The organism is Ruegeria sp. AL3 (assembly GCF_056536065.1).
This window is the reverse complement of record NZ_JBQFJG010000001.1, coordinates 2,063,846-2,120,006: the sequence shown is the minus strand read 5'-3', so window position 1 is coordinate 2,120,006 and position 56,161 is coordinate 2,063,846. Positions and strand designations below refer to the sequence as shown.

Annotated in this window: 55 protein-coding genes, 1 tRNA gene, 1 pseudogene and 1 riboswitch (2 of these 58 cut by a window edge); of the genes and pseudogenes, 39 read left to right on the top strand and 18 right to left on the bottom strand. The window is 59.7% G+C overall.

The features are described 5' to 3' along the window. Both ACR3E6_RS10775 and ACR3E6_RS10770 read right to left on the bottom strand, forming a co-directional pair. A protein-coding gene (locus tag ACR3E6_RS10775) for a DMT family transporter (RefSeq protein ID WP_171633580.1) crosses the window boundary here: on the bottom strand, positions 1-36 show its 5' end (the start). Its footprint begins 804 nt before the window's first position; 36 of the gene's 840 nt are visible here — the first part of the coding sequence; it begins with the start codon at positions 34-36; its stop codon lies beyond the left edge, outside the window. Positions 37-134: 98 nt separating this feature from the next. Then, positions 135-905: an alpha/beta hydrolase gene (locus ACR3E6_RS10770; RefSeq protein ID WP_209547222.1), complete on the bottom strand. Its 771-nt coding sequence runs from the start codon at positions 903-905 to the stop codon at positions 135-137. 103 nt (positions 906-1,008) lie between these two features. On the opposite strand from ACR3E6_RS10770, the pseudogene ACR3E6_RS10765 reads away from it, so the two are divergent. Next, a pseudogene (locus ACR3E6_RS10765) lies at positions 1,009-1,764 on the top strand (hypothetical protein); the annotation flags it as partial. Positions 1,765-1,771: 7 nt separating this feature from the next. On the opposite strand, the gene ACR3E6_RS10760 reads toward ACR3E6_RS10765, so the two are convergent. After that, entirely contained in the window at positions 1,772-2,446 is a 675-nt protein-coding gene (locus ACR3E6_RS10760) for a TIGR04283 family arsenosugar biosynthesis glycosyltransferase (RefSeq protein ID WP_171633584.1), read from the bottom strand. 73 nt (positions 2,447-2,519) lie between these two features. Between ACR3E6_RS10760 and ygfZ the strand changes: the two genes are divergently transcribed. Together ygfZ and ACR3E6_RS10750 are read left to right on the top strand one after the other, a co-directional pair. After that, positions 2,520-3,257 carry a CAF17-like 4Fe-4S cluster assembly/insertion protein YgfZ gene (gene ygfZ / locus ACR3E6_RS10755; RefSeq protein ID WP_480487083.1) on the top strand — a complete coding sequence of 246 codons (738 nt, stop codon included), beginning with the start codon at positions 2,520-2,522 and terminating at the stop codon, positions 3,255-3,257. Between the two features lie 113 nt (positions 3,258-3,370). After that, positions 3,371-4,312, top strand: coding sequence for an ABC transporter transmembrane domain-containing protein (locus tag ACR3E6_RS10750; RefSeq protein ID WP_171633590.1), 942 nt, complete (start codon positions 3,371-3,373; stop codon positions 4,310-4,312). A 53-nt stretch (positions 4,313-4,365) separates the two neighbouring features. On the opposite strand, the gene efp is transcribed toward ACR3E6_RS10750, so the two are convergent. Beyond that, positions 4,366-4,929, bottom strand: coding sequence for an elongation factor P (gene efp / locus ACR3E6_RS10745; RefSeq protein WP_170346480.1), 564 nt, complete (start codon positions 4,927-4,929; stop codon positions 4,366-4,368). Positions 4,930-5,147: 218 nt separating this feature from the next. Between efp and ACR3E6_RS10740 the strand changes: the two genes are divergently transcribed. Beyond that, positions 5,148-5,468, top strand: coding sequence for a DUF6280 family protein (locus tag ACR3E6_RS10740; RefSeq protein WP_037310273.1), 321 nt, complete (start codon positions 5,148-5,150; stop codon positions 5,466-5,468). Between the two features lie 87 nt (positions 5,469-5,555). Here the strand turns inward: ACR3E6_RS10740 and ACR3E6_RS10735 are convergent, their stop codons facing one another. Further along, entirely contained in the window at positions 5,556-6,125 is a 570-nt protein-coding gene (locus ACR3E6_RS10735; protein ID WP_171633593.1) for a cobalamin biosynthesis protein CobQ, read from the bottom strand. Positions 6,126-6,187: 62 nt separating this feature from the next. On the opposite strand from ACR3E6_RS10735, the gene ACR3E6_RS10730 reads away from it, so the two are divergent. Next, on the top strand, positions 6,188-7,645 hold the full coding sequence (locus tag ACR3E6_RS10730) for a cobyric acid synthase (RefSeq protein ID WP_480487080.1): 1,458 nt from the start codon (positions 6,188-6,190) through the stop codon (positions 7,643-7,645). 3 nt (positions 7,646-7,648) lie between these two features. Here ACR3E6_RS10730 and ACR3E6_RS10725 read toward each other — a convergent pair whose 3' ends face one another. From ACR3E6_RS10725 to ACR3E6_RS10715, 3 genes are all read right to left on the bottom strand, one after another. Next, a complete protein-coding gene (locus ACR3E6_RS10725; RefSeq protein ID WP_171723578.1) occupies positions 7,649-8,422 on the bottom strand; it encodes a hypothetical protein in 774 nt (257 codons plus the stop codon). A 73-nt stretch (positions 8,423-8,495) separates the two neighbouring features. Continuing rightward, a complete protein-coding gene (locus ACR3E6_RS10720; protein WP_480487078.1) occupies positions 8,496-9,914 on the bottom strand; it encodes a TolC family outer membrane protein in 1,419 nt (472 codons plus the stop codon). Between the two features lie 94 nt (positions 9,915-10,008). Then, a complete protein-coding gene (locus ACR3E6_RS10715) occupies positions 10,009-10,662 on the bottom strand; it encodes a protein-L-isoaspartate O-methyltransferase family protein (protein ID WP_480487076.1) in 654 nt (217 codons plus the stop codon). 225 nt (positions 10,663-10,887) lie between these two features. On the opposite strand from ACR3E6_RS10715, the gene ACR3E6_RS10710 reads away from it, so the two are divergent. Beyond that, positions 10,888-10,961 (top strand) — tRNA-Cys (locus ACR3E6_RS10710). Positions 10,962-11,017: 56 nt separating this feature from the next. Here the strand turns inward: ACR3E6_RS10710 and ACR3E6_RS10705 are convergent. Then, complete coding sequence (locus ACR3E6_RS10705; protein ID WP_209833597.1) at positions 11,018-11,401, bottom strand: hypothetical protein; 384 nt, start codon at positions 11,399-11,401, stop codon at positions 11,018-11,020. A gap of 189 nt (positions 11,402-11,590) precedes the next feature. Between ACR3E6_RS10705 and ACR3E6_RS10700 the strand changes: the two genes are divergently transcribed. The 8 genes from ACR3E6_RS10700 (at position 11,591) to cobJ (ending at position 21,932) form a co-directional block, all read left to right on the top strand. Then, the gene (locus tag ACR3E6_RS10700; protein WP_480488126.1) at positions 11,591-13,447 is read left to right on the top strand and encodes an SLC13 family permease; all 1,857 of its coding nucleotides are present in this window, start codon (positions 11,591-11,593) and stop codon (positions 13,445-13,447) included. A 227-nt stretch (positions 13,448-13,674) separates the two neighbouring features. Beyond that, a riboswitch (cobalamin riboswitch) is annotated at positions 13,675-13,881 on the top strand. Between the two features lie 92 nt (positions 13,882-13,973). Beyond that, positions 13,974-14,345: a DUF1636 family protein gene (locus ACR3E6_RS10695; RefSeq protein ID WP_171633608.1), complete on the top strand. Its 372-nt coding sequence runs from the start codon at positions 13,974-13,976 to the stop codon at positions 14,343-14,345. Position 14,346: 1 nt separating this feature from the next. Beyond that, positions 14,347-15,402: a cobalamin biosynthesis protein CobW gene (gene cobW / locus ACR3E6_RS10690; RefSeq protein ID WP_171119456.1), complete on the top strand. Its 1,056-nt coding sequence runs from the start codon at positions 14,347-14,349 to the stop codon at positions 15,400-15,402. Positions 15,403-15,405: 3 nt separating this feature from the next. Then, positions 15,406-18,699 carry a cobaltochelatase subunit CobN gene (gene cobN, locus ACR3E6_RS10685; protein WP_480487074.1) on the top strand — a complete coding sequence of 1,098 codons (3,294 nt, stop codon included), beginning with the start codon at positions 15,406-15,408 and terminating at the stop codon, positions 18,697-18,699. Continuing rightward, a complete protein-coding gene (locus tag ACR3E6_RS10680; protein ID WP_171633613.1) occupies positions 18,696-19,817 on the top strand; it encodes a cobalamin biosynthesis protein CobG in 1,122 nt (373 codons plus the stop codon). Before cobN ends, ACR3E6_RS10680 begins: the two co-directional genes overlap by 4 nt. Beyond that, positions 19,817-20,446: a precorrin-8X methylmutase gene (locus ACR3E6_RS10675; RefSeq protein ID WP_152457460.1), complete on the top strand. Its 630-nt coding sequence runs from the start codon at positions 19,817-19,819 to the stop codon at positions 20,444-20,446. The genes ACR3E6_RS10680 and ACR3E6_RS10675 overlap by 1 nt, the downstream gene beginning before the upstream one ends. Further along, positions 20,443-21,171, top strand: coding sequence for a precorrin-2 C(20)-methyltransferase (locus ACR3E6_RS10670; protein WP_171633615.1), 729 nt, complete (start codon positions 20,443-20,445; stop codon positions 21,169-21,171). The genes ACR3E6_RS10675 and ACR3E6_RS10670 overlap by 4 nt, the downstream gene beginning before the upstream one ends. Then, a complete protein-coding gene (gene cobJ / locus ACR3E6_RS10665) occupies positions 21,168-21,932 on the top strand; it encodes a precorrin-3B C(17)-methyltransferase (RefSeq protein WP_171723584.1) in 765 nt (254 codons plus the stop codon). The genes ACR3E6_RS10670 and cobJ overlap by 4 nt, the downstream gene beginning before the upstream one ends. Here the strand turns inward: cobJ and ACR3E6_RS10660 are convergent. After that, positions 21,923-22,654, bottom strand: coding sequence for a cobalt-precorrin-6A reductase (locus tag ACR3E6_RS10660; protein WP_209833607.1), 732 nt, complete (start codon positions 22,652-22,654; stop codon positions 21,923-21,925). The two genes, cobJ and ACR3E6_RS10660, sit on opposite strands and share 10 nt — an antisense overlap. Between ACR3E6_RS10660 and cbiE the strand changes: the two genes are divergently transcribed. From cbiE to mdoH, 13 genes are all read left to right on the top strand, one after another. Continuing rightward, positions 22,653-23,852: a precorrin-6y C5,15-methyltransferase (decarboxylating) subunit CbiE gene (cbiE, locus tag ACR3E6_RS10655; RefSeq protein ID WP_480487071.1), complete on the top strand. Its 1,200-nt coding sequence runs from the start codon at positions 22,653-22,655 to the stop codon at positions 23,850-23,852. The genes ACR3E6_RS10660 and cbiE overlap by 2 nt on opposite strands. Next, a complete protein-coding gene (locus ACR3E6_RS10650; RefSeq protein ID WP_171723586.1) occupies positions 23,849-24,229 on the top strand; it encodes a cobalamin biosynthesis protein in 381 nt (126 codons plus the stop codon). The genes cbiE and ACR3E6_RS10650 overlap by 4 nt, the downstream gene beginning before the upstream one ends. Then, positions 24,226-25,020: a precorrin-4 C(11)-methyltransferase gene (gene cobM / locus ACR3E6_RS10645; RefSeq protein WP_480487069.1), complete on the top strand. Its 795-nt coding sequence runs from the start codon at positions 24,226-24,228 to the stop codon at positions 25,018-25,020. The genes ACR3E6_RS10650 and cobM overlap by 4 nt, the downstream gene beginning before the upstream one ends. Next, a complete protein-coding gene (locus ACR3E6_RS10640; RefSeq protein WP_480487067.1) occupies positions 25,007-26,329 on the top strand; it encodes a cobyrinic acid a,c-diamide synthase CobB in 1,323 nt (440 codons plus the stop codon). The genes cobM and ACR3E6_RS10640 overlap by 14 nt, the downstream gene beginning before the upstream one ends. Continuing rightward, positions 26,326-27,054, top strand: coding sequence for a uroporphyrinogen-III C-methyltransferase (gene cobA / locus ACR3E6_RS10635; protein ID WP_209833613.1), 729 nt, complete (start codon positions 26,326-26,328; stop codon positions 27,052-27,054). The genes ACR3E6_RS10640 and cobA overlap by 4 nt, the downstream gene beginning before the upstream one ends. Then, positions 27,047-27,817, top strand: coding sequence for a precorrin-6A synthase (deacetylating) (gene cobF, locus ACR3E6_RS10630; protein WP_171633636.1), 771 nt, complete (start codon positions 27,047-27,049; stop codon positions 27,815-27,817). The genes cobA and cobF overlap by 8 nt, the downstream gene beginning before the upstream one ends. A 58-nt stretch (positions 27,818-27,875) precedes the next feature. Continuing rightward, complete coding sequence (locus tag ACR3E6_RS10625) at positions 27,876-28,334, top strand: DUF302 domain-containing protein (protein ID WP_171613504.1); 459 nt, start codon at positions 27,876-27,878, stop codon at positions 28,332-28,334. A 78-nt stretch (positions 28,335-28,412) separates the two neighbouring features. Further along, positions 28,413-30,032 (top strand): thiamine pyrophosphate-binding protein, encoded by a 1,620-nt coding sequence (locus ACR3E6_RS10620; protein ID WP_209547182.1) that lies wholly within the window; start codon positions 28,413-28,415, stop codon positions 30,030-30,032. Then, complete coding sequence (locus tag ACR3E6_RS10615) at positions 30,019-31,203, top strand: CaiB/BaiF CoA transferase family protein (RefSeq protein WP_209547179.1); 1,185 nt, start codon at positions 30,019-30,021, stop codon at positions 31,201-31,203. The genes ACR3E6_RS10620 and ACR3E6_RS10615 overlap by 14 nt, the downstream gene beginning before the upstream one ends. A gap of 179 nt (positions 31,204-31,382) precedes the next feature. After that, positions 31,383-32,753 (top strand): tetratricopeptide repeat protein, encoded by a 1,371-nt coding sequence (locus ACR3E6_RS10610; protein ID WP_171633645.1) that lies wholly within the window; start codon positions 31,383-31,385, stop codon positions 32,751-32,753. Between the two features lie 28 nt (positions 32,754-32,781). After that, the gene (locus ACR3E6_RS10605; protein ID WP_480487063.1) at positions 32,782-33,999 is read left to right on the top strand and encodes an OpgC family protein; all 1,218 of its coding nucleotides are present in this window, start codon (positions 32,782-32,784) and stop codon (positions 33,997-33,999) included. Continuing rightward, a complete protein-coding gene (locus tag ACR3E6_RS10600; RefSeq protein WP_171723594.1) occupies positions 33,996-35,495 on the top strand; it encodes an OpgD/OpgG family glucan biosynthesis protein in 1,500 nt (499 codons plus the stop codon). The genes ACR3E6_RS10605 and ACR3E6_RS10600 overlap by 4 nt, the downstream gene beginning before the upstream one ends. Then, the gene (mdoH, locus tag ACR3E6_RS10595) at positions 35,492-37,363 is read left to right on the top strand and encodes a glucans biosynthesis glucosyltransferase MdoH (protein ID WP_480487061.1); all 1,872 of its coding nucleotides are present in this window, start codon (positions 35,492-35,494) and stop codon (positions 37,361-37,363) included. Before ACR3E6_RS10600 ends, mdoH begins: the two co-directional genes overlap by 4 nt. Here the strand turns inward: mdoH and ACR3E6_RS10590 are convergent, their stop codons facing one another. Then, positions 37,364-38,188: a CE1 family esterase gene (locus ACR3E6_RS10590; protein WP_480487059.1), complete on the bottom strand. Its 825-nt coding sequence runs from the start codon at positions 38,186-38,188 to the stop codon at positions 37,364-37,366. It lies immediately after the preceding gene. Then, positions 38,185-38,625 (bottom strand): rhodanese-like domain-containing protein, encoded by a 441-nt coding sequence (locus tag ACR3E6_RS10585; protein WP_480488124.1) that lies wholly within the window; start codon positions 38,623-38,625, stop codon positions 38,185-38,187. Before ACR3E6_RS10585 ends, ACR3E6_RS10590 begins: the two co-directional genes overlap by 4 nt. 256 nt (positions 38,626-38,881) lie before the next feature. Here ACR3E6_RS10585 and ACR3E6_RS10580 point away from each other — a divergent pair, with 256 nt between their 5' ends. The 7 genes from ACR3E6_RS10580 to selD are packed head-to-tail and all read left to right on the top strand — an operon-like array spanning position 38,882 to position 46,974. Beyond that, on the top strand, positions 38,882-41,752 hold the full coding sequence (locus tag ACR3E6_RS10580) for a monovalent cation/H+ antiporter subunit A (protein WP_480487057.1): 2,871 nt from the start codon (positions 38,882-38,884) through the stop codon (positions 41,750-41,752). Next, on the top strand, positions 41,752-42,111 hold the full coding sequence (locus ACR3E6_RS10575) for a Na+/H+ antiporter subunit C (protein WP_171633661.1): 360 nt from the start codon (positions 41,752-41,754) through the stop codon (positions 42,109-42,111). The genes ACR3E6_RS10580 and ACR3E6_RS10575 overlap by 1 nt, the downstream gene beginning before the upstream one ends. Then, entirely contained in the window at positions 42,108-43,652 is a 1,545-nt protein-coding gene (locus ACR3E6_RS10570) for a monovalent cation/H+ antiporter subunit D (RefSeq protein ID WP_480487055.1), read from the top strand. The genes ACR3E6_RS10575 and ACR3E6_RS10570 overlap by 4 nt, the downstream gene beginning before the upstream one ends. Further along, entirely contained in the window at positions 43,652-44,149 is a 498-nt protein-coding gene (locus ACR3E6_RS10565) for a Na+/H+ antiporter subunit E (protein WP_171633666.1), read from the top strand. The genes ACR3E6_RS10570 and ACR3E6_RS10565 overlap by 1 nt, the downstream gene beginning before the upstream one ends. Then, entirely contained in the window at positions 44,146-44,415 is a 270-nt protein-coding gene (locus ACR3E6_RS10560) for a K+/H+ antiporter subunit F (protein ID WP_152457439.1), read from the top strand. Before ACR3E6_RS10565 ends, ACR3E6_RS10560 begins: the two co-directional genes overlap by 4 nt. 7 nt (positions 44,416-44,422) lie before the next feature. Beyond that, a complete protein-coding gene (locus ACR3E6_RS10555; protein ID WP_171633669.1) occupies positions 44,423-44,809 on the top strand; it encodes a Na+/H+ antiporter subunit G in 387 nt (128 codons plus the stop codon). A gap of 5 nt (positions 44,810-44,814) precedes the next feature. Continuing rightward, positions 44,815-46,974: a selenide, water dikinase SelD gene (gene selD / locus ACR3E6_RS10550; protein ID WP_480487053.1), complete on the top strand. Its 2,160-nt coding sequence runs from the start codon at positions 44,815-44,817 to the stop codon at positions 46,972-46,974. Here the strand turns inward: selD and mnmH are convergent. From mnmH to ACR3E6_RS10535, 3 genes are read right to left on the bottom strand one after another with little or no spacing between them, the layout of a single operon-like run. Beyond that, on the bottom strand, positions 46,965-48,017 hold the full coding sequence (mnmH, locus tag ACR3E6_RS10545) for a tRNA 2-selenouridine(34) synthase MnmH (RefSeq protein WP_480487051.1): 1,053 nt from the start codon (positions 48,015-48,017) through the stop codon (positions 46,965-46,967). The genes selD and mnmH overlap by 10 nt on opposite strands. 47 nt (positions 48,018-48,064) lie before the next feature. Then, positions 48,065-48,730: an SOS response-associated peptidase gene (locus ACR3E6_RS10540; RefSeq protein ID WP_480487049.1), complete on the bottom strand. Its 666-nt coding sequence runs from the start codon at positions 48,728-48,730 to the stop codon at positions 48,065-48,067. A gap of 43 nt (positions 48,731-48,773) precedes the next feature. Then, complete coding sequence (locus tag ACR3E6_RS10535) at positions 48,774-49,145, bottom strand: hypothetical protein (protein ID WP_480487047.1); 372 nt, start codon at positions 49,143-49,145, stop codon at positions 48,774-48,776. 69 nt (positions 49,146-49,214) lie between these two features. On the opposite strand from ACR3E6_RS10535, the gene ACR3E6_RS10530 reads away from it, so the two are divergent. Then, entirely contained in the window at positions 49,215-50,438 is a 1,224-nt protein-coding gene (locus ACR3E6_RS10530; RefSeq protein ID WP_480487045.1) for a tetratricopeptide repeat-containing sulfotransferase family protein, read from the top strand. 62 nt (positions 50,439-50,500) lie between these two features. Here the strand turns inward: ACR3E6_RS10530 and ACR3E6_RS10525 are convergent, their stop codons facing one another. After that, entirely contained in the window at positions 50,501-52,078 is a 1,578-nt protein-coding gene (locus ACR3E6_RS10525) for a bifunctional metallophosphatase/5'-nucleotidase (RefSeq protein ID WP_480487043.1), read from the bottom strand. Positions 52,079-52,185: 107 nt separating this feature from the next. On the opposite strand from ACR3E6_RS10525, the gene ACR3E6_RS10520 reads away from it, so the two are divergent. The 4 genes from ACR3E6_RS10520 to arsC are packed head-to-tail and all read left to right on the top strand — an operon-like array spanning position 52,186 to position 54,345. Continuing rightward, positions 52,186-52,524 carry a DUF952 domain-containing protein gene (locus tag ACR3E6_RS10520; protein WP_170347224.1) on the top strand — a complete coding sequence of 113 codons (339 nt, stop codon included), beginning with the start codon at positions 52,186-52,188 and terminating at the stop codon, positions 52,522-52,524. Beyond that, positions 52,521-52,952, top strand: coding sequence for a DUF1330 domain-containing protein (locus ACR3E6_RS10515; RefSeq protein WP_480487041.1), 432 nt, complete (start codon positions 52,521-52,523; stop codon positions 52,950-52,952). Before ACR3E6_RS10520 ends, ACR3E6_RS10515 begins: the two co-directional genes overlap by 4 nt. After that, a complete protein-coding gene (locus ACR3E6_RS10510; protein ID WP_480487039.1) occupies positions 52,949-54,007 on the top strand; it encodes a quinone-dependent dihydroorotate dehydrogenase in 1,059 nt (352 codons plus the stop codon). The genes ACR3E6_RS10515 and ACR3E6_RS10510 overlap by 4 nt, the downstream gene beginning before the upstream one ends. Continuing rightward, a complete protein-coding gene (gene arsC / locus ACR3E6_RS10505; RefSeq protein WP_480487037.1) occupies positions 54,004-54,345 on the top strand; it encodes an arsenate reductase (glutaredoxin) in 342 nt (113 codons plus the stop codon). The genes ACR3E6_RS10510 and arsC overlap by 4 nt, the downstream gene beginning before the upstream one ends. Here arsC and ACR3E6_RS10500 read toward each other — a convergent pair. Both ACR3E6_RS10500 and ACR3E6_RS10495 read right to left on the bottom strand, forming a co-directional pair. Next, positions 54,342-55,658 carry an MATE family efflux transporter gene (locus ACR3E6_RS10500; RefSeq protein WP_480487035.1) on the bottom strand — a complete coding sequence of 439 codons (1,317 nt, stop codon included), beginning with the start codon at positions 55,656-55,658 and terminating at the stop codon, positions 54,342-54,344. The two genes, arsC and ACR3E6_RS10500, sit on opposite strands and share 4 nt — an antisense overlap. A 2-nt stretch (positions 55,659-55,660) precedes the next feature. After that, positions 55,661-56,161 carry the 3' portion of a PaaI family thioesterase gene (locus tag ACR3E6_RS10495; protein ID WP_480487033.1) on the bottom strand. Its footprint extends 18 nt past the window's final position, so only the last 501 of its 519 coding nucleotides appear in the window; the start codon falls outside the window, past its right edge — the gene reads right to left on this strand; it ends in the stop codon at positions 55,661-55,663.

Sequence of the window (56,161 nt, the reverse complement as noted above, 5' to 3'; positions counted from 1 at the left end):
AGCCGAAAGAATAATAAGGACAACGAACAGGGTCATGTCCGGACCTTTCCCGCAGAGGTTTCGCGCCAAAAGGGTCAACTGCCCTATTCACTTGGCGCCATGTCTGCAAAGGGTGGATTGTTGTCAAGCCCGTTTCAGGTCACCTGGGTTGTCATCCAAGTCTCGATCATCGAGGCCGGCCCTTCCCAACCCGGCTCCATGAACAGGAAATGCGCATGGTCTTCGACCAGCAAAAAGGTTCCGCGATCCCCATAGCGCGCTGCCAGTGCGCGGCAGGTATCGGGGTTAACAGCCCTGTCTTCGGCACCCGAGACCACCAGAACCGGGCAGTCAACCTTGTCGAAATCAACCTTGATTGCGTGATGGTCATCAAACATCCAAAAGAACATTTCAAACATCACGCGCCCGCTTTCTGCGCCCAATCGGTCGAATACAGCGTGTTGTTGCGCCTCATCCATCTTGTTCAGAGCAAACGGGGCCATCAAATCGAACCCGACCCGCATCGGCTGCTTCCAGAATGGGCCGCCTTCCATCAAGGTGCGCGGTACAGCGCGTTCATCATCGGTTTCGGGCAAGGTGCCCCAAGGCGCATTGGGATTGATCAAAACGATGGCACTGGCCAAACCACAAGACGCCACTTGCTGTGCCACCACCCCAGCAATGGCATGCCCCAAAATGACAGGTTTGCGATCCAGTCCTTTTACAAAATCGGCGATGTCGTTGGTGTAGTCCATGACACTAGTATCGGTCAGACCCGGGTCGGGGTCCGCTTTCGGATCACCGTCATGGTACCGCAAGGCAGGAACGTGAACCGTCCAACCTCGGTCCCGAAAGAAGTCCGCGTAATCCTGCATACACCAAGGTCCGGCAAATGCTCCGTGGATAAGAACGATTTCTTTGGTCATCGAAGTCCCCCCTGCGCTGTTTCCAGTATGGGGATATGGTAAGACGTTACAACTGCCCGTGATCCCTGTTGCAGGTCGAAGCACAGGTCCTAAGATTGGACCCATGAGTTTTGTGACCGACAATCAATTGCCCCTGCTGATCCTGTTCTTTATCATCGGCTCTATCGGCACTGCCTTTCTGTTTCGCAAACCGGCCGGGCACCGGGCGTGGAAACTGGCTGATCTGGTATGGGTTGTGCTGGGTGGCATCGGGGCATTGGTGGCTGTTTTGGCCGGGCTTTACACCTCGGACAGCTCGCGACTGGACCGACAGATCGACGTAGCCTATGCCGCGACGCTGGCATTTGACAGGGACGCGGCCCGGTTCCGCCTGCGGTTCTGTGATCCGGCCTATGATCCGGATACCGCCGTTTTATGCGAAAAGGTTGAATTCCTTTCTGCTTCGACCGCCAGCAACTCGGAACTACCCCTGTTCATCGCGGTCACGAACGAAGTGGCCCCCCTACAGGGGCTTCACTTCCTGGTTGGGGGTCAGTCCAGGGACGAAATGGACGAAATACGTGACATGGCCGCCAAGGCCGATGCCTTTGACATCGACCAGTTCCTTGTCTTCACTTCACTGGACGAAAGCACACAGACCGCCATTGACAATATGCGTCGCAAGGTTCCCGCGATTGCGGGCGACTATCTGATACTTGCGCAGAGCTACGATGACCTGATCGCGCAGGTCGGGAAGCTGAAAGAAGAATGGGAATACCTACAGGACAATGCTCATATTCTTGTCCTGCAAATCGTGGCCCTATGCCTTGTCAGTTTTGCGGCACCGTTTCGGCTGGGGAAATCCGTGGTCGAGCTGCGCACCACGCTCAGCGACGATACGTCTGCGCCAAAACTTGCGGGTCAGCCCCAAGAAAGTAACGCAGAAGAGTCCACAGGTTCCGAGCTCCGCGCCGAATCCACCCCGCCCGCTCATACCGCTCCGCACTCGTAAAGGCGCGTGTGTTCAGAACAGTTACCTTTGGCAACGCGCGCACCAAAGCCACATCTTCCATCAACGGCTGGTCGGGAAACCCGCCTGCCGCTTGATAGGTGTGACGCGGAACCAGCAACCCCTGATCTCCGTAGGGCAATCCCAGCATCCTGCTGCGCAGATTGGCCCAGCCAGCCACCCAGGCCGGCGCGATCCCGCGCGCGCGGAACGCCAGCTGAAACGCGGCAGGTTTGGCTGACGGCAGGTGGGCGCTGACGGTCTCGCTCCACCCCTTTTGCAGCACTGTATCGGCATGAAGAATCAGCAGCCAATCCCCTTTGGCCTGCGCGCACCCTCGGCGCAACTGGCCGCCTCGGGATGGCGGGCCGGTCACGACCATCGCACCGGCCTCTTCCGCAATATCCGGCGTGTGATCGGTTGAGCAGGCATCGCTGATGATCAATTCCCGGATCAACCCGGCATGCACCCCTTCCATCAAAGCCCCGAGACATTCGGGCAAAGCGTCGGCAGCGTTGAGGGTCGGGATCACGACTGTAATAGGCGCGGGCACGTCTGATAACCTCTGGTCTTGGCATCGGAACTTCCTATATCACGAGGCCTGAGGAAATGACGAGGACCAAGCCATGCCCACCCGCCGCATTCTGCGCCTGTCCGGCTCGGATACCGAAAGCTTTTTGCAGGATCTGATCACCAACGACATTAAGGGGTTGGACAACGGGCTGGTCTACGCCGCTTTGCTTACTCCGCAGGGAAAGTACCTGGCGGATTTCTTCCTGAAACGAGATGACGACGGAGTTCTTCTGGATGTGGCCGAACACCTTGCGGATGATCTGGTCAAACGTCTGACGATGTACAAGCTGCGTGCGGATGTGACGATCGAGGGAACCGATCTGAACCTGCAACGCGGCACCAAGGCTGCGCCGGAAACCGCCCTGCCCGATCCCCGCCACCCGGAGATGGGCTGGCGCAACTACTCCCCAGAACCCGAGGGCGATGACGGAACCGACTGGGATGCACTGCGCGTCCGGCACTGCATTCCCGAGTCAGGCATTGAACTGACCCCGGACAGTTACATCCTGGAATCCGGGTTCGAAGCGCTGAATGGCGTGGATTTCAAAAAAGGATGTTATGTCGGGCAGGAAGTGACCGCGCGCATGAAGCACAAAACCGAATTGCGCAAAGGTCTGCGACGCGTCGTTGTCCAGGGCTCGGCCCCGGTGAGGACCGAGATCAGTGCAAATGGCAAATCTGTCGGAACATTGTACACACAGGCCGGCGGAAACGGGATCGCGTATCTGCGATTTGATCGCGCAGGCCCTGAGATGCAGGCCGCAGACGCCACGGTGCGGCTGGAGGACTGAGCCCACCTTGTTGCCAAATCGGCACGACCCGCGCATCAGCTTGTATCGAAAAGTTTGAACCCGTTGTCCTGCACTGCCAAAGTGCAGGACAACAGGACGAACCGGATACCCGCATGTTTCGACTTTATTCCGCGATCTGGCGCGCCAGTGCGGGGCGGCAGATCATCCTCATCATGCTGTCCGTCGCAATTGCGGGCCTTGCCGCCGTGCCGCTTGAGTTTCAGCGCGACATCGTCAACCACCTGACATCCGACGATGTCGGGACTGAAAAACTGATCCAGCTGGGCATCGGCATGATGGCCGTCATCCTGCTGAGCCTCGCCCTGAAATGGGTACTAAGCTATCGCGCCGGAACCTTGGGCGAAGACATGATCCGGCTGATCCGCCAACGCCTGCTTTGGCGTTCGACCGACCTGAAGGATTCAGACGAAGGCCTGCGCAAAGGCACCATGACCACCGCCATTTCGGCCGAAGCCGAAGAGTTGGGCAAGTTTGCCGGTGGAGCTTTTTCGGATCCGGTCGTTCAGATTGGAACGCTGATCAGTGTGATCGGCTATATCTCGTCCACGCAACCAGGTCTGGGGTTGATTGCGTTGTCAATGATCGTGCCGCAAATCATCATCGTTCTGGTCTCGCAGCGCAAAGTGAACACTTTCGTGGCGGAACGGGTTCGCATTCTGCGCGGTGCCACCGACCGGCTGACGACCGAGGATATCGAAGCCGTCGAGCGGGATATCAACACCATGTTTGATGACATTTACGACACGCGGCGGCGGATGTTCCTATGGAAACTGTCGGCAAAGTTCCTGCTGAGCGTGATCAACGGGGCCGGCACCGTCGGTATCCTGATGCTGGGGGGATATCTGGTCCTGCAGGGCAAAACGGATGTGGGCACCGTGGTGGCCGCCACCAGTGGGCTCAGCCGCATTCAAGGACCCACTGCCTTTTTGATCGCATTCTATCGTCAGGTCAGTGCCAATCGCATCAAATATGAACTGATGCTGGAATTGTTTGGCCCCGACCCAACACGGTATCGTTATCGCCCTAACGCATAAAAAAGACCGCGCGGCGAATGCCTGCCCGGTCTCTTATAAAAAGTGACGAAACGTCACGCGCGTTCGGAATATTCCATCGTTTCCGTGTTCACGACGATCATTTCGTCCTGGCCGATGAAGGGGGGAACCATGACTTTCACGCCATTGTCCAGCAGCGCGGGCTTGAACGAGTTTGCCGCCGTCTGGCCCTTTACGACCGGTTCGGTCTCGACGATCTTGCAGGTCACTTTCTGCGGCAGCGTCGCGTTCAGCGCCTCGCTTTCGTAGAATTCGACAACAATGGTCATGCCATCTTGCAGAAACGGACGACGGTCACCCAGCAATTCTGCTGGTAATTCAATCTGTTCGTAGGTTTCTGAATCCATGAACACCAGCATCCCGTCGGATTCGTACAGGAATTGCTGATCCTTCTGCTCCAGACGCACGCGTTCGACCTTGTCCGCCGAGCGGAAGCGTTCGTTCAATTTCGAGCCATTGCGCAGGTTGCGCAGTTCCACCTGTGCAAAAGCCCCACCTTTGCCCGGCTTTACATGGTCAACTTTGACCGCTGCCCACAGGCCACCGTTATGCTCAAGCACATTGCCGGGGCGAATTTCGTTCCCATTTATCTTGGGCATTACATAAATCCTTCACAAACGGTTGATGCATCAGTTGCGGTCCCTATATCTGGCGGGAACACACCTGACAAGACAACGACACCTAGTGCTGCAAGTGCAGCAAGCCATGCAAGTGACGCAACGCAACTATGCATTTTAGCTGTATCCGAATCGCACCTAATCGGTCATAAGGACCCTCACGCCGAAAATGCAAGAGCAAGAACAACAAGGAAGACGAGATGAGAGATTTCGTTGACGGCACTGCCTTTAACAATGAGCAAGGCAATCGTGCGCGCAAACTTTTCGCGGCCGTTGTCCTGGCTGCGCTTGATGATGCTATCGCCGATGACAAGAAATACGGCAATGGCCCCGAACAAATCGCCCGCTGGGCGCGTTCGCGCGATGGGCGCGAAGTTCTGTCCTGCGCAGGCATTGACCCGAACGAACGGGTTGTCAGCGGGCTGATGGAGTTCGTTGGCCGTGGCGTGCGCACCTCAGTCGCATTGTCACGCGAGGAAAGCGAGCGTCGCAACGCCGCACAGCAGGCTGAAGCTGCCTGAACCAAAGTAGATTTGGATTGAACAAACGCGCTCTGCCTATCAGAGCGCGTTTTTCTATGCCTGATCGTCAGGTAAGAAGCCAATGGCTCAAAAGAACAACAGCCATTGCCGCACCACCCAGAATTCAGCTGCCAGCATGGTCGCGAACAGGGCTTTGCCCCAGACCGGCAATCCACGCTGCCAAAGCAGAACATATGCGGCCAGACAGACAAAGGCTGACACCGGAGCCACCCACAAAGCATGATAGTCGCTGTCCCAATAGCTGACAGGGCTGCTGAACACCCAGTCGCTGATGGGCCAGAACTGTGGCCGTCCGTCGCCCGCATGAAGCAGGAAATCTGTCGCTAGATGCAACAGACCCGCCGCTGCACCGACAGCCAGAACGTGCCAACCTCTCCAGACTGCCAGCAGGAATGCCAGCCCCCAGAGGATAAAGGAATTGTCTATGGCGAATACGGTCTGCCACGCCGGGGAAAAGTAAAGCTGCCCGAAGACCACCTGCTCAGGGATGCTCAGAACAAACAGGGACACGCCCGCCATGACATACAGGGACAGATCCGGCAACAACGCTCCCAGCAGCGCAGCCCAGAGGATACGTCCTTGCGGCGGCCGGGCAAACACGGCAGCCCCGATCAAAAGATGCGCAGGCGTATTCATCCGGGGCTTTCCCTTTCGGCTCAAATCAGATCATCTGCGCCCAGACTTATAGGAGACAAGGCATGGTTCGCGCCATCATGATTCAAGGGACCGGCAGCAATGTCGGAAAATCGGTTCTGGTGGCGGGGCTGGCACGCGCCTACACGCGCCGGGGCCTTCGGGTCGCGCCGTTCAAACCACAAAACATGTCGAACAATGCAGCCGTCACCGAAAACGGTGGCGAAATTGGCCGCGCACAAGCCCTTCAGGCCCGTGCGGCAAAGCGGGCAACACACACGGACATGAACCCTATTCTGCTCAAACCCGAGACGGATACCGGCGCGCAGATTATCGTTCAGGGGCAGCGCGCTGGCACGATGAAGGCCGGTGACTATCGCAAGGACAAATCCAAGCTGCTGGGCGCAGCGCTGGAAAGCTTTGACAGGCTTTGCGCCGACGCTGATCTGGTTCTGATCGAGGGCGCTGGCAGCCCGGCTGAGACCAATCTGCGCAAAGGTGACATCGCCAATATGGGATTTGCCCGTGCAGCGGACATCCCTGTTGTACTGGTCGGGGACATTCATCGTGGCGGAGTGATTGCGCAGATCGTCGGTACTCAGGCCGTTCTGGACGAAGGCGACGTGGCGCAGATCAGGGGTTTTGCCATCAACCGCTTCAAGGGCGACGTGTCCCTGTTTGACGAAGGGCGTGATGACATCTCGGCCCGAACAGGCTGGCCCTGCCTTGGGGTCGTGCCCTGGTTTCACGACGCCTGGAAACTGCCGGCCGAAGACATGATGGACATCCGTTCCCATACCGGCGGCGTGTGCAAGGTCGTTGTGCCCCAACTGGAGCGTATGGCCAATTTCGACGATCTCGATCCGTTGTCCGCCGAGCCCGGCGTGAGCGTCGAGGTCATTCCAGGCGGACGTCCCCTGCCCGGCGATGCGGATCTGGTTCTGCTTCCCGGCAGCAAGTCCACGATCGGAGATCTGAGCTATTTTCGTGCACAGGGCTGGGATATCGACCTGTATGCACATGTTCGCCGCGGTGGACATGTCCTTGGGTTGTGCGGCGGCTATCAGATGTTGGGCAAGACCATTTCCGATCCTGATGGCGTGGACGGCCGGCCGGGCAAAGTTGATGGATTGGGGTTGCTGAACGTCGATACCGAAATGGGCGGGCAGAAACAGGTCATCCTGCGTTCCGCCCATGCCCTGCCAGACCGAGAACCGGTCAGCGGATACGAAATCCACATGGGCCATACCGACGGCCCGGACCGCGCCCGCGCATGGCTTGAGGTCGAAGGCAGACCAGAAGGCGCCGCCAGCAGCAACGGTCGGGTCAAGGGCAGCTATCTGCATGGAATTTTCTCGTCAGACGCATTTCGTGCCCGTTATTTGTCAACGCTGGGCGTGACGTCGGACATTGCCTACGAAGACGGTGTAGAGCAGGCGCTGGATGATCTGGCCGATCATCTGGAGCGCCACATGAATCTTGACCGGATGCTGAGCCTGGCCCAGCCACCACAGCGCGGTTGAATCTTATCCCAGATCTTTCGCGGCGAGCGCGCGCGCGATTTCCCGCCGCACCATTTTGCGCACGTTTCGCGTGATCCGCTCGCCCATCGCGCCTTGCAACTCCTGGCGGACAACTTCCGCGATCAGCTCACGCAATGTTTCTTCATCCAAATCCGTTGCCGAAACGTTTTCAACGACTTCAGTGGCACGATCGGATTCAGCCGGTCGTCCCGCCCGGATGAACTCTGCGTTTTGTACCGAAGCGGACTCGGGCTGCGGATCGTCCGTATCTTCCTGATCAGTCAGAACGACGGTCCTTGCGGCCGCAAACTCCTCTTCGACGTTCCACGGCAGGGAATGCGTCGGTGTGCCGGAATAGGCGTCTGCGCTGTCGCCATCCGGCTCCCATTGATCCTCGGTTTGCGCAATCGCCGCTTCCAGCGCTTCGATCTTGGCACTCAGACTGATCGCGGGATCATCGGTTGAGCCGGTTGCCGCGGAATGTCCCTCGGTCGCGTCATCCGCAGTGTTGGCAGGATCACCTGCCCTGACGATGTCGCAGGCACGCAGCAGCATCGGCTTGGCCGAGTCGGCAACATCAGCAGACGGCTTGGCGGGCATGATCTCGGGCTGAGCGGGTTTGCTGATGCGCAGCGCGTCCGTCAGCACCAAACGCCCCGGCTTTCGCGTAGCACCCTGTTGATCCGAAGAGGATTTACCGCGACTGTCTTCACTGACCAGACGTTTGACCGAAGACAGAACGTCTTCGATCCCTGCTTTCACGACATTATCAGACATTGTTCTCTACCGCTCTATCGTTGGATCGAGTGTAGCCAAACAATCCGAGCCCTACAACAAATAGTATTGCCGGTTAGTCCCGACGCAACGCTTTGAGGACTCGATCCAGATCCTTGCTCTGTTTGCTGACACGCGCGGGGGCTTTCTTGACCAGATTATAGTACAAAGTCGGGTCATAGATCTGAACCGCCAGGCCAAGACGTTCCGCCGTCAAAAGGCCCTGCGCCTGCAACAACTGATACGCTGCGCGGGATCGTTCCGTTCGCGACGCCACTTCGGCCAACTGCGCGTCCAGCAAATCCTGCTGAGCATTCAGAACGTCCAAAGTGGTCCGGGCACCCAAGGTCGCTTCTTCCCTGATGCCATCAAATGCAACCTGTGATGCGCGAACCCGTTCCGTCGACGCCCTGAGGCTGGCACTGGCTGCCTGGAACGCTGCATACCGGTCCGTAACGCCCTGTGTGATATTCTTTTGTACGTTCAGAAGATTCGCACGAGACGCATCCCGGTTTGCCATAGCGCGCCGCACGTTCGCGGCCAACCGGCCACCGGCGTAGATCGGCTGTGTAAAGTCCAGCGACACGGTCGCGTCATTCACATAGTCGTTGTTGTCATAACTTTCACGCACACCCGCATCAGCATTCAAACTGACATTCGGCCCAAGGTTGGCCCGCTGCTGCTGTACAATCAGATCAAAAGCGCGGACCTGATGCTGCGCCGACAGAATCGCCGGGTGGTTGCGTTGCGCGAGGCTGATCGCTTCTGCCTCGCTCCGTGGAAGATTGGGCAGGCTGGGTTGACCGGCCGTCCTCCCTGGCGCCTTGCCGACCGCATTGACATACTCAGCCTGCGCGATGCTCAGTTCACCACGAGCGACAGCCAGATCAGCTTGAGAACTTGCCAACTGCGCTTCGGAAAGCGCCACGTCCGTGCGCGTCACTTCGCCAACCTCGAAGCGATCATTCGATGCGCGAAGCTCTTCCGCCGAAACATCCACGTTGTTCTGGCGAATTGCGACTGTTTCTTCCTGTAGCAGAACGCCCAGGTAAGCATTTGCAGCGCGGATAAGCACCTGTTGCTCAATGTCGATCAGGGTTTGTCTGGTCGACAGAACCGTTTCCTGCGCCGATTGTTTGCCCAGAACCGAGGCGCCACCATCATACAGAAGCTGGGAAAGCCTCAGCCCGGTGAAAAACCGGGACGGCTCGGTCGTTGTGACCACATTGTTGGTCCGAGACTGAGTATAATCCTGGCTGACCTGTACAGTCCAGTTGATGATTGGCCGCAATGCGGAAAGCGCGATTGCCACGTCTTCATCTGCCGCGCGCAGCAGCGCCCGGTTCTGCTCCAGCAAGCCGCTTGTATTATACGCGCCGATGAAGGCGTCTGTTATGTTGTCAGCCCACGCCGGACGCCCTGGCATAACGCTGATGGCAAGTCCTGCGGTCACTGCGAATGCCCTGACCAGCTTGCCTGTCGCTGAACCACGCATACCGAAATCCTCTCAAACGAAATTACACTGCCCTGAAGGCAGTTTGCGGTCTTCTTTTCAACTAATCAAGGCGCCAGCAGAATCTATCGGCGAACTATAGCGAAAATGCACACTCCGCCGAAAAGCTCTCTAGTATCGGTGCACTGGCGTTGAAGGCATCCCTCCAGCTGACCCGGCCTCCGGTCTTTCGACCGATCCGCACAGTTCCAAGATTGCCTTCAACAAACAGGCATGCAATCCGGCCATGTTCCTTGAGCTGATCCAACAGGGCGTTGGGAATCCGTTCAACACCGCCCTGCACCATGATCGCATCGTAAGGGCCGTGCTCAGCCGCACCCTGCTCCAAAGGACCGACGTGGATAATGGCATTGTCCACATCGGCCTCAGCCAATAGGCTTTGCGCCTCGGACGCCAGCGAGTCGTCGCTTTCCACACCAACAACCAACTGCGCCATACGCGCGGCAACCGCAGTGGAATACCCCGTCGCCGGACCGATATCGAGAATCATCTCGTCGTTCGAAATGTTGAGCGCATCCAGCATTTTAGCAAGCGTTCTCGGTTCGAGCATACAGCGCCCGTTGCCCAGATCGATCACACTGTCGGCATAGGCGGCCTCACGCTGTGCGTCAGGCACGAAGTTTTCGCGCGGGACGTTCAACATCGCCTCAATGATCGGGAACTTTGTAACATCCGAAGGCCGGATTTGCGTATCAACCATAGTGCGGCGCCGGGCAGCGAAATCTGTCATAGGATCTCTCGAGTCATTCCCAAAGTTACCCGGCTTTTGCCACATCCTGAAACGCCCAGCAACGGCCCTGTTGACGCAACCCCCTTGCACCTGTGCGTTTGCGGTTGCGGGCTTCGGCAAATTTCAATCTGGTCGTCAAAAATGCGCGCAATCCTCTGGACGCCCCTTGGGAAAGCTGCTAAAACCCCACGCACACCACGGCAAGTATTTGATTTTACTTGAAAAGGCGAGTTGGCGGAGTGGTGACGCAGCGGATTGCAAATCCGTGTACACCGGTTCGATTCCGGTACTCGCCTCCAATACCTCCAACGACTTGCGGTACTTTTTCCCTCCTCGAGGTTCAATATCCAACCAACTATTGGATTTTTCGTGTTGCGATCTTGTTCTGTTCCATCCGACTGCGAGCATTCTGGGCATATGCCGCCAGCTTGCGTTTAGGCAACACCCCGCCGTACTTCCTTGGCATCTTCACCTCGAAATGATCAGAATTGGTGACCTGAATTATTTGTCCGGCCCGTTTAGGTGTAAACCATTCTTGTGGGCAGTTTGCGATCAGGGACGGCCAAGCCGGCCCTTTGCCCGGTTCAGGCGGCGGCAGAATGGTACTGCAAACAAAGCTGTCGGATTGTCTGTTGTTCGTGGCTGGAATTGACTTGCCATTACCTGTGCTGCTTCGACCTTGTTGGAACGGCATCGCGCCGGTACGAAACGTGCTGGTTTCTTCATGCAATTTGGTCAATCCTTCTTTCTGACGTGTTCGTCAAACGGGGTTCCCGAAAGCATTGCTCCCACAGCAACCATTGAGCAACATTATGTCTCAGCACCGCCGAAAAACGAAACTTCATGACAAGTCGGGAGGGATGAACTAGGACTCTAACAAAGAAAAAGTTCTGGACGTATTGTGGAACATATTGCCTTTACCTTCGAGATGGGGGTCGTTTGCACCCTTCTGGCTTTCACCGTTTTTCTGTTCGTTTCCGAGATCATAAGGATCGACCTTTCCGCCATATTGGTTCTGGTTCTCATAGGCTTGCTCAGCTACGCGCCCGGGCTGGAAAATCTGGCGGATGTCACCCTTCTGTTCGACGGCTTCGCATCCAATGCCGTCATCTCGATCATTGCGGTCATGATCGTCGGGGCCGGTCTGGACAAGACGGGGATCATGAACAAGGTGGCTGCCGTCATACTCAAATACGGCGGCAAATCCGAAGGCAGGGTTGTACCAATCATTTCCGGCACCGTTGGCGTCATATCCTCGTTCATGCAGAATGTCGGCGCCGCTGCTCTGTTTCTGCCGGTTGTCAGCCGAATTTCCACACGGTCAGGCATACCGCTGTCGCGTCTGCTCATGCCAATGGGATTCTGCGCCATTTTGGGCGGCACAATGACGATGGTCGGGTCGTCTCCTCTAATCCTGCTGAACGATCTGATCCTGACGGCAAATGACAGTCTGCCGGCCTCTCAGAAAATGGAGCCCTTCGGCCTGTTCTCGGTCACGCCGATCGGTGCGGTTCTGATCCTGACGGGAATTGGTTACTTTCTGCTGTTAGGACGCTGGGTTTTACCCGAGGCTGAAGGACCTGACAATACGGGTACCGGACAAGGGACACAGGAATACCTGCAAAGGGTCTATGGCCTCAAAGCTGATGTGTTCGAAGTCGTGGTGCCCGAGGACAGCCCCCTGGTCGGCGAGATTCTGGCCGACATCAACCACGAAAACCACCTGTACATCATTTCAACCTTCTATCGCGGCAAAACCTCGATGGTTCAGGTTTTGACAGCGGAAATTGCAGCGCCGTGTCGGCTGGCCATCGTCGGCCGCCGTTGGGAGGTCGAGAAGTTCGCCGAGAAATACGGGCTGACCGTTCTTCCGGACTTGGACATTTTCGTCGAAGAGTTCGCCCCAACCAATGCAGGCGTGGCCGAGGTGGTCATCACGCCTGACAGCAATCTGATCGGCAAATGCCCCCGCGAGCTTTTGTTTCGCAAGACCTACGGGATGTCGCTGCTGGCCATTCACCGCGGCGAAGAGACGCTGAGCCATGTCGAGACCGAGGATCACGAATCCACTCAGATCGGGCTCGAAAAGTTTCAGGCGGGCGACATGCTTGTGGCCCATACCAGATGGGACAACCTGATGCGGATCAAACGAGATCCGGATTTCGTCGTTGTGACGACAGACTTTCCTCAGGACGAGCTGAGGCCGCAAAAAGTCGGCTGGGCCCTGGCATTCTTCGCCATTTCGCTGTCGTTGATCCTGTTCACGGACGTCCGGCTTTCACTCTGTCTTCTTACCGGCGCGGTGGGCATGATGCTGACCCGTGTGCTCAGCGTGGACGAGGCGTACCGCGCGGTCGGATGGAACACCGTATTCCTGCTCGCCTGCCTCATACCTTTGGGACAAGCCGTGCAGAACACAGGCACGGCCGCGTGGATCGCCCAGCAGATCATGATAATTCTGGACGGCTGGCCGCTCTGGTCGCTGCAAACCGGCATCGCCATTCTGGCGACGGCCTTTTCCTTGGTCATGTCCAATGTGGGGGCCACGGTCCTGCTGGTGCCTCTGGCGGTATCGATTGCGGTGGCGGCGGGTGGAAACCCGGCCGTCTTTGCCCTGACGGTCGCCATATCGACCTCGAACAGCTTCATCATCCCAACCCATCAGGTAAACGCGTTGATCATGGGTCCGGCCGGATACAAGGTGATGGATTTCGTCCGCTCCGGCGGAATAATGACGGCGCTGTTTCTGGTCGTCTCCCTGCTCATGATAAACGTCATCTATTAGCGCAAGAGGATCTGCGGTGTTCGGTGGTCTTTTCCCATCATCGGGACAGGTTCAGTCAAGGCACCCGTTCACCATAGTCTACGCCCCTTGCTAACATACTGTTCGTCGCCCGGCCCATCTCAGGCTGGGTCCCGGCACGCCATGCCGCCCATCGACGCCCACAGGTCGCTTTCCATGCCTCTGCATCATTGTTGCGCGCGACTCGCTTGACAAGCAGGCCAGCGGTGCCGCATGTCCCTTTCGTTGGTGTCGGTGACAGCCGATGAAAAGGGAATGCGTCAACGGTCTTGCCGCCAAACGCAGCCGCCCCCGCGACCGTGAACGGAGAGGATGCCCAATGCCACTGGCCCAAAAGCCGGGAAGGCGGGACATCCGACAGAGGCCCGCCTCTGGCATCCGCAAGCCGGGAGACCTGCCAACAACCGAAGTTGAAACCGGGCGGGGTGTTCCGGTGTCGGGTCCATGACCATTCGTGGCCCGCATGAAACCCCGTCCCCCGCGAAGAGGATTTGGGGGGATGAGAGACATGACCGATACCGCACCAGTCGAGTTGCTGGTCTGTACCACCTGCCGTCGCGGCCTGCCTGTGGAAGATGACACGCAACGCCCGGGCGCTTTGTTACACAAGGCTCTGGAACAGGCGGACCTGCCCGACGGTGTCACCCTGAAAGCCGTTGAATGCCTGTCAAACTGTGATCAAGGCTGTTCGATCGTGTTGCGCGGGCCGGGCCGCTGGACCTTCGTGTATGAAAACCTGAACGAAACAGATCATGTCGACGTCATCGTCGACGGCGCGACCAAGTATCTGGCCACCGAAGATGGTTTGGTGAAATGGCGCGAACGCCCCGAACATTTTCGCAAGAACTGTGCCTCGCGCATTCCCCCCATTGGAGCCTGACATGTCGAACCTCGAAAAACTCCCCGTCACAGTGATCACCGGCTTTCTGGGATCGGGCAAGACCACTTTGGTGCGTCACCTGATGCAGAACCCACAGGGCAAGCGACTTGCTGTCGTGGTCAACGAGTTCGGCGATGTAGGCGTCGATGGCGACATCCTGAAATCCTGCGCCATTCCTGATTGCCCGGCGGAAAACATCATGGAACTGGCCAATGGCTGCATCTGTTGCACCGTGGCAGATGATTTCATTCCCACCATCGAGGCCCTGATGGCGTTGGAGCCACGCCCGGATCACATCCTGATCGAAACCAGCGGTCTGGCCCTGCCGAAACCGCTGCTCAAGGCGTTCGACTGGCCCGACATCCGCTCGAAGATCACCGTGGACGGCGTGATCGCCTTGGCCGATGCCGAGGCGGTGGCCGCCGGTCGCTTCGCGCCCAATGTCGAAGCGGTGGATGCCCAGCGCATGGCCGATGACTCGATCGATCACGAAACGCCCCTGTCCGAAGTGTTCGAGGATCAGATCTCGTGCGCTGACATCATCCTGCTGACCAAGCCCGACCTGGCAGGCCCCGAAGGCGTGGCCAAGGCGCGCGAGATTATCGCCGCCGAGGCGCCACGCCCCCTGCCCGTCGTCGAAGTGGCCGAAGGTGCCGTGGACGTGCGCGTCGTATTGGGTTTGGAGGCCGCCGCCGAGGATGACATGGACGCCCGGCCCTCGCATCACGACGGCCATCACGATCACGAGCATGACGATTTCGAAAGCATCATCGTCGAGCTGCCCGAGCAGACCGATCCGGCCCAACTGGTCGCAAATATCGAACGTCTGGCCAATGAACTGAACATCCTGCGCGTCAAAGGCTATGCCGCCGTTCAGGGCAAGCCCATGCGCCTGCTGGTTCAGGCGGTGGGCGCGCGCGTGCGTCACCAGTACGACCGCCCGTGGGAACCCGGCGAGGATCGCCGCTCGCGCCTGGTGGTGATCGCCGAGCATGACGATATCAAAGAGGCGGAAATCCGCGAAATCCTCGTGGGTGTGCGTGAGGCTGCCGAGTAAGCCATGCACGTCGTCTTTCGCGAAAGCCACGGGCTCGAGGAAACCGAGACCCCGACCGATCTGGGCCAGAGCCCGGCGGATCTGGTGGTGCTGTCTTTCTCGGACAGCGACCTTGGCGCTTTCGCGGCGGGCTGGCATCGTGGTGGCGGACCGGATGGGCGAATGCCAACCCTGCGGCTGGCGAATTTGACGGCGCTGAAACACCCGCTGTCGGTCGATACCTATGTCGAACAGACGCTTCAAGGCGCCAAGGGCATTCTGATCCGGCTGATCGGCGGGGTGCCCTACTGGCCTTATGGGTTGCAGCAAGTTCTGGCGCTGGCACAAGCCAGGGGCATCGCGCTGGCGGTTCTGCCCGCCGACGGGCGCGAGGATACGCGGCTGGATGACTATTCCACCCTGCCGGTCTCGACCCTGCGGCGGTTGGCGCATCTGTGCGATACCGGCGGCGAGGTCGCGGCACAGGCGGCGCTGGCGCAGATGGCGTTGGCGGCAGGGCTCTATGCCGGACCGGTGATGGGCGCCAAGACCTTGCCCGAATGTGGCGCGTGGTGCCCGGATCGGGGCGTCATCCCGGTGAAAACCGCGTTTGAAGGCATGGCCAAACGGATCCTCGTCACCTTCTACCGCGCTTACCTGACCTCGGCAGACACCGCCCCGATCGCCGCTCTGATCCGCAGCCTGCGCGCCCGTGGATTCCAGGCGGTGGGTCTGTTTGCCCCGTCTCTCAAGGCACCTGTGGCCGCCGACTGGTTGCGGGAACAGGTTGTTGCACTGAACCCATCGGCCATTGTCAACGCCACCTCGTTTTCGGGAAAAGGCGCGTCAGGAACGTCGCCTCTGGACGCCGCAAACGTCCCGGTGTTTCAGGTCGCTCTCGCCACCTCGCGCCGCAAGGCCTGGGCCGAGGCGGAACGCGGTTTGTCCCCCGCCGATCTTGCCATGCATGTGGTACTGCCCGAGGTGGATGGACGGATCTCAGCAGGAGTTGCGTCTTTCAAGGAACCCGGAAAACGCGATCCGCATCTGGAATACGCGCGCTTTGCACACCGTCCCGAACCGGACCGGATCGAAGCGATCATCGACCGTGTATCGGGCTGGCTTGCACTGAACGACAAACCCAAGGCAGATCAGATTCCTGCGTTGGTCCTGTCCACCTATCCCGGCAAAGACTGGCAGATGGCCCATGCGGTTGGCCTCGACGCGCTGGCCTCGGCCCAGGCGATGCTGTCCGATCTTGACGAAGAAGGCTATGACATCGCGACTGGCGAGCCGATTGCCGACACTCTTCTGGACGCACGGATTTCGTGGTCGCTTGGGGATTATCAGGATGCGCTTGCGGAATTGCCCGAGACCCTGCGCGCTGATCTGCACACCGTTTGGGGCGCGCCCGAAGATGATCCGGCCTGTGCCGATGGGGCCTTCCATTTCACCGCGCTTCGGCGCGGCAAGGCGCTGGTCGCGCTGCAACCCGAACGCGGCACGCCCGAGCTGCGGGATGACGACTATCATGACCTCTTGCGCACCCCGCGCCACGGTTATGTCGCCTTCTATCTGTGGCTGCGCAAAGGGTTGGGTGCCGATGCGCTGATCCATATCGGCGCGCATGGAACGCTGGAATGGTTGCCCGGAAAATCGGTCGCCTTGTCTGCCGATTGTTGGCCCGAGGCGCTGATCGGCGATCTGCCTGTAATCTACCCGTTCATCGTGAACGACCCGGGCGAGGCCGCGCAAGCCAAGCGCCGGATCGGAGCCGTCACACTGGGCCACATCCCGCCCCCGATGAAGGAAAGTGGCACGCCGGATCGGATGGTGCGGCTTGAATCGCTGCTGGATGAGTTTTCGAACGCCGACGGGCTTGACCCCAAACGCCGCGACCGCTTGCAGGAAGATATCCGTGATGAGGCGCAGGCGATAGGGCTGGAAAGCGATCTCGGCCTCGATCAGGCTACCTGCACCGCCGAGGCCATCACCCGCATCGACCGCTTTGTCTGTGACATCAAGGAAAGCCAGTTTGGCGACGGGCTGCACATCTTTGGGCGCGTGCCCGAGGTGACGGGCAGTTTCGATCCGGCCCCTTCGGCCCACGCCGAACGCGACGCGTTGATTAAAACGCTCGAAGGCAAGCGGATTGATGCCGGGCCTTCGGGGTCCCCCTATCGTGGCCGGTCAGATGTTCTGCCCACCGGGCGGAACCTTTACACCACCGATCCGCGGTCGGTTCCGACCCGTGCGGCCTATGCTCAGGGTGTGAAACTGGCCGAGGAACTGGTGCGGCGCCATCTTCAGGAAGAAGGCGATTACCCGAAGGGGCTGATCATCGATCTGTGGGGGTCAGCCACCATGCGCACGGCGGGCGAGGAATTCGCCATGGCCTTGCACCTGCTGGGCGTCAAACCCGTGTGGGACGAAGGGTCCGAGAGGGTTTCCGGCATCGAGGTTCTGCCGATCACCGACCTGAGCCGCCCGCGCCTGGACGTGACCCTGCGGGTCTCGGGCCTGTTCCGGGATGTTTTCCCGACGCTGTCCGCTTTGTTTGGCCAAGCGGTTCGCGCATTGGCCGCGCGCGATGAAGCGACGGATTGGAACCCCTATGCCGGGCAGGCGCCGGCAGCGCGGGTCTATGGACCTGCGCCCGGAAGTTACGGCGTCAATATGACCGAACTTTCCGAAGTGTATACCGACGAGGCCCGTGCGCAGGCCGGTGAAGCGTGGCTAGAGGCCAGCTCTTTTGCATTGGAAGGCGAACACATCTCGCAGGACAAGGACGGCATCACCCAACGCGTTGCAAATGCGGACAGCTTTGTCCACTTGCAGGACCTGACCGAAACCGATCTTCTTTTGGCCAACGATTATGCCACGCACGAGGCAGGCTTTGCCGCCGCCAAGAAGGTCGCCGGCGGAACCGCGCAGCTGTACCATCTGGACAACACCAACCCCGAAAACCCGCGCGCCCGAACTTTGCGTGAAGAAATCAGCCGAGTCGTCCACGCCCGTGCCGCCAACCCCTGCTGGATCGCCGGAATGCAACGCCATGGTTTCCGGGGGGCGGCCGAAATCGCGGCAACGCTGGATCATATGGCTTCTTTCGCGCATCTGTCTGGCACGGTCGCACCACATCTTTTTGACCTCTACCACGATGCCACTCTGGGCAACGAAGAGGTCGACGCGTTCCTACAAGAGGCCAATCCCAAAGCGCGTCAGGCCATGCAGGACCGGTTTCGCGCGCTGCTTGAGGCCGGGCTTTGGAACACGCGCCGGAACTCTATCAGGGCTGATCTGGAGGGATTGAGATGAGTGCACCGATCGTTCAGGGCTGGTGCCCGGGCGCCCATCGTCCGATGATGTCCGGTGACGGTCTGGTCGTCAGGGTCAGGCCCCGGCTGGCGCGTCTGGACGCCGATCAGGCACTGGGACTGTGCGATCTGGCTGACCGCTTTGGAAACGGCTCGATCGATTTGACCAATCGCGCCAATCTGCAATTGCGGGGCGTGGAAGAGGAAGACCATCAGCCTCTGCTCAAAGAGCTTGCCGCGCTGAACCTGCTGGATGCGGAACCCGGTATCGAAATACGCCGCAATATTCTGGTTACACCGCTCTATCAGGCGGGCGATTTGACTGCTCGGCTGACCCATGAACTGATTGACCGGCTTGCGGAGCTGCCGGCCCTGCCGGCAAAGTTCGGTTTTGCAATCGACACGGGCCCCGAACGTCTGCTGGCGTCGGATTCGGCTGATATTCGTCTGGAAACCAGTGCAGGCGGCCTGATCCTGCGCGCCGATGGCTGCGAAACCGGGCGGAGCGTGACCGAGACCGACGCCATTGACCACGTGATCGCGCTGGCGATGTGGTTTGCCGAAACCTACACGCCCGAGACACGCCGCATGGCGCGTGTCATCGACGCCCTGCCGCAGGAATGGCAAGGATGTGCGCCCGGTTCTGTTGGCGCAAAGCTTCAACCGGGCCCCTGTGAACTGGGTGCCCTTTACGGCGCGGCTTTTGGGTCGCTGCCTGCGCGCAAGCTGTATGACCTGATCGAGGACAGCGGCGCTTGCGCCCTGCGCGTCACCCCGTGGCGGCTGATCCTGCTGGAAGGCGGGGCGGCGATACCTGCCCCGGCCTTTGTCGAAAATGGAACCGATCCGTTGATGACCACCGACGCCTGCCCCGGCGCGCCGTTCTGCCCGCAGGCGCAGACCGAGACGCGCGACATCGCCCGGGCGTTGGCGTCGCGGGTGGCCGGACGCCTGCATGTTTCAGGCTGTAGCAAGGGATGCGCTCGCATGGGTCCTGCCGACATCACATTGGTGGGCGCAAACGGACGATTTGATCTTGTCAAACAGGGCCGCGCGGGGGATGAGCCCAGCCAACGCGGGCTCGACCCGGAAACACTCATGACTATGGACTTCACCTGATGCCCTATACATACGAAACCGATGGCGCGGCGATCTACAAGGAAAGCTTTGCCACCATCCGGTCAGAGGCTGATCTGGCCCGGTTTGATGCCGATGAAGAGCAGGTTGCCGTTCGCATGATCCACGCCGCGGGTATGGTCGGACTGGAAGAGTTCGTGCATTTCTCGCCCGGCTTCGTGCAGACGGCCCGCACTGCTTTGGAAAATGGCGCACCGATCCTGTGTGATGCGCGCATGGTCAGCGAAGGTGTCACCCGTTTCCGCCTGCCCGCCGACAACCAGGTGATCTGTACCCTGCACGATGAACGCGTACGCCCGCTGGCTGCCGAGATGAGCAACACCCGTTCCGCCGCTGCGCTGGAGCTGTGGCGGCCGCATCTGGAGGGCGCGCTGGTCGCCATAGGCAATGCGCCCACCGCACTGTTCCATTTGCTGAACATGCTGGAAGACCCGGATTGCCCGCGCCCTGCCGCGATCATCGGCTGCCCGGTTGGCTTCGTCGGCGCGGTGGAATCCAAGGATGCGCTGTGGCAGGCGCAACCGGTGCCATCCTGCATCGTCAAAGGTCGTCTGGGCGGCAGCGCCATCACGGTGGCGGCCATCAACGCCATCGCAAGCCGGGCTGAATGAAGATGGGCACCATATACGGTGTGGGCCTTGGCCCCGGCGACCCGGATTTGATGAGCGTCCGGGCTGATCGCCTGCTGCGCAATGCAAAGCATGTGGCGTATTTCCGCAAACCAGGTCGCAGTGGTCAGGCCCGCAAGATCGTCAACGGGATGATCCCTGAAGGCGCGGTCGAGTTTCCGATGGAATATCCCGTAACCACCGAGATCCCGGTGACAGACCCGCGCTACAACGAATTGCTGGCAGCTTTCTACGAAAACTGCACCGCCCATCTCAAGGCCCTGTCCGAACAGGGCGAGGATGTGGTGGTCTTGTGTGAGGGAGATCCGTTTTTCTACGGCTCGTTCATGCATCTATACAATCGGTTGCGTGACGAAGCTCCGGTCGAGGTTGTGCCAGCCATCACCGGCATGTCCGGTGCGTGGACGGCCACGGGCGATCCGATCACCTGGGGTGATGACGTGCTGACCGTGCTGGTTGGCACCCTGCCCGAAGAAACGCTGGCGGAACGCATGGCTCTGACCGATGCGTTGGTCGTGATGAAAATCGGACGCAACATCGACAAGGTGAAGCGCGCTCTGAAGACCGCTGGCCTGTATGACCGGGCGTGGATCGTGGAATATGCGCAGATGCCGAACCAGACAGTGACCAAGCTGTCCGAAGCCTGCGAGAAGATCACCCCGTATTTCTCGATCATCGTCGTGCACGGTCAGGGGCGGCGACCATGAGCGGCTGGGTCAAGATTGCCGGTCTGGGGCCGGGTGATGAGGCGCTTGTTACACCAGAAGTAACAGCCGCGCTGGCCGAAGCCACCGATGTTGTGGGCTATATCCCATATGTGGCGCGTATTGCCGAGCGCCCCGGCCTTACACTGCATGCCAGTGACAACCGGGTCGAAATCGACCGCTCGCAACACGCGCTGCAAATGGCTGCCGATGGCAAACGGGTGGTCGTTGTATCCTCGGGCGATCCCGGCGTGTTTGCCATGGCGGCGGCCGTCTTCGAAGCACTGGAAAACGGCCCTGCGGAATGGCGTGACCTTCAGATCGATGTGCTGCCGGGGATCACGGCGATGTTGGCTGCATCCGCGCGCGCGGGTGCCCCGATGGGACATGATTTCTGCGCCATCAACCTCAGCGACAACCTCAAACCATGGTCATTGATCGAAAAACGCCTGCGCCTTGCCGCACAGGCGGATTTCTCGATGGCCTTTTACAATCCCCGCTCGAAGTCTCGCCCGGAAGGCTTTGTAAAAACGCTGGAAATCCTGCGTGAAGAGTGTGAGCCCGAACGTTTGATCCTGTTCGCCCGCGCCGTATCGCGGGCCGATGAAGAGATGCGCATTTCGACACTGGCCGAAGCCACGCCCGACATGGCGGATATGCAGACTGTGGTGATCGTGGGGTCATCCCGAACGCGCGTCATCGAGCGCGATGGCGCACCCATCGTTTACACCCCTCGCTTCACCCCTGGTGAGGATCAGGGATGAGACAGCCAGTCCAGAACCTGTGCGACCTGCGAAAACTCGGTCCGCTTCGGCAGAACCGGGCGGTCGATCATCAGCACGGGCACGCCCAGCGCCCGCGCCGCGTCCAGCTTGGCGCGCGCGCCCGTGCCGCCTGCGTTCTTGGACACGACCAGCTGCGTCCCATGGCGCTGCATCAACGCCCGGTCGTCGGCTTCGGTAAACGGCCCTCGGGCGACGACCACCTCTGCGTTCGGCAAGGGCAGCTCATTGGGCGCATCCACCAGACGCAGCAAATAGCGATGCTGGGGCTGGGCCGTGAAGTCCTCAAGGTGCATGCGGCCAACGGCAAGGAAAACACGCTGAGCATCGCCGGACAATGCGTCGACGGCGGCAGCGATGTCGGGCACATGACGCCAGACATCGCCGGGCTGCGACACCCAGGCCGCGCGGGTCAACGCGGCCAATGGCGCCCGCGTCGCGGCGCATGCCTCGATCGCGTTCCGACTCATCCGGGCCGCAAAGGGATGGGTCGCGTCCACGACATGGGTGATGGCATTCTCATGGATATAGGCAGCCAGACCCTCCGGACCGCCGAAACCGCCGACCCTTACCGGCAAGGGCTGAGGACGCGGGTTTTTCACCCGTCCGGCGTAGGAATACACAGCCGCAATCCCTTGTTGCGAAACAGCTTTGGCCAGCGCGTTGGCCTCGGTCGTGCCACCAAGGATCAGGAGGGTTGTCATGTCTGAATCTCCGTGGCTGACCGTTCTGGGACTGGGCGAAGATGGGTTTGATGGCCTGTCGCCATCCGGCCGTCAAGTGCTGGACCGGGCCGAAGTGATCATGGGGCCGCCGCGCCACCTGTCATTGCTGCGCGAAACAGGGGCGGAGCGTGTCGAATGGCCTGTGCCGTTCTCGGAAGGTCTGCCGATCCTGAAAGGATTGCGTGGCCGGCAGACCGTTGTTCTGGCCTCGGGCGATCCGTTCTGGTTTGGCGCAGGCTCTGTCATTGCGCGCAATTTCGATGCCGGTGAATGGACCGCCCTGCCCGGCCAATCCACCTTTTCGCTGGCGGCTGCCCGGCTCGGCTGGCCTTTGGAAAGCACACTGACCTTCGGCCTGCACGCCGCGCCGCTGACCCGTTTGCGTCCTCATCTGGCACCGGGAGCGCACGCGATCCTGTTGCTGCGTGACGGAAAGGCCGTGGCGGAACTGGCACGGTATCTGACCGAGACAGGCTTTGCCGACTCGGCCCTGCATGTGATGCAGGCCCTAGGTGGCCCGCGCGAAAACACCCGAACAGTCACGCTGACCGAGGCGCTTTTGGGTACGTTCGACCATCCGGTCTGCGTCGGTCTGGAGGTTTCCGGTGCAGGACCTGCCCTTTCCAAGGCGTCTGGCAAACCGGACCACATCTTCGAGACGGACGGTCAGATCACCAAACGCCCGATCCGCGCCCTGACACTCTCGGCGCTTGCCCCGCAACGCGGCGAACATCTGTGGGATATAGGTGGAGGCACAGGTTCGATCAGCATCGAATGGCTGATGTGTGATCCGACCCTTTCCGCGACGTGTTTCGAGCCCCGTGCCGACCGGGCTGAGCGAATCCGCCGAAATGCAGATACGTTGGGGCAAGATCGATTGAATGTAGTACACGGAACCGCACCAGAAGCGCTGTCAGGTGTCGACCTGCCGGATGCCGTTTTCATCGGCGGAGGATTGAGCGCCAATCTGCTGGCGTGGCTGCGCGATGCGCTTCCTAAAGGCACACGCCTTGTCGCCAATGCAGTCACATTGGAAAGCGAGGCCCTGCTGGCACGTTGGCACGAAGACTTGGGCGGTGACCTGCTTCGGATAGAACTTGCACAATCAGCCCCGCTGGGACCAAGGCGCGGCTGGAAGTCCGCCTATCCGGTGGTACAGTGGAGCGTGACGCTATGATCGTTGCTGGCCTCGGTTTCTCCTCTTCTGCGACAGCCGACAGCTTGCGTGAAGCGTTTGACGCGGCAGCCGCAAACCACGACGTCGCCGCCTTGGCAACCGTGGCCGACAAGGAAGGTCATCCGGCCCTGACATCCTTTGCAGAAGAGGTGTCTCTGCCCTTACATTTCGTTGCCGCAGGCGATCTGGCCGGTCAACGTACACTCACCTGCTCAAACCGCAGCCGCGCAACCTATGGCACCGGAAGCGTGGCCGAAGCATCCGCATTGGCGGCCGCCGGAAAGCACTTTGGCCCGGGTGCGCGGCTGCTTTCACCCAGACAGATTTCAGACGACCGGCTGGCCACATGCGCCATAGCCATCGGAGGACAAACATGACCGTTCATTTCATCGGCGCCGGACCGGGCGCCGCCGACCTGTTAACGCTGCGCGGGCGCGACATCATCGCATCCTGCCCCGTTTGCCTTTATGCAGGTTCCCTGGTTCCGGAAGAAATTCTTGGCCACTGCCCCGAAGGCGCAAGGATCGTGAACACCGCGCCAATGGATCTGGATCAGATCATGGCCGAGATCGAGGCCGCACATCAGGCCGGCCAGGACGTGGCCCGCCTGCATTCCGGTGACCTGTCGGTCTGGTCGGCGATGGGGGAACAGATCCGCCGCCTCAAGGAAATGGGCATTCCGGTCAGCGTAACCCCAGGCGTTCCGTCCTTTGCGGCGGCTGCGGCGGCTTTGGGAACCGAACTTACTCTGCCCGGGCTGGCGCAATCCGTGGTTCTGACGCGGACGCCGGGCCGTGCATCTTCCATGCCCGAAGGCGAGACGTTGGAAAATTTCGCACGCACAGGGGCGACACTTGCCATTCATCTGTCGATCGGCAATCTGGACAAGGTCATTGCCGATCTGACCCCGGCCTATGGGGCCGACTGTCCGGTCGCCGTGGTCTATCGCGCAAGCTGGCCGGATGAACGGATCATCCGCGCGACGCTGGGAACGCTCAAAGAGACGCTGGATGACAGCATCTCGCGGACTGCGTTGATCATGGTCGGTCCGGCACTGGCGGGCGAAGGTTTCGACGAAAGCTGCCTGTATTCGAAAGATTACGACCGCCGCTATCGCCCGCAAAGCGCCGAGAGCCCCTGGTCAAGCTGGAGCCATGGTGATGATTAACCCTCCGGGCCTTCTGATTTCCGCCCCGTCTTCGGGCACGGGCAAGACAACGGTCATGCTGGGCCTGTTGCGCGCGTTGGCCGAGGATGGCCTGACCGTTCAACCGTTCAAGAGCGGACCGGACTATATCGACCCTGCCTTCCACCGAGCCGCGTCCGGGCGGGCTTCGTTCAATCTTGACAGCTGGGCGATGGGCGATCCTTTGTTGAACGCGATCTCTGCGCAGGCCGAAGGCGCCGACATCGTGGTGGCGGAAGGTTCGATGGGCCTGTTCGATGGCGTGGCCAAGCCGGGTGAGTTGGGTCATGGGTCCAGCGCCGAGACCGCTGCACGGATGGGTTGGCCGGTTGTGTTGGTGCTGGACGTCGGCGGTCAGGCGCAATCTGCGGCGGCCACCGCGCTGGGGTTCAGGATGTACAACCCCGATCTGCCCTTTGCCGGCGTCATTCTGAATCGCTGTGCCAGCCCCCGGCACGAGCGTCTGACCCGGCTCGGGATGGAACGTGCAGGCCTGCCGGTTCTGGGTGTGCTTCCGCGCCGAGGCGATCTGACCCTACCCGAGCGGCATCTGGGGTTGATCCAGGCCGTCGAACACCCGGATCTGGAAAGCGCCATCGTGGGCTATGCCGCATTTCTGCGCGAACATGTGGATCTCGAGGCGATCAAACAGGCGGCTTCCTCAGGCCCCATTGGGCCATCGTCAGACGCGCTGCCGCGCCCTCCGGCCCAGCGGATTGCATTGGCACGGGATGCGGCTTTTTCTTTCACCTATCCACATTTGCTGGAAGGCTGGCGCACCGCCGGGGCCGAAATCCTACCCTTCTCGCCGCTGGCTGACGAAGCCCCGGCGGCGGATGCCGACCTGGTCTGGCTTCCCGGCGGATATCCTGAACTGCATGCCGGGACGTTGGCTGCCGCCCAAACGTTCCTCGCGGGTCTGCGCAAGCACGCGGAAACAAGGCCTGTGCATGGTGAGTGCGGTGGATACATGGCGCTGGGTCATGCGCTGATCGACAAGGATGGCGTGCGGCATGAAATGGCTGGCCTGCTGGGTTTGGTGACGTCCTACCAAAAACGCAAATTCAACCTGGGCTATCGCAAGGCCGAACTTTTGGCCCCGATGCCGGGATTTGAGCGGAATGCAGCGCTGCGCGGGCATGAGTTCCACTATTCCTCGATCGTGGATCAACCTGACCCGCCGCTGGCCCGTGTGTTTGATGCCGAAGGCGCAGAGGGACCTCAGACCGGCTCTGTTCGCGGCAATGTCACAGGTACGTTCTTTCACCTGATTGCGGAGGCAACTGCATGAGCGGATTTGTGTCTTTCATCGGCTCGGGCCCCGGCGATCCGGAGCTGCTGACGTTGAAGGCCGTCAACAGGATGCAAAAAGCCGATGCGATTTTGTTCGATGACCTCAGCAGCGGGCCGATTCTGAGCCACGCGCGCGAAGACGCCGATCTTGTGGGCGTGGGCAAACGGGCCGGTCGCCCCTCGCCCAAGCAGGACCATGTCAGCCGGTTGCTTGTGGATTACGCCCGGACCGGCCAACATGTCGTGCGGTTGAAATCCGGCGATGGCGGCATGTTCGGGCGGCTTGAAGAAGAGCTTGTTGCCCTTCGTGATGCGGGCATTGAATTCGAGATCATCCCCGGCATCCCGTCTGCGGTGGCTGCCGCAGCTGCCGCAGGTATCCCGCTGACGCGCCGTCTGACCGCACGGCGCGTGCAGTTCGTGACGGGACATGACGTCAGCGGCGCGCTGCCGGACGATCTGAACCTGACCGCGCTGGCCGATTCTCAGGCCACCACCGTTGTATTCATGGGCAAACGTACTTTCCCGCTTCTGGCAGAAGCGCTGCATTCACACGGCCTGTCATTGGACACGCCTGCCCTGATGGCTGAATCTGTTTCGACCCCGGATCAAAAGCTGACGCGCACCACCATCGGTGCTTTGGCCGAACAGCTAAAATCCGAGATCGGCACGGCTCCGGCCCTGATCCTTTACGGGCCGCTGGCGGAGTTCGAAGATGATTGATCTGAGCCTGATTGGCATCGGCACCGGCAACCCGGATCACGTGACCTTTCAGGGCGCGCAGGCGATCCGGTCGGCCGATCTGATCCTGATTCCCCGCAAGGGCGAAAACAAGGCCGATCTGGCCGGGCTGCGTGAGGACATCATCGACCGGGTAACCGAGACACCGCCAAGGTTAGCCTATTTTGACATCCCAAGGCGCCGGGCGGACGATGGCTATCTGCGCGGCGTGGACGAATGGCACGACGCCATTGCGCTGCGCTGGCACGAGGCGATCGAGGCTCACCCGGGGGCGCAGCACATTGCTCTGCTGATTTGGGGCGACCCGTCCCTGTATGACAGTTCGCTGCGCATTGCGGCGCGGCTGGACCCCAAGCCCAACACCAGGGTGATTCCGGGCATCACGGCCTTGCAGGCTTTGACCGCGGCTCATGCGATCCCGATCAATGATCTGGGCGCACCCTATGTCGTGACCACCGGGCGTCGTATCCGGGATGAAGGCTGGCCTGAAACCGCTTCGAAAGTCGCCGTCATGCTGGACGGGGAATGCTCGTTCCAGTCCCTCAGGATGGCAGAGTATGACATCTGGTGGGGGGCCTATGTGGGCATGAAAGAAGAGCTGCTGATCAGCGGCCCTTTGGATCAGGTCGCGCAGCGGATCCTTGACACGCGCGCCCGCGCCCGAGCCGACCATGGCTGGATCATGGATATCTACGTGCTGAAGAAACGCGACGTGCAGCAGCGCGCGGCGAACACGGATTCGTGACTGCGCAGAACTCTCAAGTCTGGCACACAGGTCAGAGCAAGATACCGGAGACGCGTTGATGAAAGCCTTCATTCCCCTGCTCTGCCTGATCGCGTTGCCCCTGTGGGCTCAGAATGCGCCCGAGGGCTGGGCCGTATACCCAACCCAGAAACCGTATGCGGAACTGGTTGACGCAACCAAAGCCGCGATCAAGGAAAACGGGCTGATCGTCGTGACTCAGGCGGGCCCGACCAAAGCGGCGGCAGCACGTGGGATATCGATTCCCGGAAATCGCGTGATCGGCGCTTTCAACAATGACTACGCCGTGCGGGTTCTGGAAACCTCGGTCCACGCGATGATCGAGGCCCCGATCCGGTTTTACGTTACCGAGAACAAAGACGGGACGGCGAACCTGTCGTATAAAACCCCCAGTTTCGTCTTTGCGCCCTACGCCTCGGAAGGCGGTCAGAACCTGATGGATATTGCAGCAGAGCTTGACTCGACGTTTCAATCGATCGCTGAACGCGCAGTCAAATAGTCACACTGGCGTGAACCGCCTTGCGTCCGGGAACGTCCTCCGCAATCTGCTTGAAACGGTTCTATCGGAGCATGACTGATGCAAGACCCCTCGCCCCGCGCTGCGGATATTCTGGCCCAACGCTTATATGAAGCGGGGTGCCGACATGCATTCGGGATGCCGGGGGGCGAGGTTCTGACGCTGGTCGATGCGCTGGAAAAGGCTGGGATCACCTTTCATCTGACCAAGCACGAAAACTCTGCCGGGTTCATGGCCGAGGCCGTTCATCATCGCGACGGTGCACCTGCGATTCTGGTGGCCACTCTGGGTCCGGGCGCAATGAACGGGATCAATGTGGTAGCGAACGCTTTGCAGGATCGTGTGCCGATGGTCGTTCTGACCGGATGCGTCGATGCGGACGAAGCGTTGACCTATACCCATCAGGTCATGGATCACAGCCGGGTTTATCGCTCGATCACCAAAGGCACTTATACGCTGACAGCCAAAGGCGCGGATATCATTGCCGACAAGGCGGTGTCGCTGGCCATGCAGCCACGACCCGGCCCGGTTCATATCGATGTCCCGATCTCGGTTGCCGACACGCCTGTTAACGGCGTGAAACGCCGCCGGCTGGCCAAGGTCGCGCCGGTCAGCCCCGGTGGGGAATGCCTTGAGAAGGCCCGCCGCTGGGTGGCCGAGGCCGAACGCCCCATCGCCATCATCGGTCTGGATGTCCTCTATGACGACTCGCGCAGTGTCGTGCAGGCGTTCCTGGAGCATTTTGGCATTCCTTTCGTGACGACCTACAAGGCCAAAGGCGTCGTGCCCGAGGATCACGCGCTGTGTCTGGGCGGCGCGGGGCTGTCGCCGCTGGCTGACAAGCATCTTGTGCCTCTGATCGAACAATCGGATCTGGTATTGTGCCTGGGATATGACCCGATCGAAATGCGCCCCGGCTGGCGTGAGATCTGGGATCCGGAAGAAAAGCGCGTCATCGATATCTCTGCCGTGGTCAACGACCACTACATGCATCAGGCTGGATTGAACCTTGTTGCCCACACGGGCGAGACATTGGAGGCAATAGCCAAAGGCAACCCGGCCCGTGAAACATGGCCGGGCAACGAACCCGCGCAGGTCAAAGCCGCGCTGGCAAAGGCCTTCCCCACCGATGAAAGCTGGGGGCCCGCTGCCGTCATTGCCGAAACCCGCGCTGTCCTGCCGCCTGAAACACTGGCCACGGCCGACAGCGGTGCACACCGCATTCTGCTGAGCCAGATGTGGGCGTGCAGCGAAGAACGCGGGCTGATCCAGTCCTCGGCGTTGTGCACGATGGGATGCGCCGTACCCATGGCCATTGGCCTGAAACTGGCCGAACCCGACCGCCCGGTGATCAGCTTCTCGGGGGATGCGGGGTTCCTGATGGTTGCGGGCGAGTTGTCGACAGCGGCTGAAATGGGCGGCAACCCGATTTTTCTGGTCTTCGTGGATGCCAGCCTTGCCCTGATCGAGCTGAAACAACGTCAGCGACAGATGCGCAACACGGGCGTGGATTTCGGCCATCATGATTTTGCTGCCATGGGCCGGGCCTTTGGCGGCAATGGCCATACGGTTCGTAACAGGACAGAGTTGCGCGCCGCACTGGAAGCTGCTGTAAAGGCTGAGACATTTACGGTGATTGCTGCTGAAGTTGAGCGTGGAGGCTATGATGGCCGCATCTGAAGGCCCGTTGAAGGGTGTCAAGGTTCTGGACCTTAGCCGGATCCTGGCAGGCCCAACATGCACGCAGCTTCTGGGCGATCTGGGCGCAAGCGTCATCAAGATCGAAAACCCGGCAACCGGTGGCGATGACACGCGGCAATGGGGCCCGCCCTACGTAAGCGATGCCCAGGGCAACCGCTCGGATCTGAGCGCCTATTTCATGTCTGCCAACCGCAACAAGAAATCCGTGGCGCTGGATATCTCCTCGGCCGAGGGTCAGGCGGAAATCAGACGCTTGGCGTCACATGCGGACATCCTGATTGAGAACTTCAAACCGGGCGGGCTGACCAAATACGGGCTGGACTATGCCACCCTGTCGCAAGAGTTTCCAAGCCTCGTGTACTGTTCAATCTCGGGCTATGGTCAAACCGGCCCGAATGCCAGCAAGCCCGGCTATGACCTGATGGCGCAGGGCTATGGCGGGATCATGTCGCTGACCGGCGACCCCGAGGGCGCGCCCATGAAAGTGGGTGTTGGCATTGCTGACGTGATGTGCGGGATGTATGCAACCGTGGGTATCCTGGCCGCGCTGCGCCACCGCGACTTGACCGGCGAGGGCCAGCAGATCGATCTGGCGCTGGTGGATTCTCAGATCGCCTGGCTGATCAATGAAGGCGTCAACTATCTGACGTCAGGCAATGTTCCGCAACGACGCGGAAACGGGCACCCCAACATCGTTCCTTATGACGTCTACGAAACCGCCGATGGGCACGTGATTCTCGCGGTTGGAAACGACGGCCAATTCAGAAAACTCTGCAACTTCATCAATGCTCCTGAACTGGCAGACGATCCGAGATTTGCGACCAACCCGGCCCGTCTGGAACATCGTGATGCGCTGAATTCGATTCTTCGCCCCGCAGTGAAGGCGCTGGACACCCACACCGTCATTTCCGGTCTGGAGGCTGTCAAAGTGCCCGTCGGCCCGGTGCAGACGCTGGATCAGGTGTTCAACACGGAACAAGTGGCCGCAAGACAGATGCAGATTGCCATGCAGGCCCAGCCGGGTCAGGTCAACCTGATCGGGAATCCTCTGAACCTGTCTCGGACACCTGTAACATATCGTAACGCCCCACCGGTCTGCGGGGCCGATACTGAGGCTGTTCTGAGCGCCGAAAACCCGTTCGAGGATTGAAATACTTGCACATCTAGGCGACAAGTCGCTGAAACATGCCCTTGAATCGGCGGTTTTTTTCATCTTTTTCGCACACGTCATTTCACCAATTCGAGAGCAGCGTCGATACTGTTACGTCCCTCTCGCACACTCTGGTACATCGAACAGTGTCAAATATCGCAATCAGATTGGACCCAAGTATGAAACAAGACGTTTTCGGACAGATGAACACCCTGACCCAGCCGGCGGCAGTCGAAGCGTGGAATGGTGTTCTGCTTGGGTTCATGGCTCATGCCGCTGTCACGCCCCAGCACTTGGGCAAAGTGCTGGAACTCGAGCCCGACTTCGCGCTGGGTCAAGCGGTCAAAGGTCTGTTCATGGCTCTGCTTGGGCGGCGCGAGATGATGGCGGTTGCTGTCGAAGCGCTGGCTGCTGCCAACGCAGCGATGGAACGTCAACCTGTAACTGAACGCGAACGTCTCTACGTGGATGCGCTGGCCTTGTATCTGGCCGGACAACAGGCACAGGCGGTTCAGAAATTTGAAGCGATTCTGCGTGACCATCCGCAGGACACCCTGGCGATGAAACTAAGCCATGCGACCCGCTTCGTTCTGGGTGATGCAAACGGGATGCGCCGCTCGATCGAGCGTGTGATGCCCGCTTATGAGCCGGACCACCCCGGGCGCGGCTATCTGCTGGGCTGTCATTCTTTCGCGCTGGAAGAAACAGGCGCTTATGAAAAGGCCGAAATCGCGGGCCGTCAGGCGCTGTGGATGGTGTCCGATGATGCCTGGGGCCTGCACGCGGTGGCCCATGTCCACGAAATGACGGGCAATGCGCAGCTGGGCCTTGACTGGCTGGCCGGTCGCGAGGCGGCCTGGGCCCACTGCAACAACTTCCGTTACCACGTGTGGTGGCACAAGGCACTGATGCATCTGGATCTGGGTCAGGTCGATCAGGTGATCGAACTGTATGACAACCATATCCGCAAGGACAAAACCGACGATTATCGTGACATTTCAAACGGCACTTCACTGTTGATGCGGCTTGAACTTGAGGGGGTAAATGTTGGAAATCGCTGGGAAGAGCTGGCTGACCTGAGTGCCGCACGAACGGAAGACGGCTGCCTGATCTTTGCGGATCTGCATTATCTGCTGGCGCTTACCGGTGACAATCGCGCTGATGCCACGGCCAAGATGCTGAACCGCATGAACAAGGATGCGGCCCGCGCCGACGACGACACCACCCGCCGCATGGCAGACCCCGGTATCGCTGCGGCCATGGGCCTGGAGGCCTTTGGCGACGGCCACTATGGAACCGCCTTTGATCATCTGCTCGCGGCGCGCGATTCCATGCAACTGGCCGGTGGCAGCCACGCGCAACGTGATGTATTTGAACGCATTACCATTGATTCCGGCCTGCGCGCGGGTCGCCTGGACGCGGTGGAACGCATTCTGGATGACCGTCGCGCCAAGCGCGCCGGGGGCGAAGACAATTATGCCATCGCGCGTCGCGCCCTGATCGACGCGGCCCGCGACAGCGGTGACGTCCAAAGCGTCCCCGCCGAATAACAAGAAGACCAAGAAGGACAGAAAACGTATGGCGACCATATCGCCCGCTTCTGATTTTGTACCCGCTGCGGCCCCGGCCGCGGCCCCCGCCAGTGCGCGTGATCCGCGTCTGGATTTCTATCGCGGCATCGCGATGTTCATCATCCTGATCGCCCATATTCCAAACGACCCCTGGGCAAAGTGGATTCCTGCCCGCTTTGGGTACTCGGACGCAACCGAGATTTTCGTGTTCTGCTCGGGCATGGCCTCGGCCATTGCGTTTGGCGGGGCATTTCTGCGCAAGGGATGGTGGATGGGCACCGCCCGAGTGGCCTACCGCATCTGGCAGGTCTATTGGGCGCATATTGCCCTGTTCTTCTTTGTTGCAATGACAATGGCCGCGTTGGATCAGACCGGCGCGTTCGAGAAAACCTATGTCTCGTCGTTGAACCTTCAGCATTTCTTCAATGACCCGGCCCCGCAAATTGTCGGGATTTTCACACTGACCTATGTGCCGAACTACTTCGATATCCTGCCGATGTATCTGGTCGTACTGGCGCTTATGCCGCTTTACATGGCGCTCTATCGAGTCAGTTTCTGGCTGATGGCGGCAGTTTGCGTGGCCATCTGGTTCGTCGCGCAAACCGGCGCGCTTGCTCTTCCCGCTGAACCCTGGTCCCAGCGCCAGTGGTTCTTCAACCCCTTCGGATGGCAATTGTTGTTTTTCACCGGCTTCGCCTTCATGCGCGGTTGGATTCCGGCCCCGCCCGTGTCGAAATCCTTGATCTGGGTGGCGATTGCCTTTGTCGTTTTGTCAGCCCCGTTCGGGTCATGGAAAGTCTTCACCTGGATCAACACGGCTGCACCCGAGTTTGGCGCAGTGATCCGCAAGGGCTGGCCCCTGACCGAAGAGCTGCGTGGCAAAACCGAGTTCGGCCTTCTTCGATATGTCCACTTTCTGTCGCTGGCCTATCTGGGATGGGTTGCAGCGGGCGAACACGGCCACCGCCTGATCGCGACGGGTCATGGTGTGGGCGCACGTATCTGGCAATTCCTGCTGGCCGTCGTCACCAAGGTCGGCCAGCAATCCCTTGCCGTATTTGTGTTTTCCATGGCTGCGGCACGGCTGATCGGTGTCGCGCTGGATCAGGCTGGGCGGGATGTCGCCACTGTCTTTGTCGCCAACATTATTGGGTTTGCGATGATCATCGGCGTTGCCTATCTGGCAGCTTGGTTCAAGTCACAACCCTGGAAGTCGAAGAAATGAATTTTACCCGTCGCGCATTCCTCGTCTCGACGACTGCTTTGGCCTTCGCTCCATCCGCTTATGCGACGAGCGGTGAGACGCCTTTTGACCGCGACTATGTAATCGAGGTGGCCCGCGATCTGGCCAGCCGCCCCTATGTGGAACGCGAGATGGTACCGCAGGAATGGCAGGATCTGACCTATCAGCAGTACCGTTCCATCCGGTTCCGGCTTGACCGGGCGCTGTGGTATGAAACCGAGACGCCCTTCAACGTGGATTTCTTCACCCCCGGCCTCTATTTCCCGCGCACCGTCAAGGTGGAAACGGTCGAGAACGGCATGACCAAGCCGGTCGCCTTCGATCTGGAAATGTTCGACAAGTCAGAAGACGTGCCGCAACTGCCGATCGATGACACGCTGGGCTTCTCGGGCCTGCGCCTGCGAACTGAAATGCACCGCCCCGGCAAGACAGATGAATTCTGCGTCTGGCAGGGGGCCAGCTATTTCCGCGCCATTGGCCTGCACGAGGTTTACGGACTGTCCGCGCGGGGTCTGGCGTTGAAAACCGGCGATCCGGACGGCGAGGAATTTCCCGAATTCATCCGTTTCTGGCTGGAACGTCCCGAACCGGGCCAACGCAACATGGTCGTGCATGCATTGTTGGACAGCCCCAGCGTGACCGGCGCCTATCGTTTCAACGTCACGGCGGGCGCGGATTGCATCATGGATGTCGAGGCAACGCTGTTCCCGCGCGAAGACCTGCCCCATGTAGGGATCGCTCCGGGAACTTCGATGTTCCTGTTCGACCAGACCAACCACAGCCGGTTCGACGATTTCCGCCCTGCTGTGCACGACAGCGACGGGTTGATGATCCGCAATGGCGCGGGCGAGGTCCTGTGGCGTCCGTTGGCCAATCCGACCCGATTGCAGGTCTCATCCTTCGTCGATACAAACCCACGCGGGTTTGGTCTGATGCAGCGCAAACGAGAGTTTTCGGACTACGCCGATCTCGAGGCCAATTACCACAAGCGCCCGGGCCTGTGGGTCGAGCCCCAAGAAGACTGGGGCAAAGGCTCGGTCACGCTGGTCGAGATCCCGGCAGATCAGGAAATCTATGACAACATCGTCGCCTATTGGAGGCCCGCTGAACCCTATGCGGCAGGCAGTCAGGTTGATCTGTCCTATCGCCTGATCTGGGGGGAAGAACCCCAGCGCACACCGATGCCGCGCGTGATCAACACCGCGATGGGCGAGAACACCTTTGGCGAAGGCCGGCTGGCCATCATCGATTTTGAAGACAGCGAACTGTTCGAGGACCTGGGCGCAATCACGGTCTTTGTGGATTCGCCACATGCGGAAACTTCGGAAGGCGTCTTGCAGCGCAACCCGGATACCGGCGGTCCACGGCTGGCGTTTTCATTCCAGCCCGGCGAACGCAACCATGTCGAGTTGCGCGCACAATTGTTGAAAGACAAACAGCCTGCCTCGGAAGTCTGGCTGTACCGTTGGACCACATGAGCCGCGATCTGCATATCATGCCGCCCGAGGCCCCTCTGGCGATGCCTGCGCAAAACTTCAGCGCACGGTTCCGGGATGCCGATGCGCCTTCCGGTCAGCACAAATCCTCTGCCGGTTTCTGGCGCGCGCTGGCTTTTTCGCCCGCGATGGCCGCCACTCTGGCCTTGCTGTGGGTCATGAGTGACTGGTTTGACGCGGAAGGCATCAACGTGGTCGAAGCCATCCTTTTGACCTTGATTTCGTTCAACTTCTTCTGGATTTCCTTCACCGTCTGCACTGTTTTGCTGGGCATGGTGTCGCTGGCGAAACAGGAACGGCCCGAGCGTCGGACCGCGGCGCAACCCCTGCGGGTGGCCCTGCTGACCCCGGTCTACAATGAAGTCCCCTGGAACGTGTTGGGCAATGCCCGCACCATGCTGGAGGATCTTCAGGCGCGCGGCGGTAAACACCACTATGCCATGTTCATTCTGTCGGACACGCGCGATCCCGAGATTGCGGCGCAGGAACAGGCCAGCGTCGAAGCACTGCGCACCACCCTGGCACCCGGGCTTGAGCTGTATTATCGCCGCCGCGAACAGAATACCGACCGCAAAGTAGGCAACATCGCCGACTGGGTCAGCCGTTGGGGCGCGGATTGGGATGCCATGCTGGTGCTGGATGCTGACAGCCTGATGACCGGACGCGCAATCCATCGCCTGACTGATGCACTGGCATGCGATCCGGGTGCGGGCTTGATTCAAAGCTATCCGCAGCTGATCGGCGCACAGTCAGTCTTTGCCCGGATGCAGCAATTTGCAAATGGTGTCTATGGCATCGCCTTTGCCGAAGGTCTGGCCCGTTGGTGCGGGCAAGAGGGCAACTATTGGGGCCACAACGCGATTATCCGCACCAAAGCTTTTGCCACCAGCGCCGGCCTGCCCAAGCTGCGTTCGTTCAGCGGTCAGGACAAGCTGATCATGAGCCACGATTTCGTCGAGGCCGGCCTGCTGCGCCGCGCCGGATGGGCCGTGCGATTTCTGCCGCGTATTCGCGGGTCATATGAAGAAACACCGCCGACCCTCATCGATCACGCAATGCGGGACCGCCGCTGGTGTCAGGGTAACTTGCAACACCTGAAATTGCTGGGTTCTTCCGGATTCCGTGCCGTATCGCGATTCCACATGTTCCACGGCGCGGTCGGCTATCTGATGTCCCCGTTGTGGTTTGCACTATTGTTGATGTGGGCGCTGATCGGTCAGGGTCAGGATGCCTCTGTCCTGCATTATTTCAGCCCCGACAATCCTCTGTTCCCACAATGGCCCGAGATGTCGGAAACCCGTCACGTGCTGATCATTCTGGTCATGTACGCGATGCTGTTGGCCCCCAAGGTTCTGGGCGTTCTGGCCCTGCCGTTGAGCGGTGTACGCTACGCGGATTTCGGTGGCGGGCGCAAATTCCTTGCCTCTTTCCTGGCCGAGGTTCTGTTGTCGATCCTTTACGCTCCGATCCTGATGGTGCAACAGATGATTGCTGTGTTCCGTACGGCTTTTGGCATTCAGCGCGGCTGGTCGCCTCAGGCCCGCGACGGTGGCACCTATGGACTGCGAACGCTGATCCTGTGCCATGCGCTGGAAACCGTAAGCGGAGTGGCGCTGAGCGTCGGTATCCTGTCCGGTCTGGTGTCGGTCTGGCTGGCCCCGATCGCCATCAGCCTTGCGCTGGCTATCCCGTTGTCCGCGCTCAGCGGTGTCTCGGCAGGTGCCGCGCGCAAGATGGTCGGAATGCGGGAAGACTTCAGCGAACCCGCCATTACCCGGTCAGCGCGCCGCTATCGCGATGAACTGAAGCGACTGGTCGAAGGCAAAGGCAACATGACCCCGGCCGAGTGATCAACTGCCGGGAAGCCCTTCGTACCAATCGATTATCATGTCGGCCCAGCCCGCGGGAACGGTGTGCCCTCCGGGGAACAGAGCAAATTCCAGCGCACTGCCTTCGGCACAGGTGGTCCAGCGGCGGCGCATGAAATCACCCGTCGCGCTGAACCCGGTCGGTTTGTGATCGACACAACCGTTCGCATCGCGCCAGATTTCGAGACCCGCATAGATATCACCCTGCTGAAAGCGTCCCCCGCCCAGCAAGCGCCCTTCCAGCGGCACCACATTGTCGGTCCAGCCATGCGTGTGGAACATGCGGATCGGACCTTTGCAGGTTTCGGGGTGCGGGCGCCAGAAACCACCGGACACCGGGACATAGGCCGAGAACGTATCGGGGCTCTCGCAGGCCAGATAGTTGACCATGAAAGCTCCGGCGGAAAACCCGCCCAGCAGGACACGGTCAGTGTCGATGCCAAACCGCCGTGCCGCGTCTTGCACCGCTTCGGTCAGAAAGGCGGCTTCGTCCCGCTCACCAAAACCGGGATAGAAATTCCAGCTTTTGGTGCCGCCCCGGTCGGGCCTTTCCAACCCCTCAGGGGCCATCACCGCATAGCCGCGCTCCAACAGCGGTTCGACCATCCCGCGATTGCGCATCGTGCCCGACCCGCTGCCGCCATACCCATGCAGGAACACCACCGTGGGCGCATTGTCCGCGTCGGGCAGTTCGATGTGATACGCACCCATGGGTGTCTCACAGGTATCCTCTTGACCGGCACACCCCGCGAAAGCGGTCTGCCCGGTCACTGCCAAGGCCAACGCCAGACTGAATTCCCGGATCATCCTGCATCCTCATCATATTTGCGCACCGGCAATCCGGCCCGAACCCATCCCGGCCCTGCGGCCGAACCCAACATACCCTCGGGCACGTCGATCACATTGGTGAATCCAGCTTCGATCAGGCGGTTGCTCAGGCGTGCCGAGCGAACGCCGCGCGCGCAAATCAAGGCCACCGGGGTCGCCGGATCGCCGCCAGCCAATTCCGTCAGTGCTTTGACAAAATCCTCGCGCCGCATGTCCAGCGGCACGGCACCTTCGGCTATGCCCGATGCGCGCCATTCACGCGGCGTGCGGATATCGATCAACAGAACGTTTCCCTTCGAGGCCTGCTCATGGGCCTCGGCAACCGTTATCCGGCCGCCGTCGTGGTCTTCGGGGATCAAACGGTATTCCCTGATCGCAAACCCGCCTGCAATCGCCGCGCATGCGCCGATCAACATCCATCTTCGGGCTCGGTTCACTTTCTCGGCCAAGCTTGAGCCTCCTGTTCGCTGACATGTGTTCTATCACAGATGGTCTGAAACGGGGGCGTTGAAAAACCCAGCCCGCATCAAGATCACGTCATTTTTTCGAATCCTTGCAGAGTTTCTGATGGGGCCAATAGGACTCTGTAAAAAAGTTACAATATCTGGACAGTCGGGAAAATATCCTTACAAAATTGGCTTCACACTGACCGCCCAGACCGGAGTATCGCACTTGTCCCTATTCCTTATCGCGGCCCTTCCCTTCCTCGGCGCTGTTTTTCCTGCCCTGCTGATCCGGGCAGGTCGGAACGCAGCCGCCTCCGCCGCCGGGTTAACCACATTCCTGGCCCTGATGGGCCTGTTGATCCATGCCCCTGCGGTGATGCGCGGAGACGTCGTGACCGCCCGGTTCGACTGGATACCGGGGCTGGGGCTGAACGCGAACTTCATGCTGGACGGCCTGGCATTTTTGTTCGCATTGCTGATCCTCGTCATTGGATTGCTCATCATTCTCTACGCACGGTTCTACCTGTCGCGCGAAGATCCGATGGGGCAGTTCTATACCTACCTGCTGCTGTTTCAGGGGGCGATGGTTGGTATTGTCCTGTCCGACAATATCCTGCTTTTGATTGTTTTCTGGGAGCTTACATCGCTCAGCTCATTCCTGCTGATCGGCTATTGGAAGCACCTTCCCGAAGGTCGGCAGGGCGCGCGCATGGCCTTGGCCGTCACCGGCTCTGGCGGCTTGGCGATGATCGCCGGGATGCTGATCCTCGGCAATATCGTGGGGTCTTACGATCTCAGCGTCATTTTGCAGAACAAAGAACTGATCCAGGCCTCACCCTACTACATGCCTGCGCTGATCCTGATCCTGCTGGGCTGTTTTACCAAGTCGGCGCAGTTCCCGTTTCATTTCTGGCTGCCGCACGCCATGGCCGCGCCGACACCGGTTTCAGCCTATCTGCACTCTGCCACCATGGTGAAAGCGGGCCTGTTCCTGATGGCACGGATGTGGCCGGTTCTGGCAGGCACGGATGCGTGGTTCTATATCGTCGCCACCACGGGGCTGGTCACCATGCTGATTGGCGCGTCTATCGCGTTGTTCAAGGACGACCTTAAGGCGCTGCTGGCGTTTTCGACCGTTTCGCATCTGGGCCTCATCACCATGCTGCTGGGCTTTGGCACAAAGATTGCAGCCGTCGCTGCCGTGTTTCACATCATCAACCATGCAACGTTCAAAGCCGCCTTGTTCATGACCGCCGGGATCGTGGATCACGAAACCGGCACGCGCGATATCAAAAGACTGGGTGGCTTGCGCCACCTGATGCCGATCACCTTCACAATCGGCACGATTGCCGCCCTCTCGATGGCCGGGCTGCCGCCTCTGAACGGTTTCCTGTCCAAAGAAATGATGCTTGAGGAAACCGTGCACACCACATGGATGCACTCTCATTACCTGGTGCCGGGGCTGGCGCTGTTGGCTGCGTTGTTCTCGGCCGCGTATTCCTTCCGCTTCGTCAGCCACGTCTTTCTTGGACCACAACGGGAAGATTATCCGGCACATCCGCATGATCCGCCCGTTGGGTTGTGGATTGCGCCCGCTTTCCTGGTCGTACTTGTCATTCTGATCGGCCTTTATTCCGCGACCATTGTCGGCCCATTGGTCGCAGTAGTGTCCAGCGCGGTGATCGGCGGCGAGAAGCTTCCGTATTACTCGCTGAAACTCTGGCATGGCTTCACACCGGCGCTTTACATGTCGGTCGTGGCCACGCTGGGCGGTCTATTCCTGCTGGCGTTGCACAGACGAGGTGAGCGGATCTGGAACGCCCTGCCCCGCCCCGAAGCCAAGCAGATCTTTGAAACAAAAATAGAAGCGCTGACCAGGCTGAGCCGCTGGATCACCGATGAGATGCACAACGGGGTCCTCAGCCGCTATGCGATCATCTTTGTCGCCTTTACCGTTGGCCTGGGCTATTATGCGTATTCGACCGGAACCATCGGCATTGAAACCCGCGTTCCGCTGCCGGCTCAGATCATTCCGATCATTGGCTGGATCTGCCTTGTGGGTGCGACGCTGGGCATTATGTGGTTCCACCGGAATCGTCTTTTGTCACTGGTATTGATCGGTGTCGTCGGCCTGATCGTTTCGATTGCCTTCAACTATCTCTCGGCCCCGGACCTTGCCTTGACGCAAATCTCGGTCGAGGTGGTGACAATGATCCTTTTGTTGCTGTCGCTGAACTTCCTGCCGACCGAAACGCCCTGGGACAGTTCAGCGGCGCGGCGCTGGCGGGACGCGGCGATTTCCGTGGTCGCGGGCCTTGGCACCGGTGCGCTGATCTACGCGATGATGATGCGCGATTTCGCGTTCCCGACGATTTCAGAGTTCCATCTGGCCAATTCCTACAAAGGCGGCGGCGGCACCAATGTGGTCAATGTGATCCTCGTCGACTTCCGGGGTTTTGATACCTTTGGCGAGATCATCGTTCTGGGCATCGCCGCGCTGATCATCTTTGCGCTGACGGAATCCGTTCTCGGTACAAATGTCCGCAGTTACCTGCTGAACCGCAAACCGCATTGGCCGCAATCCGGGGATTCGCATCCGCTGATGATGGTTGTGGTCACCCGCGTCATGATGCCGATCGCACTGATGGTCGGGGCGTATATCTTTTTCCGCGGGCACAACCAGCCCGGCGGAGGCTTTATTGCCGGCCTGATCGTCGCCATCGCTTATCTGATGCAATACATGGCCAGCGGCTATACCTGGGCCATCGAGCGGCAGAGGTTCTATTACCACGGCACCATCGGCTGGGGTGTTCTGATCGCTGCGGCAACCGGGTTGGGCGCGTGGTTCAACGAACGCCCCTTCCTGACCAGCGATTTCGGCTACATCAACTGGCCTCCGCTTGAGGAATTCGAATGGGCCACCGCCATGCTGTTTGATACAGGCGTATTCCTGGCGGTTCTGGGTGCGGTCATGCTGGCATTGGACAGCCTGTCCCGCTTTGCGTGGCAACCGGGGATGGCACAGGAATTCCCGATGGATATCAATCCCCTGCGAGACAACCCACCGGAAGAGCAACAAGAGAAGGAGCAGGCTTGATGGAAGCGCTCGTAGCCTCTGCCGTCGGTATCATGACCGCCGCCGGGATCTTCCTGATCCTGCGCCGCCGAACGTTTCCGGTCATTCTGGGCCTGTCTCTGATCACATACGCGGTGAACGTTTTCCTGTTCGCGACCGGACGACTGGCGCTGAACGCGCCTGCGGTTCTGAACAAGTACAAGGACGTGCCCTATACCGACCCACTTCCACAGGCGTTGGTCCTGACGGCCATCGTGATCTCGTTCGGGATGACCGCCGTGATCGTGATGATCTCGCTCAGCGCATACCTGTCCGCCAAGAATGACCATATCGACATGACCGCCCAGGACAGTGTTGACGCGCCGGGAGATGACGCATGAACCACTGGATCGTTGCGCCGATCGTCCTGCCCGCGATTCTGGCCCCTTTCATCATCATGGTCCTGCGATACCATCTGGACCTGCAACGTATCTTCTCGGTCGCGGGTGTCGTGGCTTTGCTTGGGATTGCGCTGACAATCACGGCTCAGGCCTCGGGCGGGGACATTCAGGTGTACGAGCTTGGCGACTGGCCCGCCCCCTTTGGCATCGTTATGGTGCTGGATCGCATGTCCGCAATGATGGTTCTGCTGACCGCCCTGCTGGCCCTGCCGATCGTGCTTTATGCCATCGCCTCGGGCTGGGATGACCGGGGCAAGCATTTCCACGCGCTGTTTCATTTCCAGCTCATGGGCGTCTGTGGCGCCTTCCTGACCGGCGACGCCTTCAACCTTTTCGTGTTCTTCGAGGTGCTGCTGATCGCGTCTTACGGCCTTATGACCCATGGCGGTGGCGCGGTACGGTTGAAAGCGGGTGTGCAGTATGTGGCGTATAACCTGTTGGGGTCGACCCTGTTTCTGTTTGCCCTTGGCACGATCTATGGCGTGACCGGAACGCTGAACATGGCGGACATCGCCGTGCGCGTTGCGGAGATCCCAGCCGAAGATACCGCATTGTTGCGGGTTGGTGCGGTGTTGTTGCTGCTGGTCTTCTGCATCAAGGCTGCCGTTCTGCCGCTGCACTTCTGGCTGCCCGCCAGCTATGCCAACGCCCCGCTGCCGGTTGCGGCCCTGTTTGCAATCATGACCAAGGTAGGAGCCTATTCGATCCTGCGAATGTACACTCTGGCCTTCGGTCCCGACGTCGAAGTCACGCAGGGTCTGGTTGGCGATTGGTTGCAACCCGCGGCGCTGCTGACGCTTGCCGTCGGTGCCATCGGCATTCTGGGTTCGCAGCATATTGCCCGCATGGTTGCCTTTTGCGCCATCGCGTCCATGGGTACTTTGCTGATCGCGATTTCACAGTTCACGCCCGGCGCGACGGCAGCCGCCCTTTATTACGTGTTCCATTCGACACTTGCGACCGCGTTGCTGTTCCTCATTGCTGACCTGATCGTAGAACGGCAGGGAGGGGCCATAGCCCCCAAGCCGCCGATGCCGCAAAGCGGGTTGATTGCCGCCCTGTTCTTTGTCGGCGCCATTGCGATGGCTGGAATGCCGCCGCTGTCCGGCTTTGTTGGCAAGCTTTTGGTTCTGGACGCTTCGCGCGATGCATCCGATGCCACCACGGTCTGGGCCGTTATCCTGATTGGATCATTCGTCACCATCGTCGGGCTGGCCCGTGCCGGGACGCTGATCTTCTGGAAAAGCTACGACGCTGAGGTTGTCACAACCGATGAAACCGCCGAAGGAGAAAACGCGTCTGCCGCCGCCGCCCCCGAACCGCAACCCGGCCTTGCTTTTACGGCTGTGTTCGGGGCCGTGGCAGGTCTGGTCCTGCTGACCCTGTTCGCGGGTCCGGCCCTGGAGTACACGAGCAAAACCGCAGAGCAGTTGTTTACCCCTGAAAACTACATTTCTGCCGTCTTGGGAAGGGAAGAGTGATGAAACTGCTGCGCCGAATTTTCCCGCACCCTCACCTGACGATTTTGCTGACGCTTGTCTGGATTCTGCTGGCGAACAAGCCTTCGCTGAATTCTTTGATCTTTGGCCTGATCCTCGGGATCATCATTCCATTCGTCACACAACCCTACTGGCCGGATCGTCCCAAACTTCGCAACTGGCCAATGGTTGTGGAATACATGCTGGTGGTGCTTTGGGATATCGTGGTTGCGAACGTGACGGTGGCCCGGATCATCCTGTTCAAACGCAATGACAACCGCCAGCCCAACTGGGTCTGTGTCCCGCTTGAGCTGCGCACACCCGAAGCGATCACGGTTCTTGCGGGCACCATCACGATGACTCCGGGCACCGTCAGTTGTGATTTGTCAGCTCAGGGGCATAATCTGCTGGTGCACTGTCTTGATGCCCCCGACCCCGAGGCCGTGCGGGACCAGATCAAACAGCGCTATGAACGTCGCCTGAAGGAGATTTTCGAATGATCGACTACGCGATTTATTTTGCATTTGCCTGTTTCGGTGCGGCGATCATGATGTGTCTGTGGCGTATCATCACCGCTGACGGGGTCGGCACCCGGGTTCTGGCCTTGGACACTATGGTAATCAACACAATCGCCCTGATGATCCTATATGGGTTGGATCAGGGGACCGAGATCTTTTTCGAGGCCGCCATGATCATTGCCATGCTCGGTTTTGTTTCCACCGTGGCCTATGCGCGCTTCATGTTGCGCGGCAACATTATCGAATGAGGGCGGGATGACATTCATCGTGGAACTGCTGATCGCCTTTTTCCTGATCGTCTCGGGTATCTTCGGCTTTGTCGGGTCTTTTGGCATGATCAAGCTGAATGACCCAATGTCCCGCCTGCACGCCCCGACCAAGGCAACGACCTTGGGGGTGGGCGGCGTGCTTCTGGCTTCGATCGTGCATTCTGTTCTTCTGGAAGGAAAGCTGTCCCTGCACGAGCTGCTGATCACTCTGTTCCTGTTCCTGACCGCTCCGATCACGGCCCTGTTCATTGCAAAATGGCACATACACCGGCATGAAAAACCCGAAGACCTGCCGGATGCCGGCGAGGATGAACTTTGGGCCACCCACGCCGTCGAGCAGGTCGAAGACGTTCCGGATCATAGCGCGAATTGAAACCGATGCATATTCCTCCGCTGCCCCTGACCCGCGATCTGGTTCTTGTTGGCGGAGGCCACACCCACGCGCTGCTGCTGCGCAAATGGGGGATGGACCCGTTGCCTGGGGCGCGTGTGACCGTGATAAACCCCGGCCCGACGGCCCCGTATTCCGGAATGCTGCCAGGCTATGTCGCCGGGCATTATGACCGGTGGCGGCTGGACATCGATCTGGTCAGACTGGCCCGCTTCGCAGGCGCACGCGTCATTCTGGGCGCGGTCGATGGAATCGATACCGAACGTCAGGAAATCCATGTTCCCGGGCGTCCTCCCGTGGGTTTCGATGTGGCATCGATCAATGTTGGGATCACTTCGGAGATGCCCGCAATGCCCGGCTTTGCGGAACATGCCGTACCGGCCAAACCACTGGGGCCATTCGCGGCAGAATGGGCTGCTTATCTGGCGGGCAACGGCCCTGCCTCGGTCGTCGTGATCGGCGGTGGAATCGCCGGGGTTGAACTGGTCATGGCGATGGCTCATGCGCTCAGGGCCAAGGGTCGGTCAGCGCAGGTTACGCTGATCGACAATGCCTTTGCCCTGACGGCCACCAAACCCATAGCGGCAGAGACGATCCGCCGTGCGATGCAGGATCTTGGTGTAGAGGTGATCGAAAACGCCGCGATCAGCCGGATCGCTTCGGATCACGTCGCATTGCGGGATGGGCGCAAGATCCCGGCCGGTTTCGTGACTGGTGCGGCCGGAGCCCGCCCCTATGGCTGGATCGAAAAGACCGGGCTGGACATTGAGGATGGCTTCATCCGGGTAAACAGCTACCTGCAATCCAGCGATCCCGTGGTTTTTGCCGCCGGTGATTGCGCCCATCTTACGGACAATCCCAGACCCAAAGCCGGTGTTTATGCAGTGCGCGAAGCACCGGTTCTGTTCGACAATCTGCGCGCGGCGCTGGGGGCTGGACGGATGCGCAAGTACATCCCGCAGAAAGATTACCTGAAGCTGATTTCGCTGGGCGGCAAATCAGCGCTGGGCGAGCGGTTGGGGTTGTCCCACAGCGGAGCGATGATGTGGAAATGGAAGAACCACATCGACCAGACTTTCATGAACAAGTTCCGGGACCTGCCGCAGATGAAGCCCCCCGCGCTGCCGCGCGCACATGCCGCCGGGCTTGTCGAGGCGCTGGGTGAAAAACCGATGTGTGGCGGATGCGGTGCCAAGGTCGGGCGCGGAGCATTGCAGGTGGCGCTGAAATCGCAGCCCGATCCCGTTCGCCCGGATATCATCCCCCTGCCCGGCGACGACGCGGCTCTGCTTCAGACGGGCGGGGTTCGGCAGGTCATGACATCAGATCACCTGCGGGCTTTTACCAATGATCCCGCACTTATGGCGCGCATCGCCGCTGTACATGCCCTGGGGGATGTGTGGGCCATGGGGGCCGCACCTCAGGCGGCTACGGCAACGATCATCCTTCCGCGCATGTCTGCTGCCCTGCAACGCCGTACCATGTCGGAAATCATGTCGATCGCAGGAGACGTCATGCGGGACGCCGGTGCCGATATCGTGGGCGGGCACAGTTCCATGGGTGACGAGATGACAATCGGATTCACACTGACCGGCCTGTGCGACGGCGACCCGATAACACTGGCCGGCGGGCAACCGGGCGACTGTCTAATCCTGACCAAACCCATAGGAAGCGGCGTTCTTATGGCGGCCGAGATGGCAGGCCAGGCCAATGGTGCCTGGGTCGCCGCAGCCTACCGGCACATGGCGCAGCCGCAGGGAAAGGCGGCCCGCATATTGGCCGGGGCCCATGCGATGACCGACGTGACCGGGTTTGGTCTGGCCGGACATCTGCAAGGTATCTGCGACGCTTCCGGATGCGGGGCCACGATGGATCTGGATGCCGTGGAGTTGATGGATGGCGCGCAGGAACTGACGGACCGGGGTGTTCGATCAACCCTTTTTGCAGACAACCGGGCAATAGCACCTGCCCTGCCCGCCGAGGGCAAAGCCGCCCTGATATTCGACCCGCAGACAGCAGGCGGCCTGCTGGCCGCAGTGGCGGCAAAGGATGCCGATACCGTCCTGGAAGACCTCAGGAACTCCGGATATCCGGCCATGGCAATCGGCGAGCTCACCGATGCACCGGGACTGCGCCTTCAGGACTGATCCAGCAGGGTTTCGATCCGGGTGGCCGCCTCGCTCAGGCCGGCATCGTTCAGAAGGGCGATCTCAATATCGGCCAGAACCTCGACGGAACGGGACCGCCGCGACTTTGCGTATGCCGGGTCGTAATGCTGCTCCATCAGGGCCTGGGTCAGCACCTGTTTTTGACCTGCTTCGATCAGCTGCATCCAACCATCCACGACCTCGTGCCCGCGATGAAAGCGCAGCGGCGACAACCGGTCCCGCAAACGGTCGCCGTCAGACAGGATGTCGTCGTAGGCCTGAACGAGATAGGCGGCGCGCGCCTCGAGCGGAGCCGTGATGTTCACCCGTGGGGCTGAACACAAAGCGTTCCACAGGCTGGGCGGCAATATCAGGCTGCCGATCTTGGACGATTCCGCTTCGATGACGACCGGGCGCGCCGTATCCATCGCACAAAGCGCCCCTGCCAGGGCCGATTCAAAAGCTTTCTGGCTGGGCTGGCCGCCCGGCCTTTCCCCCAGCAGGGAACCCCGGTGATTGGCCAGTGCTTCGAGGTCAAGAACCTGCACTCCGCGTGACTGCAAAAGTGCCAGCAATTCTGTCTTGGCCGTTCCGGTATAGCCATCCAGCGCCACCAACCGATGGGGCAACGGATCATCGTACAAATACGCATTCACCAGCCTGCGGTAGGTGCGATAGCCGCCCTCGATTACATCCGCGCGCCAGCCGATTTGTTGCAGCATCCATGTGAACGACCCGGAACGCTGTCCGCCGCGCCAGCAATAGACCAGAGGGCGCCAGCTTCCTTCGTGGTGGCTTAGATGTTGCTCGATGTGGTTGGCCGCATTGCGGAACACCAGAGCGGCCCCGAGTTTACGCGCCAGAAACGGGCTCTCCTGTACATACATGCTCCCGACACGGGCGCGTTCCTCGTTGTTCAGAACCGGCAGGTTGATCGCGCCTGGCAGATGATCTTCAGCGAACTCTGCCGGGCTGCGCACATCGATGACCGTGTCAAAACCATGCGCATAAAGCTGTGTCAGATCAGAAAAGGTCAGGGCCATGCCGAAGGTCTAGCTTGCCGCGTTTGCAAAGAAAAGGCCGCACGCCCTCACTCGTGCAAAGGCTTGATCAGATCAGGTCCGCTGGCCCGGTTCGAGTTCACGACCGGATCAACGCGATGAAACGTCAGCACATCCTCTGCCCCCGGCTGCATCAGACGAGCAGCGCCCTTTCCCGCTTCTCCCAACCACAATGACCAATGCTCGGGTTCGAGGATCAGGGGCATCCGGTGATGGATGGTGCCAAGGTTTTCGTTGGCCGCCGTCGTCACGATGGCACAGGTGCTCTGACGGTTTTCATCCGCCCCCCAGTCCTGCCAGATCCCCGCAAAGGCAGTGGGGGCGCCGTCCCTGCGATGGATGTACCAGGGCAAGCGCTTTCCCTCGTCCGTCTTGGTCCATTCGTAGAACCCTGTTGCGACAATCAGACAGCGACGCGACCGGCAGGCATCGCGAAAGGCAGGCTTTTCCGCCAAAGTCTCGGCACGGGCGTTGATCAGCAAAGGCCCGGCGGTTTCCGTCTTGTACCAATGCGGCAAAAACCCCCAGCGCAGCGCATCCAGACGCCGACCTGAGGCACCACCCCGAACCACATGCACCTGATTTGTCGGACAAACATTGAAGTTCGGCACGGTTGGCAATGCGTTCGCCGGGCGCGCGGAAAACAGCTGCGCCATCGCGTCATTGGGAAGAGTTATTGCAAACCGTCCGCACATGGGTAATGAACCACCGATGCTACATTGATACTGGCACAGGATCTTACGGGGTCATATGGAAAACCAAATAACGCAATCCCTCAAGAGCAAAGCAATGGCCCTTTTGGATGCGGGCAAGCTGCCACAGGCGCTGAAAAAGGCCCAGCTGGGTATCAAGAAATTCCCAAAGGACGCTGACTACTAAGCCATCGCCGGTTTCGTTTTGACCGAAATGAAGCAGTACAGGAAATCCATTCCGCATTTCATTGAAGCCTCGCGGATGAAGCCCGATGATCCACAATTTGCCGAGAATCTGGCTAACGCCTTGATGCAAACAGGGCAAATTGTGCAGGCATTGACCTACGCAGAGAAAAAGATTGAACGATTTCCAAACAATCGGGAACTCACCAGAGTCATCGACGAAATTCAGCGCCAAGGGGAAAACTGGCGATCCATCATCCAGTTCACAACACACAAACTGGCGTCAGATCCGGACAACGCGGAGTTGCTTTCAAAGCGTGCCCGCGCCTTCCAAAGCATCGGTTTTGTCGAGGAAAGCACGCGGGATATCCAACGCGCGTACGAGTTGGCACCAAAGAACACAACGATTGCATTGCAAACGGCCATCAATCTGCATCAGGCCGGTGACAGAGCCCAAGCGATCAAAGTTCTGCAAAACATACTGGAAACCGATCCCCACAACCCGAATGCCCTGTTGCAATCCGCAATATTGACCGCACCGGAAAACGTGCCGCAGATGATCCCTGCGTTGAACGAGGCCATCGCTCAGACAGATCAACCATTGCAAGAGCTCGAGTTTGCCAAAGCACATCTGATCGAAAAAAGCGAAGGCTTGGCCAAGGCGTTGCCGCAATTTGCAAAGGCAAACGCAATCCAACAGAGTATTCTGCCCTACGACCCCGAAATCGAAGAGAATAAAATATCCGATATTCTGAACCTGTTCCCTGAAGGGTCGCCTGGGGTCAGTGCAGAGCAAAACAGTTTGCCGGTACCAATTTTTGTTATCGGTCAGCCGCGATCCGGAACCACTTTGATGGAGATGATGCTGAGCTCTGCGCCCGGTATCGCCGGTTGCGGCGAGCTAATGCTGATGACCGACCTTTCCGCCAAGTTTTATTCGTCTGGCACGTCGCTCGATTCAGAAGCCGCGAAGGCGATTGCCCAAAGCTACCTGGACCAGATGCCTGGGATTCCGGCGGATTCAATCGCCTTTGTCGACAAGATGCCGCACAACTATCAAAATGTCGGCTTCATTCTTGCAGCCTTCCCGAATGCCCGGATCATCAACATGTTGCGGGATCCACGCGATGTCGGTTTGTCAAAATGGATCCAGCGGTTCCTAGCAGATGGCATGAACGACACATCCAACCTTGAAGCGATCGCGCATACCGCAAATCTGTATCGCCGTTACATGTCTCATTGGGATAAGCTGTTCGGAAACCGCATTCTGACAATGCCCTATGAAGAACTGGTGGCGGACCCCCTGACCCACAGCCAGCGCGTTGCCGAGTTTTGCGGTATTGAGTGGTGCCAATCCATGGTACATCCCGAAAAGAACACCAGACAGGTGCGAACGGCCAGCGTGGATCAGGTGCGCAACAAGATCTCGACCAAGTCAATCGGACGCTGGCGCGAGGTCGCGGATCAGATCAAACCGATGCTGGATGGCTTTGACCCGGAACTTTGGCCGGAATACGATTTCAGTTGATCCGCAATAAAAGAAAAGCCGCATCATGGTGACGCGGCTTTTGTTCTTTTCAAAAAACAGAGTCACTTCTGCTGGATGCGTCCGTCGACATAAGGCTGGTACGGCGCGTTTTCGGCCAGATATTCCGCGGTTACATCCGCAAGATCCGGACCGAAGTCATAGGCGTTCTTGTCGTCGCCCTCGAACATTGAATACCCATCGCCGCCATTGCGGACGTAGTTGTTGGTTACGGCCAGGTAGGTTTTGTTCGGGTCGATCGGAACGAACCCATCACCCTCGGCGACCATCACATCAATGATACGCCCTTCGTTCGGCGCTACGCTGGGATCCCAGGTAAAGCGCAGGCCTGCCACTTGCGGGAACCGGCCCTTGACCTCTTCCACCTGGCTTACGCCGTTTTCCAGCGCGTCAATAACGGTCTGCCCGGTGATCTCAAAAGTGGACAGCGTGTTCTGGAACGGCAGCACGGTCAGCACTTCGCCCATGGTCACGTCTCCGGGGTCGATAGACGCCCGCAAACCACCCGAGTTCGCGATGGCAATCTGAACGCCCTGATCGGCAACCCGCGCCAGCATCGCATCGGCAACAAGATTGCCCATCTGGCATTCCTGTACGCGACATACAGAGCGATCCCCCTCGATGGCCTCGGCCGCGCTGGCGACAACCTTGTTTCGGATTTCATCCAGAGGCTGAGCAAGTTCCGCGATCCGATCCAATGCGGCCTGATCCTCGGTCACGGTGTTGTCCATGATCAAGGGTTCACCAACCGCTTCGACCACATTGCCGTCATCATCAAACGTGACGTTCAGTTCGCCCAGAAACTTGCCGTAGGCATAGGCTTGAACGATCTGCACACCGTTGACCACCGTCGGATAAGGGCCCACGGCCTTGTCCGATGCATTCGAAAGATAGGTGTTCGAATGGCCGCCAACGATCACGTCGACGCCGCTTGTCTCAGCCGCGACACGCTGATCGACGCCATAGCCCGAATGGCTGAGTACGATGATCTTGTTGACGCCTTCGCCCGTCAGCTTGTCGACCTCGGCCTGAACCGCGGGCACCGGGTCTGAAAAGGTCACGTTGGGACCGGGCGACGCAAGTTCATGCGTATCGATCGGCGTCAGCCCGATCAGGCCAATCTTTTCGCCCCCCACCTCGATCACGGTGGATTTCTTGATGTGGTCAGTCAGAAGTTCTTCGTCGCGAATATCGGCATTGGACATCAGGACCGGGAAATCAACCGCGTCGATAAAGCCACGCAACACTTCCGGGCCGTCGTCAAACTCGTGATTGCCCACGGTCATGGCATCATAGCCCAGCTTGTTCATGAACTCGGCAGCGACCTTGCCCTTGTAGTACGTGTAGAAAAGAGACCCCTGAAACTGATCGCCGCCATCCACCAAAATCGAATTGTCGGCACGTTCACGTGCGTCTTTCACGGCTGTGACCAGGCGCGCCGATCCACCAAAGCACTTCCCTTCGGCATTGTCTTCCGCATCGCATCCGCTGTCGTATTTGTTGATCGGCTCGAAACGAGCATGAAAATCGTTGGTGTGCAAAATTGTCAACTTGTAGTCGGCTGCCGCAACTCCGGCGGTCAGGCTCAGAACCGCGACTGAAGTCAAAATTCGGGTCTGCATTATGGTACTCCCAGTTATTATTTGTGGTGATCGTGCGCGCATGACGGCAGAGAGTCAAAGAAGAAATCCGACTTGATTCCATCTTCCGCGCGGGGCATCAGGTCCGTATGCTGATTTACAAGATTTTCCGAGCCGAAGAGTGGGCCGCCTTGCAGAACCAGGGTGCCTCGGACGGCGCACCGATTGATGTCGCTGACGGGTTTGTCCACTTTTCCACCGCTGAACAAGCCGCTGAAACCGCGGCCAAACACTTTGCCGGTGTCGATGGTCTGGTTTTGCTGGCCTGTGACGCAGACGCGATGGGCGACGACCTGAAATGGGAGGTCTCGCGCGGGGGTGCCCTGTTCCCGCACCTTTATCGCCAGATCCGGATGAGCGATGTCGTCTGGTCACGCCCTCTGCCCTTTGACGGCACCGCGCACCAGTTCCCAAAGGACATGACATGACATCTTACATCGACCCGGACCGCGACCAGTTCGAGGCCTTCAAGGCATTGGATCGGGACATGCCGATCGAAATGCTCAATCTGGTGAAGTTTCGGGCCAAGGCGCAGTACCCAACCGCGCATGAGCTGGTGAATGCAGGGCTGACCGGAGCGCAAGCCTATCAGAACTACGGGGCTGAAACCGCTCCGATCATTGAACGCATCGGGGCGCGCATCCTCTGGCGTGGGGTGTTTAAAGCAACCCTGATTGGACCGGCGGACGAGGCATGGGATGTCGTTTTCATTGCCCGCTATCCGACGGCACATGCATTTCTGGAAATGGTCACTGACCCGGTCTATCGGGCGGCGGTGATCCATCGTCAGGCGGCGGTGGAAACGTCGCGCCTGATCCGATGCGGTTCAGGTGAAGCCGGGGCGACGTTCGGATGAAACTGTTGGAGAAACTAGGCCTTGCCGCCCTGCACCGCATGGACCCCGAGACCGCCCACGGGATGTCGATCAAGGCGTTGAAGTCCGGGCTTGCACCCGCACCGGGGCCGGTAACGACGCCGCGCCTGAAAACCGTCGTTGCCGGGCTGAACCTGCCGAACCCGGTCGGGCTGGCTGCCGGGTTCGACAAAAACGGCGAGGTTCTGACCCCGCTGTCCCGCGCCGGGTTCGGTTTTGTCGAAGTCGGGGCGGTCACGCCGCGCCCGCAACCGGGGAACCCCAAACCCCGCCTGTTTCGCCTGACCGAGGACAGGGCAGCCGTCAACCGCTTTGGCTTCAACAACGAAGGCATGGAGGTGATGGCCAAACGGCTGGCACACCGCCCCAAAGACGCGGTCATCGGCCTGAATCTGGGGGCGAACAAGGACAGCGAAGACCGCTCCGGCGACTTTGTAAAAGTGCTGACCCATTGTGCCGAGTATCTGGATTTTGCAACCGTCAACGTGTCATCCCCGAACACGGAAAAGTTGCGGGATTTGCAGGGCAAAGCCGCACTCACCGCGCTTTTGAGCGGTGTGATCGAGACGCGCGATGCGCTGCCGCGCCCGTTGCCGATCTTCCTGAAAATCGCACCGGATCTCACCGAGGCGGAGTTGCAGGACATCGCCGAGGTCGCCCGCGAAACCCGGGTGGACGCTGTGATCGCCACCAACACCACCCTGTCCCGCGACGGTTTGCGCAGCGTACACAAAGACGAAACCGGTGGTTTGTCGGGCGCCCCATTGTTTGAAAAGTCCACCCGTGTACTGGCGCGGCTGAGCAAACTGACGGACGGGGATATCCCCCTGATAGGCGTGGGCGGCATCAGCAATGCCGAGCAGGCCTATGCCAAGATCTGTGCCGGGGCATCGGCTGTGCAGTTCTATACCGCGATGGTGTATGGCGGCATTTCCCTGGCGGCCGACATCGCCGAAGGGCTGGATGACTTGCTGGCGCGTGACGGTTTTGACACCGTATCGCAAGCTGTCGGCAGCAAACGAGAGGATTGGCTGTGATCGAATACTGGCACAACCCCCGCTGTTCCAAATCCCGCGCCGGTCTGGCGCTTTTGGAAGAAAACGGTGCGCAGGTTTCTGTGCGAAAGTACCTGGAAGACACGCCGTCAATAGACGAGTTGCGCGCTGCGCAATCCGCCCTTGGGCTGTCGCCCATCGAAATGATGCGGACAGGCGAAAAACGGTTCAAGGAATTGGGGCTGAGCAAAACCTCGCCCGACGAAGACCTGATCCGTGCCATGGCCGAAAACCCGATCCTGATCGAGCGGCCTTTGGCAATTGCCGGAGACAAAGCCGCCATCGGGCGTCCGCCGGAAAACCTGTTGACGCTGCTCTAGGCGACCTGTGCCTCAAGCTTGGGATAGCGCCAGCCCATTGTCACGCCGCGTGCAATATTGAGAACCATCAACGCGGCCCACAGGCCGTGATTGCCGAAACTCGGCACCAGTATGAAAAGTGCGACCACATAGATCGCCACTGACTGAATCATCGCGTTGCGCATGGCGCGGGTCCAGGTGGCACCGATGTAGATACCGTCGAACATCCAGCTTGCCACTCCGATCACCGGGGCGATTGCAGCCCAGAACAGGTATTCGCGTCCGGCCTCACGCACTTGCGGTGAAGTTGACATCAGGTCGATCAGCGCCGGGCCGGCCAAGAAGAAAACCGTTCCCAGCAACAGCGCCCCCCCAACGCCCCATTGCGAGGCCATGACCGAGGCGCGACGCACCTGATACCTGTCTCTGGCCCCGACTGCGCCTCCGACCAGCGCTTCGGCGGAAAAGGCAAAACCATCAAGCGCAAAGGCGGTGATTTCAAGAAATTGAAGCAAGACCTGATTGGCGGCCAGATTCACGTCACCGAGATCCGAGCCAACAAAAAGGAATGTCGTGAACGATCCGGTCAACAGAACCGAACGCAGCATGATATCACCGTTGACCTGCAACATGCGCCGCAGCCGGGCAGCATCGAACACCCGCGCCCAATCGCGCCAGATTCCGTCTGCGAACCCATCCCGGCAAAGCCATAACCCCAATGCCAATCCTGTCCATTCTGCAATCAGGGTGGCAATGGCAACTCCCTCGACCCCCCAGCCAAGCCCAAGAACGAACCACAGGTCGAGAACGATATTCAACCCGTTCATCCAGACCTGAAGGGCGAACACGCCGCGCGTACGCTCGACGGCAATCAGCCAGCCGGTAACGGCATATAACGCGATGGTGGCGGGTGCCCCCCAGATGCGAATCTCAAGGTAGGACCGGGTCAGGGCTTCGACTTCGGGGCTTGCCGGGGAAAGCGCGAACGCACCCGCAAACACGGCCACTTGCGCAAGGATAAAGAACAGCCCTGCCGCGCCTCCCAGGATCAGGCCGCGCATCAGCAGCGCCCGGGTTTCAACGATATCGCCTGCCCCGCGTGCCTGCGCCGCCATCCCGGTGGTTCCCATCCGCAGGAAACCGAAAATCCAATAGACTGTGGACAGGATCACAGCGCCGATGCCGACCGCCCCGATTGGGGCCGCCTCGCCCATCTGCCCGACCACGCCCGTATCCACCGCACCCAGAATGGGCACGGTGGCATTCGACAGGACAATCGGCACCGCGATCTTCAACACCCGCCTGTGCGTAATGGGCGCCGAGGCGTCCTGCATGGTTAGCTCTGATCTCTGGGGGGTTGCGGCATCAGGAAATGCCCGGAAGCCTGCGCAAACAGTTTCGCATGATTGTCCTGCCAGGCTTCGACCCGGACCGAGGCATACCGCCGCCCGGATCTGCTGATAAAGGCACGCGCATATGCATCCCGTGGAAGGCCCGAACGCAGGTAGTCGACGGTAAAGTCGATGGTTTTGGGAAAGCGGATATTCGGGTCGGTCACAATGGCCGCTCCGTCGATCTCGCCACTTTCGATGCGCGGGAACAAATGCTCCCAACTAAGGGTAATGACAGCGGTCACTTCGAGGAATGCCGCGGTTACACCGCCGTGAATCGCAGGCAGGAACGGGTTGCCAATCAACTTGTCATCGAAGTTCAGAACACCGGTCAGTTCATCCCCGCGCCGGTCGAAGCTAATATTGAGAAAGCGGATGTAAGGCACACCGTCAACCAGCGCACGCAACGCTGCATCGCGTCGCTGCTTGACCACCTGCATTGGTTC

Bases quoted from the DNA above. Each gene is read 5' to 3' on its own strand.
- ACR3E6_RS10585 (WP_480488124.1), bottom strand. From the start codon at position 38,625: ATGTTGATCGGCGCATGCGCGGCGATTGCAGGCGGGTTTGCGATCAGG.
- ACR3E6_RS10725 (WP_171723578.1), bottom strand. From the start codon at position 8,422: ATGTCTGATAATGTCGTGAAAGCAGGGATCGAAGACGTTCTGTCTTCG.
- ACR3E6_RS10575 (WP_171633661.1), top strand. From the start codon at position 41,752: ATGGAAGCGCTCGTAGCCTCTGCCGTCGGTATCATGACCGCCGCCGGG.
- ACR3E6_RS10695 (WP_171633608.1), top strand. From the start codon at position 13,974: ATGACCGATACCGCACCAGTCGAGTTGCTGGTCTGTACCACCTGCCGT.
- ACR3E6_RS10605 (WP_480487063.1), top strand. From the start codon at position 32,782: ATGGCGACCATATCGCCCGCTTCTGATTTTGTACCCGCTGCGGCCCCG.
- ACR3E6_RS10750 (WP_171633590.1), top strand. From the start codon at position 3,371: ATGTTTCGACTTTATTCCGCGATCTGGCGCGCCAGTGCGGGGCGGCAG.
- ACR3E6_RS10590 (WP_480487059.1), bottom strand. From the start codon at position 38,188: ATGATCCGGGAATTCAGTCTGGCGTTGGCCTTGGCAGTGACCGGGCAG.
- ACR3E6_RS10675 (WP_152457460.1), top strand. From the start codon at position 19,817: ATGCCCTATACATACGAAACCGATGGCGCGGCGATCTACAAGGAAAGC.
- ygfZ (WP_480487083.1), top strand. From the start codon at position 2,520: ATGCCCACCCGCCGCATTCTGCGCCTGTCCGGCTCGGATACCGAAAGC.
- ACR3E6_RS10625 (WP_171613504.1), top strand. From the start codon at position 27,876: ATGAAAGCCTTCATTCCCCTGCTCTGCCTGATCGCGTTGCCCCTGTGG.
- ACR3E6_RS10650 (WP_171723586.1), top strand. From the start codon at position 23,849: ATGATCGTTGCTGGCCTCGGTTTCTCCTCTTCTGCGACAGCCGACAGC.
- ACR3E6_RS10515 (WP_480487041.1), top strand. From the start codon at position 52,521: ATGACATCTTACATCGACCCGGACCGCGACCAGTTCGAGGCCTTCAAG.
- ACR3E6_RS10540 (WP_480487049.1), bottom strand. From the start codon at position 48,730: ATGTGCGGACGGTTTGCAATAACTCTTCCCAATGACGCGATGGCGCAG.
- ACR3E6_RS10615 (WP_209547179.1), top strand. From the start codon at position 30,019: ATGGCCGCATCTGAAGGCCCGTTGAAGGGTGTCAAGGTTCTGGACCTT.
- ACR3E6_RS10620 (WP_209547182.1), top strand. From the start codon at position 28,413: ATGCAAGACCCCTCGCCCCGCGCTGCGGATATTCTGGCCCAACGCTTA.
- ACR3E6_RS10555 (WP_171633669.1), top strand. From the start codon at position 44,423: ATGACATTCATCGTGGAACTGCTGATCGCCTTTTTCCTGATCGTCTCG.
- cobN (WP_480487074.1), top strand. From the start codon at position 15,406: ATGCACGTCGTCTTTCGCGAAAGCCACGGGCTCGAGGAAACCGAGACC.
- ACR3E6_RS10770 (WP_209547222.1), bottom strand. From the start codon at position 905: ATGACCAAAGAAATCGTTCTTATCCACGGAGCATTTGCCGGACCTTGG.
- efp (WP_170346480.1), bottom strand. From the start codon at position 4,929: ATGCCCAAGATAAATGGGAACGAAATTCGCCCCGGCAATGTGCTTGAG.
- ACR3E6_RS10700 (WP_480488126.1), top strand. From the start codon at position 11,591: ATGGGGGTCGTTTGCACCCTTCTGGCTTTCACCGTTTTTCTGTTCGTT.
- ACR3E6_RS10715 (WP_480487076.1), bottom strand. From the start codon at position 10,662: ATGACAGATTTCGCTGCCCGGCGCCGCACTATGGTTGATACGCAAATC.
- cobA (WP_209833613.1), top strand. From the start codon at position 26,326: ATGAGCGGATTTGTGTCTTTCATCGGCTCGGGCCCCGGCGATCCGGAG.
- ACR3E6_RS10510 (WP_480487039.1), top strand. From the start codon at position 52,949: ATGAAACTGTTGGAGAAACTAGGCCTTGCCGCCCTGCACCGCATGGAC.
- ACR3E6_RS10520 (WP_170347224.1), top strand. From the start codon at position 52,186: ATGCTGATTTACAAGATTTTCCGAGCCGAAGAGTGGGCCGCCTTGCAG.
- ACR3E6_RS10600 (WP_171723594.1), top strand. From the start codon at position 33,996: ATGAATTTTACCCGTCGCGCATTCCTCGTCTCGACGACTGCTTTGGCC.
- mnmH (WP_480487051.1), bottom strand. From the start codon at position 48,017: ATGGCCCTGACCTTTTCTGATCTGACACAGCTTTATGCGCATGGTTTT.
- ACR3E6_RS10735 (WP_171633593.1), bottom strand. From the start codon at position 6,125: ATGAATACGCCTGCGCATCTTTTGATCGGGGCTGCCGTGTTTGCCCGG.
- ACR3E6_RS10660 (WP_209833607.1), bottom strand. From the start codon at position 22,654: ATGACAACCCTCCTGATCCTTGGTGGCACGACCGAGGCCAACGCGCTG.
- cobW (WP_171119456.1), top strand. From the start codon at position 14,347: ATGTCGAACCTCGAAAAACTCCCCGTCACAGTGATCACCGGCTTTCTG.
- ACR3E6_RS10730 (WP_480487080.1), top strand. From the start codon at position 6,188: ATGGTTCGCGCCATCATGATTCAAGGGACCGGCAGCAATGTCGGAAAA.
- ACR3E6_RS10610 (WP_171633645.1), top strand. From the start codon at position 31,383: ATGAAACAAGACGTTTTCGGACAGATGAACACCCTGACCCAGCCGGCG.
- ACR3E6_RS10560 (WP_152457439.1), top strand. From the start codon at position 44,146: ATGATCGACTACGCGATTTATTTTGCATTTGCCTGTTTCGGTGCGGCG.
- cobM (WP_480487069.1), top strand. From the start codon at position 24,226: ATGACCGTTCATTTCATCGGCGCCGGACCGGGCGCCGCCGACCTGTTA.
- cobJ (WP_171723584.1), top strand. From the start codon at position 21,168: ATGAGCGGCTGGGTCAAGATTGCCGGTCTGGGGCCGGGTGATGAGGCG.
- ACR3E6_RS10670 (WP_171633615.1), top strand. From the start codon at position 20,443: ATGAAGATGGGCACCATATACGGTGTGGGCCTTGGCCCCGGCGACCCG.
- selD (WP_480487053.1), top strand. From the start codon at position 44,815: ATGCATATTCCTCCGCTGCCCCTGACCCGCGATCTGGTTCTTGTTGGC.
- ACR3E6_RS10740 (WP_037310273.1), top strand. From the start codon at position 5,148: ATGAGAGATTTCGTTGACGGCACTGCCTTTAACAATGAGCAAGGCAAT.
- cbiE (WP_480487071.1), top strand. From the start codon at position 22,653: ATGTCTGAATCTCCGTGGCTGACCGTTCTGGGACTGGGCGAAGATGGG.
- ACR3E6_RS10640 (WP_480487067.1), top strand. From the start codon at position 25,007: ATGGTGATGATTAACCCTCCGGGCCTTCTGATTTCCGCCCCGTCTTCG.
- ACR3E6_RS10570 (WP_480487055.1), top strand. From the start codon at position 42,108: ATGAACCACTGGATCGTTGCGCCGATCGTCCTGCCCGCGATTCTGGCC.
- ACR3E6_RS10720 (WP_480487078.1), bottom strand. From the start codon at position 9,914: ATGCGTGGTTCAGCGACAGGCAAGCTGGTCAGGGCATTCGCAGTGACC.
- ACR3E6_RS10565 (WP_171633666.1), top strand. From the start codon at position 43,652: ATGAAACTGCTGCGCCGAATTTTCCCGCACCCTCACCTGACGATTTTG.
- ACR3E6_RS10680 (WP_171633613.1), top strand. From the start codon at position 18,696: ATGAGTGCACCGATCGTTCAGGGCTGGTGCCCGGGCGCCCATCGTCCG.
- cobF (WP_171633636.1), top strand. From the start codon at position 27,047: ATGATTGATCTGAGCCTGATTGGCATCGGCACCGGCAACCCGGATCAC.
- ACR3E6_RS10525 (WP_480487043.1), bottom strand. From the start codon at position 52,078: ATGCAGACCCGAATTTTGACTTCAGTCGCGGTTCTGAGCCTGACCGCC.
- ACR3E6_RS10500 (WP_480487035.1), bottom strand. From the start codon at position 55,658: ATGCAGGACGCCTCGGCGCCCATTACGCACAGGCGGGTGTTGAAGATC.
- mdoH (WP_480487061.1), top strand. From the start codon at position 35,492: ATGAGCCGCGATCTGCATATCATGCCGCCCGAGGCCCCTCTGGCGATG.